This is a genomic window from Pseudobacter ginsenosidimutans (assembly GCF_007970185.1).
In the GTDB taxonomy this organism is placed as follows: Bacteria; Bacteroidota; Bacteroidia; order Chitinophagales; family Chitinophagaceae; genus Pseudobacter; species Pseudobacter ginsenosidimutans.
Window position 1 is genome coordinate 576,714 of the sequence record NZ_CP042431.1, and the last position, 57,671, is coordinate 634,384.

The following is a 57,671-nucleotide window of genomic DNA, read 5'->3' on the forward strand; positions in this document are numbered from 1 at the left end:
TCAGCAGGTCATATGCTCCTTTGAATACGATGGGTGTTGTTTTGATATCGATGCCCTGCGGCAACATTACGGCTACATAGCCCAGTTCGGCTACGCCGGTTTGGATCTCTACGGCTTTAAAATGCTGGTGGGGTGCGCCTCCTTCCTTATCTACATGCTCATCTTCTTCCTTAATAAAGATATAGTTCTTTCCTTCATAGTTCACAATGGCATTTTCGGGTAAGGATGGCTGAAGCTCATTTTTGGTCTCTACAAAAGCGGTGAGATACATACCCGGCAACAACTCGCGGTCCTCTTTGTCCAGGTGACAATGAATACGTACAGTACGGTCTGAGCTGATCTCGCGCCCGATCAGGTACACGGTGGCCATTCTTTCCTTCAGTTCATTGGCAAGAATGAAACGCACTTTCTGTCCGATCTTCAGTTTGGGAACATCTCTTTCAAACACGGTGAGCTCTGCATGGAGGTGTTCCGTATCAACGATCTCGAACATCACATCGGTGGGGTTCACGTATTTGCCGAGATTCACATTCACTTCGGTTACATAACCGGAGATGGGCGCATATACATTGATGGTAGGTTGTATCTGTCCTTTCTCCAATTTTGCGATATCAAGTTTAACAAGTTGCAGTTTGGCTTTGAGACCTGCCAGCCTGGCTTCGGTGCTGCGATAATTAGCCTTTGCCTGCTCAAATGTTTTCCTGGCGTTGATATTTTCTTTCATCAGTTCTTCCTGTCTTTCATACTCCACTTTCAGGAAATCCAGCTGGCTCACCGTTTCCAGGTAATCCTGCTGCAATTGCAGGTAGGCAGGATCTTCGAGGGTGGCTATGAGTTGTCCTTTGGTCACATGCTTGCCCTGCAACATGTCTGAAGAGCGAAGAAATCCACCCATGGGAGCCGATACGCTGAGCATTTGTTGCGGTGGTACGTCCAGTGTGCCATTCACTTTGATGGTGCCGCTTAACGTGCGCACACTTACAGTTCCTGTTTCGATACCAATGCCACGGGCCTGGTCTGGCGTGAGCTCGATCTCTCCGCCTTCCTCATGCCCGTGCTCATGCTCTTCCTTTGTGCTGTCGGATTTTTCAGCCGCTTCTTTGCCGGCGGTTTTCCCTTTACTATCTCCACAGGCTTCCATGGCCAGCAGCAGCGTAACAAATGACGCGGCTTTGAATAGGTTGATGATATTTTTATTGAAAGTCATTGTTCAAATTATTTAGTGGGTTGGAAGTATTCAAGTGTTACGATGGCAATATTGTAATCACGGAGCGCCTGGAGATAGTTCATGCGGATCTCGCTGGCGGTCTGCAATGCCTGGAGGTATTCCACATAACTGATCTCACCTGCCTGGAAAGCGCGTTGCGCCTGCGTGAGCATCAGCTCAACATTTGGCAGGGCGCTGCCTTCATAGTATTGCAGGTTATTCTTTTCCTTCTCATACTGCTGATGGGCTTCGCGAAATTGACCATTGAGATTATTGCGCGCCAGTTCCAGGTTGCTCTCGGCGATCTGCTGATCTACTTTTGCTGCGCGAACGCGGCTTGCATAAGGCTTGTTGAAGATCGGAAAGCTCACGGAAGCCTGTACGCCATGAAAGCGTTTGCCGAAATCGTAAAACTTCTCCGTGCCATCAGTATTCTGGAATCCGTAAATCGACTGGTTGAAATATCCCACAGAGAAATCCGGACCACCTTTCGCTTTTTCCACTTTTATCGTTTGTTCATTCACTTTGATCTCCTGCTGCAGGTAAGCTGTAAGCGGATGATCGTAGGACAGTGTAGCCGTTGGCGTTATACCAGAACCATCCAGCCTGATGATATTTTCCATTGCAATCCTGATCTCTTCCTTTGCATTGAGCAGCCTTTGCAGATTGGTTTGCGCTATCCGGATATCTGCTTCATTGCGCTGCACCTGGTTATTGTTCTCGTTCAGTCTGGTTTGCGCTGTACTTTGTTCCAGCATCCTCGTTTCGCCAGTCCTGTAGCGCACTTCAGCCGCTTTGAGAAAGTTCCGGTAAAGTGTATCCTGTCTTTGCAGCAGGTATTTCACTGATTGCAGCCAGGCAAGCTGGTACCAGGCAGATTTCACCTGCAACACCAGTTCCTGTTTGGTCACGGCCAGGTTGAGCTCACTGCTTTTGATGCGTGCATCGGCCAGCTGCTTCTGTTTTCCGAAGAGGCCGGGATTGGGAATATCCTGCGATAATGTAAAATGATTGTCCCATTTCACGGTGTTGGCCTGTCCGTATTGCGCACCCAGCGTGGTCTTCCCAAGTTCAGTACTGGTTCCTCTCAACATCTTTTCCTTATCGATCATCAGTTTGGAGGATTGCATGGAAGGGTGTTGTTTGATGGCAAGGTCCACTGCCTGTTGCAAAGTGAGTGAAGAAGGTTGTTGCGCCTTCGCATTCATCACCGGGCCAATGATCAGCAGGGCGATCACTGCCGTAACTGTTCCCATCTTTTTACCCGGGCCTCCCATTTTTTCAAAGAGGATATACAAACAGGGCAATACCAGCAATGTGAGCAGCGTAGCTGTTACCAGTCCACCGATCACCACGGTTGCCAACGGACGTTGCACTTCTGCACCGCTGCCTCCTGATAATGCCATCGGGATAAATCCCAGGCTGGCCACAAGGGCCGTCATGATCACCGGTCGCAATCGGGTGCGCGTTCCCGTGAGTACGATATCTGTAAGGTTTTCCATACCATCTTTTTTTAACCTGTTGAATTCAGCGATCAGCACAATGCCATTCAATACTGCTACACCAAAGAGCGCAATAAAGCCCACACCCGCCGAAATACTGAAAGGCATACCACGCATCCAGAGTGCGATGATGCCTCCGATAGCGGAGAGGGGAATAGCAGTGAAAATGAGCAATCCATATTTCAATGAACCGAAAGCGAAATAGAGCAATACCAATATCAGCAGCAATGCTACAGGCACTGCAATGGCCAGCCTGGCGCGGGCTTCCTGGAGATTTTCGAAAGTACCTCCATAGGCTGCATAATAGCCGGGTGAGAATTTGATCTCTTTTTCGATGCGTTGCTGAATATCTTTCACAACTGACGCCACGTCCTTTCCTCTCACGTTGAAACCAACCATTACACGACGGCGGGCATCTTCGCGCTGGATCTGGTTGGGACCTGTGCGGATCTCCACTTCAGCCAGCTGCTCCAGCGGCACCTGGTTACCATTGGGAGCCGTAACATAAAGCGTACGCAGGTCTTCCACTGTTTGACGATTGCTTTTTTCCATTCGCACTACGAGGTCAAAGCGACGTTCATTCTCGAAAACCTGTCCGGCTGCATCACCCGCAAAGCCTGCCCGGATCACCTGGTTCACAGTTTCAATGTCCAGCCCGAACTGCGCGATCTTATCCCGTTTGAATTTCACGATCACCTGCGGCAGGCCGGTAGCCTGCTCCACATACACATCCACAGCACCTTCGATGGTTCTGGCGATAGCGCCCACCCTGCCTGCATAATCGGCCAGCTGTGTAAGGTCTTCTCCGAAAATCTTCACCACCACGTCCTGGCGTGCGCCGGACATCAGCTCATTGAATCGCATCTGGATCGGTTGCTGGAAACCGTAAGTAACGCCGGGAATATGTTTTTCGAGTTCGGCCTGCATTTTTTCCGCCAGCTCCTCGCGGGAATCGGCAGAGGTCCATTCCTTTTTATCTTTCAATACGATGATCATATCGCAGAGCTCAACAGGCATGGGGTCTGTAGGGATCTCGCTGGATCCTATCTTTCCCACCACTTCTTTCACTTCAGGGAATTTTTTCATCAGCACTTCTGCCGACCTGTTGGTGGCTTCCACTGTTTTGCTGAGGCTGCTGCCGGTGAGCACACGGGTTTCAACGGCAAAGTCGCCCTCGCCTAATGTGGGGATGAATTCCGAACCCATGGTAGAGAAAATCCAGAGACTGCCGGCCAGCAGAACGATGGATGCGCCGATCACCAGGGCTCTCGCGCGGAGCGCAGTGCGTAAAACGGGTTCATATATACGCTGCAGCCCGCCAATGATGCGATCTGAAATGGTTCTTTTGTGAGATATCTTTTTGCTGAGGAAGAGCGAGCTCATCATCGGCACATAGGTGAGCGATAAGATCAGCGCTCCCACAATGGCGAAGCTCACGGTCTGCGCCATGGGGCGGAACATCTTGCCTTCGATACCTGTGAGCGATAAGATCGGCAAGTAAACGATAAGGATGATGATCTGTCCGAATGCAGCGGCGTTCATCATTTTTTTGGCGGCGCCCCCCACTTCGATATCCATCTCCTGCTGGTTCAGCTGCCTTCGGTTATTCAATCCCAACTGATGGATGGTGGCTTCCACGATGATCACTGCACCATCCACTATCAATCCGAAGTCAATGGCGCCAAGGCTCATCAGGTTGCCGCTCACACCAAAGAGGTTCATCATGGAAACGGCAAAGAGCATGGCCAGCGGGATCACAGAAGCTACGATCAACCCTCCCCGTAAGTTCCCGAGCAGGATCACCAATACAAAGATCACGATCAGCGCACCTTCGATCAGATTGGTGGAAACTGTTTTGATGGCGCTGTTCACGAGTTTGGTTCTGTCCAGGAATGGTTCAATCACCACGCCTTCCGGCAATGTTTTCCCGATCTGCGCCATTCTTTCTTTCACGCGCTTGATCACGGCGGAGGAGTTCTCACCTTTCAGCATCATCACTATGGCGCCGGTAACTTCTCCTTCATTGTTCCGCGTCATCGCACCATAACGGATAGCCGAACCTATCTGAACGGTCCCCACATTGCGGATGAGCACGGGCACATTGCCTGAAGTATTCTTCACAACAATATTTCCAATGTCTTCCATATTGCCGATCAGCCCGATACTGCGCACGAACCAGGCATTGGGGTTTTTATCGATGTATGCTCCTCCTGTATTCTGGTTGTTCTTTGCGAGCGCATCAAAAACTTCAGCGATGCTGATATTCATGCTGCGCAGTTTTTCCGGGTTGAGGGCTACTTCATATTGTTTGAGATAACCTCCGAAGCTGGCCACATCGGCCACACCTTCCACACCCAGCATTTGCCTGCGCACGATCCAGTCCTGGATGGTACGCAGGTCCATGGCGGAGTATTTGTCCCCGTATCCTTTTTTAGTGTGGATCACGTATTGAAAGATCTCACCGAGACCTGTAGTGAGGGGCGCCAGTTCCGGCATGCCCATGCCTGCGGGGATCTTATCGTTAACACTTGTTAGTCTTTCGTTCACCTGCTGGCGCGCCCAGTAAACGTCTATATCTTCTTTGAAAACGATGGTGACCACACTCAGTCCGAAGCGGGAGAAAGACCTGATCTCTTCGATGCCGGGAATGGTGGCCATGGTCTGTTCTACGGGAAAAGTAACGAAGCGCTCAATGTCTTCAGCTCCATTCGATGGCGATACGGTGATCACCTGTACCTGGTTGTTAGTAATGTCCGGTACAGCGTCTATCGGCAGTCTGGTAAAGGAAAATATCCCCCAGGCCACCAGCATCAATGTAAATAGGGCAACGATCAGCTTATTGCTGATAGAGAACTGTATAATGCGGTTTAGCATAATTTAATTGTCAGTGGATAGAAAGAAAATAAATAATCAGGCGTCCAACATGCCGTAACGATGCTGGCCACATGAAACAATAGCTTGAAAAGAAAACGGGATTATGCCAACTGGGGAGGCTGCCATACAGGTATGGAAACTTCCAGCACAGATGCCGTGTAGGGGCTGGCGTTAGGACGGCTGAAAGATTCTACAGCGAGACTGATCTCCTGTACCTGGTGTGGAATAGAGATGGTGGTACAGCAGGAACAATGACAGAACGGGGAGCAATACTCTCCGTGCTCATGTTCATCAGACTGCTCTACCGCACTTGCCTGGGCCGTGGCAGTATTGACGGTATCCGCGCAGGGAACAAATCCCAGCAGGACCACCAAAACAGCAACGATATATCCGATCAGGCGCATATGGCAAAAATAATTGGAACGGGTGGCATTATCATTACAGCCACTCTACTAAAATATACATGCTGTTGCAAATCCCGAAATTTCTTTGAACAAACGCCGGGTTTTCCCTGTTTAGCAGGTGATTCAGGTTCACGAACGGGTTAGGGAAGGATAAATTCGCATATGGGTTTACCGGTAATCCAGAAAAAATATGCAAGATGTTTTGACTTCAATACCTTTGCCGGTATATAACCCCTGATTGACCTGAAGCTACCTGCGAATAATCGCTTATCGGTCCTCCCCACCCGAAGTAGCGATACCCAATCTTTCATTGTTTACGTAATAGATAAATGCGCTTTATGAACAAGTTGAATGCCCTGGCTCAACACAAATGGAAAGTTATCATTCTGTCTTTTCTTGTCTTACCACAATGTCTGCAAGCCCAGGAGACCCTGGACGACAGTACCTTACTGGATGCTACAATCGAAAATGTAGTGCGTTATGCCATTAAGAATCAACCGGCCGTTCAGAAAGCGCTCATCAATGAGGCTGTAACTGAAACCACTATCAAGGGCAAACTGGCCGACTGGTATCCGCAACTCAATGCTGCCTATAACCTGCAACATAACTTCAAGGTGCAAACGGCGGTGATCGGCGGCAATCCGGTGAAACTGGGGGTAGACAATGTCTCCGCCATCCAGCTCACTGCTACTCAGAATATCTTCAACAGAGACGCGCTCCTGGCCAGCCAGACTGCCGGTGATGTGCGGAGATACGCAAGGCAGAACACAGGCGCCACCAGGATCGATGTAGCAGCCAATGTTTCCAAAGCTTTCTACGATGTACTCACTACCAAGCAACAGATCAAAACCACCAGTGAAGATATCAGCCGGCTTGAAAGAAGTCTCAGGGATGCTACCTATCAATATCAGGCAGGCATAACCGATAAAACGGATTATAAGCGCGCCACCATCGCCCTCAACAATGCGAAAGCCCTGCTCAAATCCAATGAGGAACTGCTCAAGGCAAAGATCGAATACCTCAAGGCGCTCATGGGCTATCCAGTGAATGCTCCCCTGGAGATCAAATATGATACCCTCCAGATGGAAAACCAGATTGTGCTGGACACATTGCAGGCTACCAATTATGCAAGCCGTATCGAGTATCAGTTACTGGAAACACAATACAAACTGCAGCAGGCCAATCTCAAATACAATAAATGGAGCTTCATTCCGAATGTATCCGCCAATGGCGCTTACAATTTCAACTACCAGAACGATCAGTTCAGTAAGCTCTACAATACCAACTATCCTCAGTCATTTGTGAACCTCAGCGTAACTGTGCCGCTCTTCCAGGGAGGAAAAAGGATACAGAATATCCGCAATGCGGAATTACAGCTTGACCTGCTGGAAGCTGATATGTCTGACCTGAGGAACAATATCAATGCAGAGTATTCACAGGCGCTCGCTTCCTATAAGGCCAACCTTGCGTCCTATCTCGCATTGAAAGAGAACCTGGACCTGGCGCAGGAAGTATATGATGTGATCAATCTTCAATACAGGAGCGGCGTAAAAACCTACCTGGAAGTGATCACTGCTGAAACCGATCTCAGAACAGCGCGTATCAACTATTACAATGCATTGTACCAGTTGCTGTCAGCCAAAATTGATGTACAGCGCGCATTGGGACAGATCAATTACTAAGACGATACAAACCATACAAACACAAACACACACTTTTCTATATGTTGATCCGACAAATTCAGCAATACACAGGAATCGGAGCGCTGGTAATTTTAGCCGCATGTGGCGGTAAGAACCAGCAACAACAGGGTGGCACGCCACAGGCACAGGCCGTACCTGTAACCACATTCCAGGTAGAAGCTTCCAATGCCAGCTATGCAGACCTTTACCCCGCAACGGTAACTGCACTGGAGCAATCAGAGATCCGTCCGCAGGTGAACGGCTACGTTACAGGCATCTTCTTCAAGGATGGCGCCCGTGTAAGCAAGGGACAGAAACTCTATACCATCGACCAGCAGGCTTATGAAGCAACTTACAACCAGGCACAGGCCAACCTCGCTGTGCAGGAAGCCAACCTGGTGAAAGCAGAGAAAGATGCAGCACGCTACCGCGAGCTCGACAAGCATGACGCCATCGCAAAGCAACAGGTAGACAATGCAGAAGCTGCGCTTGCTGCTGCACAGAAAACAGTGGAAGCAGCCCGCGCCAATGTGCGTGCGGTGCAAACCAATGTTAGGTATACCACGCTCACTGCACCCTTCAGCGGTACCATCGGTATCAGCCAGGTGAAAGTGGGAACACCGGTGTATGCTGGTCAAACCATCCTCAATACCATCTCTTCCAACGATCCCATTGCCGTTGACATTCCAGTTAACCAGCGTGAGATCTACCAGTTCACCAAAATGCAGCAGGCAGGCACCCCGGCAGGTGACTCCACTTTCAAGCTGCAGTTTGGAGAAGATATCTATCCATTCGCAGGAAAGATCAACCTGGTAGACCGCGCCGTGGATCCGCAAACAGGATCTATCAAGGTAAGGATCGTTTTCCCCAACGCAAAAGATATGCTGAAGCCCGGTATGAGCGGCACTTTGCGCGTACATCGCACCAGTGCTGAAGCTGTGGTGATCCCCAATAAGGCCATCACCGAGCAGCTCGGCGAATTCTTTGTATACGTAGTGAACGGAGACAAAGTGAGCCAGACCAAAGTACTCACGGGCCAGCCTATCGGACCCAACATCATTGTGAAAGAAGGCCTGAAACCAGGAGATGTGATCGTTGTTCAGGGCGTGCAGAACCTGCGCGAAGGCTCTCAGATCCAGGTTCAAAAAGATACCACAGCGCAGAAGAAACCATAAAGAATCGTCAATTGGAAACAAGGGCCATGAATGTGATCAACCTCTTTATGGTCCCGGAAAAATGAGAAAACAATGATAGCGGATACTTTTATAAAACGGCCAGTTACTGCCATCGTGATCTCGATCGTGATCGTGCTGGTGGGCCTTATCGCCCTCACCACCTTACCAGTGGCGCAGTACCCCGATATCACGCCCCCGGCCGTGAGCGTATCAGGAACCTTTACCGGGTCGGATGCTGAAACGGTGGAACAGACCACCACCACCGCCATTGAAACACAGATCAATGGTACACCCGGCATGAGCTATATTTCCAGTAACAGTACCAGCGCCGGACAGGCCAGTGTGAACGTTACTTTCGATATCGGAACCAATATCGATATCGCCGCCCTCGACGTGCAGAACCGCGTGAGCGTGGCCGAACCTACTCTTCCCGATGTGGTGAAAAGACTCGGTGTAACAGTAAGGAAGCGTAACCCCAGTATCATGATGGTGATGACCCTGTTCTCACCCAATGGCACACACGACGCTACCTTCCTCGGCAACTACGCCAACATTTACGTGAAAGACGCCCTCCTTCGCGTGAAAGGTGTGGGTGATATCACTTCAATTGGTGACGACTTTGCGATGCGGATCTGGCTCAACCCGGAGAAGCTCGCCAACCTCAAGATCACACCAACAGAAGTGATGGCAGCGCTTTCTGAACAGAATCTGCAGGTGGCCGGCGGTACCATCGGCGGTAACCCCCAGCCCAGTTCACAGACTTTCGAGTACAGCGTTCTGACCAATAGCCGTCTCAACCGTGTGCCCGACTTCGAGAACATCGTGGTGCGCAGCAATCCTGCACAGGGATCTATCGTATACCTGAAAGATCTTGCACGCGTGGAGCTGGCCAAATTCAACTACGGCTTCAACGCCTTCGTGAACGGAAAACGCGCCGCCTTCATGCTGATCTACCAGGCGCCCGGCGCCAATGCCCTCGATACCTATGAAGGCATCATGAAAGCCATGGGCGAATTGAAGAAATCATTCCCGAAGGATGTAGACTTCATCTCTCCATTCGAAACGGTTTCCGTAGTGAAAGTGAGTATCAATGAGGTGATCCACACACTGGTGGAAGCCTTGCTGCTGGTAACACTGGTAGTATTCATCTTCCTCCAGAGCTGGCGTGCAACCCTGATCCCGCTGTTAGCCATCCCCGTTAGTATCATCGGTACATTCATTTTCTTCATACCACTCGACTTCACCATCAATACACTGACCCTGTTCGGTTTCGTACTGGCCATCGGTATCGTGGTGGATGACGCCATCGTGGTAGTGGAAGCGGTACAGCATTATATCGATCACGAGAACCTGAGCCCGAAAGAAGCGACAATGCAGGCGATGAAAGATATCTCTGCGCCGGTAATCGCCATCGCGCTGATCCTTGCGGCCGTGTTCGTGCCGGTAGGATTTGTACCGGGTATCGTGGGACGATTGTATCAGCAGTTCGCGATCACGATTGCGGTCTCGGTGTTATTATCAGCCTTCGTGGCCCTCTCACTCACACCTGCCTTGTGTATCCTGCTCCTGAAGCCAAGTAAGAAAGAAGGTGAAAAGAAGAATATCCTTGAAAGGTTCTTCGCCGCTTTCAACAAATGGTTCGATCGCGTGAGCACCAAATACACCCGTGGCGTAGGCAAGTGGATCAAAGCCACTCCATATGTACTGGTGATGCTGGTGTGTTTGTTCGTTGGACTGTTCTTCCTCTTCAAAAGCAAGCCATCAGGCTTTATCCCAACGGAAGATGAAGGCCGTTTATTTGTTACCTACGAGATGCCCGAAGCAACCAGTACCACGCGCAGCATAGCGATGCTGGACACACTCATGGCGCGCCTGCTGAAAATGCCGCAGGTAAAAGCAGTGGGCGGTATCGCTGGTCTGAACGTGATCAGCTTCTCCAATAAATCAAACATGGGTACCATCTTTGTTAGCCTTAAAGACTGGGACCAGCGGAAGAATAAGCAAGACCATGTGCAGGGCGTGATCGGTCAGGTGATGGCCAGCACCCGCGACCTGAAAGAAGCGCGTATCCTCGCTATCGCACCGCCGGCTATCCCCGGTCTTGGTCAGACAGCAGGTTTCACTTTTGAATTGCAACAAACTACAAGTACAGATAATATCAAACAGTTTGAAGCCGTAGCCCAGAAATTCCTCGGAGCATTGTATCAACGCCCCGAGATCGGAATGGCCTACACATTCTTCAACACCAAAACGCCGAGCTACAAAGTGAATGTTGATCGTGAGAAAGCCAAGAAGCTGGGTGTTACAGTGTCTGATGTGTACAGCACCATGAGTACCCTGCTGGGTAGCTCCTATGTGAATGACTTCAACATTTACGGAAGGAACTTCCGCGTGATGGCGCAGGCAGACAGCAGTTTCCGCGCCACACTGCAAAACCTCAACAGTTACTATGTGCGCAATAGCCAGGGCAATATGGTGCCTCTCAGTTCACTGGTGACCACACAGGTGGTGGAAGCACCGGCCGTGATCTCGCACTACAATATCTACCGTAGTATCGAGATCAACGGTTCACCTAAGCCCGGTTACTCTTCCGGACAGGCTATCAATGCCCTGAGAGAAGTGGCTGCACAGGTACTGCCGGCTGGTTACGGATACGAGTTCTCCGGCCTCAGCCGTGAGGAGATCAAAGCGGGCGACAGCACCGTTACCATCTTCATGATCTCCATCGTGTTCGTGTTCCTCTTCCTGGCGGCATTGTATGAGAGCTGGAGTGTTCCGTTCTCCGTACTGTTTGCCGTTCCGATCGGTGCCTTCGGTTCGATCCTCACACTTACCTTCATGCCTAACCTTACCAATAACGTGTATGCGCAGATCGGTCTGATCACACTGATTGGTCTCTCAGCCAAGAACGCGATCCTGATCGTTGAGTTTGCGAAGGAAAGGGTTGACAGGGGAATGGATATCCTGCACGCAACACTGCAGGCAGTACAGCTTCGTCTCCGTCCGATCATCATGACCTCTCTCGCCTTCATCCTGGGTGTACTGCCACTGGCATTCTCCAGCGGCGCAGGTTCCGAGGCGCGCAAGACCATTGGCTGGACCGTATTCGGCGGTATGCTTGCCGCAACTACGCTCGCCATCTTCGTGGTGCCGGTACTGTTTGTACTGATCACGAAGTTATCTTTCGGTAAGAAGCTGAAGAAATTACAACAGGAAAGAGAAATGGAAGCGAAGGTTGACCGCGATATCCAACAAAGCTGATAACTGATCCATCAACTATACTCAGAGCGCATCGGAAACGGTGCGCTCTTTTTTGTGGCCTCAACAAAAAAAGAATGCCCGCAGTGGAAACTGCAGGCATATACCCATAACAACAATTGCTGGCCAGCAGCAATATCTTTCAATATGTTGACGCATTACAGCGCTTGAATAATAGTCTACTAATTTGGTAGACTAAATGTATAGGTTTTTATCCGACCAAAGAAATAAAACTGAAAAAATATTTAGTGTATTAGAAAAAGAACGGAGTGTGCGCAATCGCTCGCCTCCCGGCGAGCGACTGGCCACAACCAAAGTAATAAGTAAAAACCCTTACCGTTATAAATTGATTAATCCCCTACCATTTCAAATAATTTGATTACATTTATTAACAGGTATATCAACCGGTTATATCCGGTACGCAACGCTCCTGCTACTTTCGCGAAATACTTCATTTAGCTTTTTGTAGTCCACCTCTCCCAACCGTATAACTGATTTGGAGCATCCCATCCATTGTATTCATCCATTCAATTATATTCTCATGAGCAAAATGAGTAAAAATTTCAGGAAGGAACATGACTTCCTCGGAGAAAAAGAAGTGCCAAACAGCGCTTATTACGGCGTTCAAACCTTAAGGGCAAAAGAAAATTTCGACATTACCGGTATCCCCCTCAGCAAAGAACCACTCTTCATCAAAGCCTTCGGCTATGTGAAGAAAGCAGCAGCCCTTGCCAATAAAGACTGTGGCGTGCTGGACAAAAAGATTACCGAAGCCATCGTCTTTGCCTGTGATGAACTGATCGCCGGCAAGTATACAGACCAGTTCATCAGCGATCTCATCCAGGGTGGCGCCGGTACTTCCACCAATATGAACGCGAATGAAGTGATCGCCAATATCGGCCTGGAATATATGGGCTATGCCAAAGGCGATTATGAGCACCTGCATCCCAACAACCATGTGAACTGCTCGCAATCTACCAATGATGCTTATCCCACAGCTTTCCGGCTGGCGCTGTATTTCATCATCGATGATTTTGTAACCTCGCTCGAAAAGCTCCAGGCATCATTTTATAAAAAAGGTAAATCATTCAAAGACGTGTTGAAGATGGGCCGTACTCAATTACAGGACGCTGTTCCCATGACGTTAGGACAGGAGTTCAATGCCTTTGCCACTACCATCGGCGAGGATGTGCAACGCCTCAAAGAAGTACAAAAACTGATCACTGAAGTGAATATGGGCGCCACTGCCATCGGTACCGGCGTGAATGCACCCAAGGGCTATGCTGAAAAATGTGTGAAGCATCTCGCTAAATTCAGCAAGGTTCCTGTGACGCTGGCCGCCGATCTCATCGAAGCTACCTACGATGCAGGCGCCTACGTGCAACTCAGCGGCACCATGAAACGCTGCGCCGTTAAGCTCAGCAAGATCTGTAACGATCTGCGCCTGCTCAGCAGCGGCCCCCGCTGCGGCTTCCAGGAGATCAACCTTCCGCCCATGCAGCCAGGTTCCAGCATCATGCCCGGTAAAGTGAATCCCGTGATCCCCGAAGCCGTGAACCAGACCTGCTTCTACGTGATCGGCGCCGATCTCACTGTTACTATGGCTGCTGAAGCCGGACAATTACAATTGAATGTGATGGAGCCTGTGCTTGCTTTTGCACTCTTCACCTCTTTCGAATACATGACCAAGGCCTGTGACATGCTGCGCGAAAAATGTATCGATGGCATCACAGCCAACAAAGAACGCACAAAGGATATGGTGATGAACAGTATCGGCATCGTTACACAGCTCAATCCCATCCTGGGTTACGAGCAATCCGCCGATATCGCCAGGGAAGCGCTCAAAACCGGAAAATCCATTCACGATATCGTAGTGAAAGAGAGAAAGCTTATCACACAAAAGAAATGGGATGAGATCTACTCCATCGAAAACCTCATCAATCCAAAGTTCATCAACCAGTAATCCTTTATCTGATTGCCTATGATCTGGGTACAATTTGCAATTCTGCTGGCAGCCATCCTGATTGGCTCGCGCATGAAGGGGATTGGATTGGGTGTGATGGGCATGGTGGGTATGCTGATCTTCATTCTCGTTTTCCATATGCAACCAGGTGAACCACCACTGGAAGTGATGCTCATCATCCTTTCAGTAGTGTCGGCCGCAGCCACATTGCAGGCAGCGGGCGGTATGGATTATCTTGTCAGGCTGGCTGAGACCATCCTCCGCAAGAATCCATCCAAGATCGTTTTCCTGGGGCCGTTAGTAACCTGGGTATTCACACTCTTTGCAGGTACTGCACATATCAATTATTCCATCCTTCCCATCATTGCTGAAGTCAGCACCAAGAAAAGGATCAGGCCCGAAAGGGCATTGAGCATTTCCGTAGTGGCATCACACCTGGCTATCATGGCCAGTCCGGTTTCAGCTGCCACTGCTACCATGCTCGGCATTGTGCGGGACTCGGGATTTCAACTGGTAGACATTCTCAAAGTAAGTATTCCTGCTACGCTCATCGGCGTAATAGTTGGCACACTCTCCGTATTGAGAATGGGCAAGGACCTCGACAAGGATCCGGAGTTCCAGGCCAAACTGAAAGACCCGGAATTCGTAAAAAAACTGGATGCAAGCTCAGGCAACGCCGGGCCATTGAAGCCTGGCGCCAAACTTTCAGTACTACTGTTTGCACTCGGCGTTCTGCTGATCATCGTGTTTGGATCCTTTCCTCAGACCCTGCCCAATTTTGCAGATGTGGAAGGATTCAAACCCAATTTTGCTGTAGGCGCTGATGGCTCCATCCGCATGGCAGCCATGATCGAGATCGTGATGCTGACCGTGTCGGCAGCCATCATCATCTTCTGCAAAACCAGCACAGGCGAAGTAGTGAAGGCAAGTCTGTTCAGTTCCGCAGCACAGGCAACGCTGAGTGTATTCGGAGTGGTATGGATGAGCGCTACCTTCATGGACCATAATGTGGCGGCGATAGAACAGACACTGGGATCGATGGTGAGAAGCGCGCCCTGGACATTCTCTTTCGCGCTCTTTATCTTCTCGATGCTGAGCTTCAGTCAGGCCGCTACCACAAGAGCCCTGATGCCATTGGGGCTGAGCCTGGGTATTGCGCCTCAACACCTGATAGCGATGTTCCCCGCAGGCAATGGTGATTTCTTCCTTCCCGGTTACCCCACCCTGTTAGCAGCTATCCAGTTCGATAACACAGGCTCCACTCATATCGGCAAATACCTGTTGAATCATAGTTTCATGCGCCCCGGACTGGTGGCCGTATCCGTCTCCGTGGCGGCCGGTTTCCTGCTCTCCGGCATTTTACTATAGCCATGAAATACATCGTAGTTTTTCTTTGCAGTCTGATTACCGGCTTTGCGATTGGACAATCACCCAGGAAACAGGTGAACGACCAATCGCAGAGCTGGTTTTCTCTCAACTCCACTTTCCGGCTGAACAGCAAATGGGGACTTGTGGGCGATATACATGTGCGCCGCACTAATTTCATGTCTGATCCCAATTTCTATTTTGTACGTGCAGGCGGCGGTTACTGGTTCAGCAACCAGTTGAACTTTGTAGCCGGCTATGGACATATGTGGCTCGCCGCTACCAAAAAAGGAGAAAGGATTTATCTGGATGAGAACCGGCTGTATGGACAACTCGCGTACAGCAGCCGACTCGGCAAACTCAGTCTGCTTCATCGTTTCCGCAATGAACATCGATGGAGGGAATCTGTAGTGGCCGACTCTTTGCCCAATACCACCAGTTTCTCTACGCGACTACGCTATTTGATCAGTCTCACCTATCCAGTATTCAAAAATCCCTCGCTGCCCCAGGCATGCTTCGCCAATGAACTGCTGGTGCAATTCGGGAAACCCATCCTGAATAATACATTCGATCAATTGAGATTATTTGCCGGCATCCGGCAAACACTCGGCAAAGGATGGAGCTATGATTTTGGATATATGATGCTCTACCAGCAACGCGCCAGCGGTTACCAGTATGATCGCAACCATACGCTGCGTTTATTTTTCTATTACACGATGAACAGGAAAACACCGGCAGCTCCTGCGCCGGAGTATGAAGATGAGTAAACGATCCGATTACCTGATCTGTCCGTTACCGCGGACCAACCACTTTTCCGTTACTAATTTCTCCAAAGCAAAAGGCCCGCGCGCATGCAGTTTCTGCGTGGAGATACCGATCTCTGCTCCCAATCCAAATTCCTCACCATCGGTGAATCTTGTACTCGCATTGGTGTACACCGCTGCCGCATCCACTTCTCTCAGGAATCGCTCACAATTCTTTTTATTTTCAGAAACGATGGCTTCCGAGTGCCGGGTGCTATGCTCACGGATATGCACAAGCGCTTCATTGATATCCTTCACCACTTTAACGGCGCATTTCAGGCTGAGGAACTCCTTTCCGAAATCTGCCTCCGTGGCGGCTTGCAGATAAGGATAGCCTTTTAGTAGTTTATACGCCTTAGGCTCAGCAAATATCTCAACGCCATGCTCGGCGAGACGGGGATGTAATTTCTTCAGGAACTCAGGCGCAACTGCTGCATCCACCAGGATGGTATCAGCAGCATTACAAACTGACGGGCGGCTCACTTTCGCATTCACCACAATGTCCAGGGCTTTCTTCATCCCTGCATCTTTCTCCACGTAAACATGACAAACACCGGCACCTGTTTCGATCACCGGCACCTGACTGTTCTTGCGCACGAACTGGATCAGGGAGTCCGATCCGCGGGGGATCAATACATCCACATATTTCGTGGCTGTGAAAAGTTCCTGCACCACTTGCCTTTCGGATGGCAGGAGGGTTACGCAATCGGGATCGATGCCATTTTCCTTCAAAACCTTTTTGATCAGCGCAATGGCTGATTTATTGGTATTGTCTGCTTCGCTGCTGCCTTTGAGCACACAACCATTGCGGCTCCTGATACAAAGCGCAGCAATATCGAATGTAACATTGGGACGTGATTCATAAATAGCGCCCACTACACCGAGCGGCACAGTTACTTTTTCCAGTAGCAAACCGTTCTTCAGTTTGCGGCTTTCCAGCAGCTTTCCGGATGGGTCCGGCAATTTGCCGATAGTGCGGATACTGGCCGCAATATTTTTGATGCGCTGCTCATTGAGCAGCAACCTGTCGTTACGCGGATTATCGGGAGATTGTTTGGCAAGATCTTTTTTATTGGCTCGGATCAGCGCAGCGCTGCCGGCTTCCAGCTCTCTGGCCAATGCATTCAACGCAGCCTTCAGTTGTTTCTCGCTCACGTTCTTCAGACTCACAGCAGCGATGCTGGTCTTTATTATCAATGGTGTAATCGACTTCATTTTTTGGGGTTCTTTCGCAACACTAAAATACTACAATATCGTCTGCATGGGCAGCCACCACATTCTTTGCTTTCAGGCTTTCTTTGATGGCAGCAGCGCCCAGCTTCACTTTGGCAACGCCCAGGATCACACCCTCGTCGTCCATCAACTGCACCACTTCACCCTGCACAAATTTCCCCTGCACCTGCGCAATACCCACAGTAAGCAGGCTGCGTCGCTGTTGCAGGGCTTTGGCCGCTCCCTTGTCTACAAGGATACTGCCAATAGTAATCGACCCGCTGGCCAGCCATTTCTGCCTGGCTTTGAGATTGCTTTCCTGAGGAAGGAAAGTAGTTCCCTGCTCACCTGCAAGCGCAGCCGAAAAAGGCGAACTGCCTTTGAGACCAGTGATGATCACTTTGATGCCAAGTGAATTCGCAAGACGGGTGAAAGTAAGCTTGGAAGTCATGCCCCCCAATCCAAGACTGCTCTTGTCTGTGGTAACATAACCGAGGATATTCCTGTCTACATTCCCTACCAGTGGAATGATCTCTTTCTTATCGTTCATGAAACCACCTACAGAAGTACATATGATAAGGGCTGCCGCATCGAATCCGATAGCCATGAGCGTAGCCAGTTCATCATTGTCAGAGAACTTCAGCTCCACATTACTGATCAGATCGTTTTCATTCACGATCGGAATGATATTGTTCTCCCAGAATGCATCGAAGGTTTCCTTCAGTTGGAGGAATTGTGCGCGGCGACTGAAATGAACGCGTTCGCACAATGCCTGTGCAACGGGAATATCGTAGGCGGAAAAATGTTTCTGATAAAGTCTGATAAGGATGGGATTGCCGATGGCTGCTGCAGCCTTGCGTTCCGTGAGTGTTCCCTTGTATTGTTTGATAAAGGATTTACCGCTGCCTACTGCGCCGCTGCTCACCAGCACGATGCGGAAACGTTTCGAAAGTAAGGCAATCTCTGCAGCCACTTTCCTGATGATGGCCTGACTGATCACTCCTTTATTGTCTGTGATCACTGCTGTCCCCAGCTTGATCACTAATACCGGTCTTTGCATGTTAGTTAGAATAAAAAAAGGGTCCGGATAGAAATCCAACCCTCTTTTATAATCCAATATCCTATGAAAAACCATAGTAAAAACGGTAAGAGGGTTGGGATTATTGTATCTATTTCAAAATCCCTGAATCAACAACTCTTCTTAAGTATTTTTTATCCTGGATGATCCAGGTTACTTCATAGCTTCCAATCGATTCCCTGTTAAGCATATAGATGTAGATGGTGCGTTTGTCGCCACCCAGGTATACGCCATTGTAAGTACGCACTGCGCCTTTATCATCGTTGTAAGTGAATACAGGACTGTAAAGGTCCGCATAGGCTTCTGCGGGGATCTGCACCGTGTCTTTACCGATAGTCATGGTTACGGATGCAATTGTATAAGTAGGAAGGCTTCCATAATTACCATAGTAGGGTTTGCCGTCGATACGCACCACGTGTTTCTTTTCTCCATAGGTACCGATCTTATGTTTGGAAGCATCGAAGGTTCCTGCCTTGATGGTTACCGTTATATCATTGCCTTCGAAGGTGATGAAGTTGGCGCCATAGTCAACCGGCGGGATAGCAGGCAGCGGGGATTTATTGAGCCTGTCTTCCAGTGCAGCCAGTGCAAAGGAAGCTACTTCGCCTTTCAGATCCTTTTCCGCCATCCGGGCATAGCCTTCAGTTTTCTTACGGTAGTCCGGATAGGTATTGTCTTCATCCTGTGCCATGATCGACAAACTGGAACACATGAGCAGTAAACACCATACAAACTTCATAGTAATAATTTGCTGCTAAGTTAAGACATCTTTCAATGCGCGCTGAGCGGCATGGAAACCACACATGCCGTGCACGCCTCCTCCGGGAGGAGTGGAAGAAGAACAGATATAGATGCCTTTGGCAGAAGTTCTGTAGGGGCTGGCGCGTAAGGCAGGCCGGGTAAAGAGTTGACCTATATCAAGGATTCCTCCGCTGATATCGCCGCCCACATAATTGGGATTGTAGCGCTCCATGTCTTCACTGTTCATCACATGCCGGGCAAGAATGCGATCACGGAAACCAGGCGCAAATCTTTCCACCTGTTGCTCGATTATTTCGGTTAGGTCTTTCCGTGAGCCATTTGGTACATGGCAATAGGCCCAGGCCGTTTGTTTGCCCCCGGGTGCGCGTGAATGATCGAAGAGGCTTTGCTGTGCCAGCAATACATAAGGCTTTTCCGGATGAAAGCCGTCCATCACCTGCCTTTCGGACAGGGCGATCTCTTCGAGTGTATTGCCGATATGCACCGTGCCTGCTTCGCGGCAGGCTGTTGCTTTGAAAGGGATGGGGCCGTCCAGTGCCCAGTCTATTTTGAAAACACCCATGCCATAACGGTATCGGCTGAGCTGCCATTTGTAAATAGATGAGAAACGATAACCTGCTATCTGCATCAACTGCCGGGGTGTAACATCCAGTAAGAGGGCTTTCCAGGAAGGCAGCTGGTCAAGCGACCAAACAGGCCTGTTGGTTTCGATGATCCCGCCGAGCGACTGAAAATATGCTCCGAGCGCATTCGCGATGGATTGAGAGCCGCCTTTGGCGAGAGGCCATCCCTTGTAATGCCCTGCCGCCATAAGCACCAGTGCAGCAGCGGCAGTGGTGGCATTGGTCAGCGGCATCATGGAGTGAGCAGCCATGCCAGCCCAGAGGCCGCGCGCAGCGCGTGTTTGAAATCGTTTGGCCACCGTAACGGCAGGCGCCAGCGCCTTCATGCCGAAGGCAACCAGCTTCAATGGATGGCGCGGTATCCCGAAAGGCCCCAGTATATCGTTGATAAGATCAGGCCAGTTGTTCACCAAAGGTCGAAGGAGATTCATATAGGCCTGCTCATCTTTTCCCAGCGCAGCAGCAGTCTGCTCCAGCGAAGGGCTGAGAATGGCTGCAGTGCCGTCATCGAAGGGATGTGCAGCAGCGATAGAAGGATAGATGAATTCAATTCCGAACTGTTCCAATGGCAACCTGGAGAAGAAAGGTGAACTCACGGCAAGCGGATGGATTGCAGAGCAGATATCGTGATGGAATCCCGGCAGGGTCAGTTCTGCTGTTCGCAAACCACCGCCAATAGTGGATTTCCCTTCGAGCAGCAGCACTCTTTGTCCCGCCTGTTGAAGGGAGATGGCAGCAGCCAGGCCATTGGGGCCCGCGCCTACCACTACCGCATCGAAGTCTGTTCTGTTCACTGAACGAATTTAAGCCCTAACGCTGAGGAAGGAGTCGAAAAATTCCGGATCGCAGTATTCATACTCCGGACAGCCTTGTTAAGAAGAGGAGTATACTCAACTTTACTATTATTTCTCGTTAAAACGATCCAGAACGCATCTGCAACCACAGTTGCCACAAACATTCCCAGAGTTGCAAGTATTGAAAAGAGAGCATAAAATTTTCAATGTCCCATACTTACAACTAATCTAAAAAAAGAAAGCCGGCTCTGCAACGAGCCGGCTTTCTTTCTATTCATTGTAATAACCTTATTTCAGGTTCGTTTTCAGCAGTTCGATTGCTTCTGTAGCGTCTTTCTCTTCTGTAAGATCGAACACGGAAATGGTCTTGCCATTTACAGTGATGTTCTCATTGTTAACGATCTTATCAATCTGTTCAGGTGTGAAGTTGGCGGCCAGGGCTTTGCCGAAGCTGAAATCGCCGAATGCTTTGATCTTGCTGTTGTCAGCGAAATCAGAGTTGTAACGGCGCAGCTCAACCAGCGCTTCCACAGGACCTGCAGAAAGGTGAACACCATTCACTCCCTGAGAAACCTCAGCCAGTCCGAGTCTTGCCTGATTGTTCAGGAACTCGCGACGCAGACTTCCTTCGTTCGCAGTATTGGGATTGGTGGTTCCGATGAAGTTGTTGCGGGCATCGCTCCAGTTCAGGTCGCCGCTCAGTGTCATTACCACGATGCTTCTTCCTTTCTCAGTGAAATGTTTCAGCTGACGCGGGTGGAAGCCGTTGATCACGTAAACCACTTCGCTGTCGATCTTGATGTCTTCGGCATAAGTACCACCGGCCAGTTTCTTGTTCTCTTTGTTCATCCAGAGATAATCGAGAGAATAAGCGTTGAAAGCGGGGTATTGCTCCAGGAACTCAACACCGCCCAGGAGTTTCACTTCACTGGCGGATTTGCCATAGATAGTGCTGAATTTTTCCAGGGCAGCTTCAGAGAGGCTGTTCTTTGCGTCAGAAGCAATCTTATTGATCACGCCATAGTGTTGCGCGATGATATTGTATTGCTCCAGGTATTTTGCAGAAAGTACTTTTACATTATGGATGGTCAAACCGAAATGGTTGATCCTTTCACGCACCAGTTCCAGAACTGCTTCAATGTTAATGGTATCAGAAGCCAGGGTGATCTCAGGCTTGATGAAAAATAAGAACTCGTTCTTTCCAACAGGGGCAGTAGGATTTGAATAGATCTCTTCAAAGAAAAGCTTTTCTTCCTGTGCTTTTTTAATACTGCCGATGATGCTGGCGGAGAGTTGATCGGCTGTAACCGTTGTATTGCTCATTGTTTTTTAAAAATTTCGGCAAAGATATCCGGTTTTTTCCGGTTTTTTCTGCCATTTTTTTTCGTTGGAGATCATACTGATTTCCGGCCAGAATCCTTGCCAGACAAGCACTTCCATTTTCCGGGTAGCGGTTTACCATCCTGAAATAGCCCTTTTTTTGGTTTGCAGGCCCTCAAATGCCGATGTATGTTTGCATTATCGAAATACGCACCGGCCCAACGGTGAAGCCAAACAAAGCAGTACTGCACTGCCACATGAATTGATCGCTTGCCTTCCGCGATTGCCTCCGATGATGACCAGATAATGAGTATTAAGCGATCATTAACTTTTAAAATATACAATTATGAATAACGCTGTCAAAACCTTCCTGTCTTTTGTAACCGTTCTGGTACTTTCTACTGTAGCATACGCTAACGGAGAAAAAGCTCCTAAAAACAATACAAACAGCATCGAAGTAAAACATATCGGAAACTACGAGAATCAGCCAATCTTCCAACTGAGCCTTACCGCCGCAGAAGCTGACGAGTTCATCATCACACTCCGCGACAGTGATGGAAACGTTCTCTACTCCGACAAAGAAAAAGGAACAAGCATCACAAGAAAATTCCTCCTTACCACACAAGAGATCGGAGACAACATTGTTACTATCGAAGTGAAGTCTAAGAAAAGTCCTAAAGCTGAAGTGTACACGATCAACAGGAAACAGAACCTCATCGAAGAAATGTTCGTAACCAAGATCAAGTAACAATCGATTAAGTTGTAGTTAGAAATAAGTGTTTGAAGAAACGGCTGCCCGTCCCGGCAGCCGTTTTTATTTGCCCCGCATCCGGTGGGCGGCGTATTATGCATTCGGGCGGCAAAAAAATGCCATTCGTCCCCTTTGACCTTACCCGGATCAGCCCCAACCCTATCTTTGACCGGGCGTAATTTTCATGGCACACCCACACATGAAACCCCTCCGGTCTATGGCAACATTGCAGCAAAAAGTGTTCAGAAATGTCACCAGCGGCGAGCTGGTGAGTTGGCTCTTGTATGTACTATTCTGGGGCGCTTTCTTTTATTTCGTACTCGTCATCTCCTATAAACCGACAGACAAATTCCGGTACATCTATATCAACCTCATAGATGCAGGTATCAAGATCTTCCTGACCCTGCCGCTCTGGTGGTTATTCATTGTTATTCTCGCCAAAGCATCCCTCCGCAAAAAACTCTTGCTGCACCTGGTGACGTTGCCTGTATTCTGCATTGCCTGGGTGAATATATACGGACCTTTGGTAAACGCAACACATCTCAGTGTTTTCGATACCAGCACCAGCATGTGGGATATTTACATCACAGCCCTTTTCTATTGCAGTGAATTTGCCATCTTCCACGGATACAGTTACTGGCAGCAATCCAAACGCCAGCATGTACGCGAACAGGAACTGATGGAGCTCAATTACCAGAGTGAGATCAAGGCGCTCAAAGCGCAGATAGAACCGCATTTTCTCTTCAATACACTCAACAGTATCAGCGCCTCCGTGCCCCCTTCGCTGGAAGAAACGCGTGTGCTGATCGCCCAGCTGGCAGACACTTTCCGCTATGCCCTCAAAGTGAGCGAAAGGCCGGTAGTGGCACTGGAAGAAGAGATGGAATTCGTGCGCACCTGGCTCACGCTGGAAAAACAAAGGTTCGGAAAAAGACTGGCCATTATTTACGATATAGATAAGGAAACACTTGGAACACCTGTTCCACCGATGATCCTGCAGCCATTGCTGGAAAATGCATTGAACCACGGTATCAGTCCACTCGTGAACGGAGGCACCGTAACCATCAGTTGCAAACAGGAAGCCAGTCATGTGCGCATAAGCGTAGCCGATACCGGCGCCGGTTTCGACGGACCACTGGAATCCATTTTCAATCGTGGACTGGGATTGCAGAATGCTTCGAAGCGATTGGAAAAATTATTCGGAGAACCACTCACTATCTGCCGGAACCCGGATGGAATGAGCTTTTCATTCCGTATTCCGCATTCGCGCCAGGTAATTGATGAGCTCAATTACCCCCTTTGGATCCGGGAAAGATCATCAGGAGAACTCATCTGATCAGGAGTATACATAATTATGAACTTTGTTGATGGCTTGTACTTTATTGTCGACATCCAGTTTAATATACAGATTGGCGCAATGCTTCCTGACCGTTTCAACACTGATCTTCAATACCCAGGCAATCTGCTTGTAAGAAAGCCCGTCTGCCAGATAAGAAACAATTTCAGCTTCCCTCACTGTGAGTCCAAAATGAAGACGAAAGTCTTTTTTCCTTTGAGCCCCGGTTGCCTCGTATAGCAGTGTAGCCGAAACACTGCAAAGGCCGGACTGCCCCGCCATTACCTGACGGATACAATCCACCAGCTCTTTTTCTTCACCAGCCCGGTAAATAAAGCCGTGAACGCCTTTATTTATCACACTCACAATCACTTTTTCGTCACATTCTGCGGACCTGAATATGATCTTCACTTTTGGCAACAATAGCTTGATCCTGTTCATCAGTTCGAAATCTTCCATACCAGGACTATACACATCTATTACCACTACATCAGGAGCAGCGCCCTTCAATTTCTCCAGCGCATCCTCACCCGAGGAATAGGTACCGCAGTTCACTATATCGGGAACTACATCAAAAAAGTAGTACCATAAATAGTAAAGGTCAGTCTGTACCAGTGGTATTAGTGCTATTCGTGTTGTCATAACCCGCAAACTTATGCATTTGCGGAAGGCAATTTCTACCACTTTGGTGTAATAAGCCTGTAGAATTTTATGTATGATCAGGCAAAGACTTTCTGTCCTTTGAAGAAGGGCGATTGCCGTCCTCCTCTCAACTCCTGTACATTAATACGCGCTGATTTGCCAAATCGCCACAGGTAACCACCCGCACTGATCGCATTACCACGGGCCACCTGCAGAATGTTGGAAGCATTGCCATCTGTAGACCTGGCAGCTTCACGCGCACTCGGATAACTCTGGATCTTTTTTCCCCTGAAATTATATTGGGATACCGGACGCATCCGTTTTTCGCGGGCACGCTGCAAACGATCCAGGATCTGCCTGCGGCTGAGCTTGTGCAAAGGCGATGGAGAACGCCCCAGCTCCTTGATCCTTTTCTGCTTTTCGCTGAGCGTTGCGATACGAAGGTTTTGAGGACTGAGGTTGAAGGAATCATTGTCCTTATAAAAGATCACGATACCCTTGTCTTCAAGATCCATCTCTTTTACAAAACAATTGAACACGAGGCGGGCAACCGTATAACGGTAACGGGTACCCTCAACTGTCAAAGTAATGCTGAGATAGGTTTTGAAATCGCCCTTGTATTCATTCCTGTGCTTGTGCACATAAGGCTTCATGATCATCGGACGTTCATGATAGATGATTCCATTGGAGTAAACGGCTTCGTAAGCCATACGTTTAACGCGCCCCTTGTTGGAAATTTTGAAGTATCCCTCTAAACCGGGAATGTCTTTCCAGCGCTCTCCTTCAATGTTACTCAAACTGAGATTTAGGTAAGGTTTGTTTTCTCGTCTCATTGGCAAGGTTAATGGAGGATATAACGGAATGCAATATCCGGGAATAAAAATACTATTTCTATTCACTACAAAATTTACCAGCAACGGAAAAAATTATGAAATAGGTTATTTCACCTATTTATTTGACATATTCATTGCTCCAACATCCATCTATAAACGCCAAGTTCCAATCCTCTCAACTCTGCCAAACCTTTCAATCTGCCAATAGCCGAGTAGCCGGGATATGTTTTCTTATCGAGATCATCGAGCATCTGATGACCGTGGTCAGGCCGCATTGGGAGCCGCTTTCCACGTTTCTTTTGTATCTGCAGGATTTCTTTTACCACCAGGAACATATCTGTATCACCACCTAAATGAGTGGCTTCATAGAAATTCCCGTAAGCATCCTTTGCGGTATTCCGCAAGTGAAGGAAGTGAATATGCTCACTGAATCTCCGCAGGATGGAGAGCAGGTTGTTATCAGGTCTTACACCCAATGAACCTGTACAATAACATAAACCATTATTGGCAGCAGGCGCTGCAGCAATGATCGCAGCAATATCCTCTTCCGTGCTCACGATGCGTGGAAGCCCCAGTACGGGATAGGGAGGATCGTCAGGATGGATGGCCATTTGAATGTCCAGTTCCTGCGCAACAGGGATCACCTGTTGAAGAAAGAAGAAAAGATGCTGACGCAAACGGTCAGCATCGATATGTTTATAAGTTTGCAATGCTTTCAATACCTGTTGAGGAGTAAAAGCTTCGTCGCTGCCTGGCAGTCCCAGCAAGGCATTGGCGAAAAGCGTCTGCTTCTCCGTTTCTCTCATTTGTTCAAAGCGTTCTTTCGCCTGACGGACCTCTTCCCTGGTATAATCTTTCTCTGCTCCCGGTCTTTGCAGGAGGAAAAGATCAAAAGCGATGAAGGCCAGCTTTTCAAAATATAATGCACGTGCGCCATCCGGCAGTTTCCAGCTCACATCAGTTCTTATCCAGTCCAGCACCGGCATGAAATTGTACGTGACCACTTTGATGCCGCAGGCCGCCAGGTTACGAAGGCTCTGACAATAGTTCTGTATATGCCACTGGTAGTCGCCGGTCTGTGTTTTGATGGCTTCGCTCACAGGAAGGCTTTCCACCACCGTCCAGCTCATGCCCTCCGATTCGATGATAAATTTGCGGATATTGATCTCCGTTACAGACCAGACATGGCCAGGCGGGATATGGTGCAGGGCAGTTACCACACCATCACAACCCGCCTGACGGATATCAGACAGTTTAACAGGGTCATTCGGCCCAAACCATCGCATTGTCTGGTGCATCAACATAATCTCTCTTCTTTATTTTGCTATACCTAACGGTGAGAAGTAAACGAATATTCCAACAATGATCACCACTACTATCAGACTCAGTATCACATCCCATTTGTTCCAGCTGGCGCGGCTGGCAGCTTTGTCTTCCGCCACGGTAGTGGCAAAAGTAAGTCCGCGGATATGCGCTTCATCGGGTTTGGGTGTGAGCAGGCTCACCACTACCATCACCGCAATGCTGAACAGGAAAAGATAGATACAGAAATAAAGGAAATTGATAGTGGCGAAGCTATGCAGCAAACCTCCGGGAGTGAGCTCTGTCTGGAACATCTGCAGCGTGAGCTTGGCAAGACCAATTATGAAACCTACCACCATGGCGGTATATGCGCCTTTTGCATTTAAGCGTTTGAAGAACACGCCCAGCAGAAATACTGCTGCAATTGGCGGAGCCAGGTAAGATTGAACACTTTGCAGGTAATCATACAAGCCGCTGGAGATCCTGCCCATCAGCGGGATCCAGAGCATACCCAGGATCACTACTACACCTGTAGCAATGCGGCCCACTTTCACCAGTTGCTTCTCGGAAGCTTCGGGGTGCTGCTTCTGATAAATATCCATGGTGTACAAGGTGGAACAGGCATTGTAAACAGATGCAAGCGAGCTCATCAGCGCCGCCAGCAGACCACCGGCCAGCAATCCTCTCAATCCAACCGGCATGATATGTTTCACCATTGCGGGAAAGGCGGCATTGGTATCATCCAGTTGCAGCTTGCCCTGCGAATGCAATACATAAGCGATCAGGCCGGGAATGAGGAAGATGAAGAAAGGCATCAGCTTCAGATAAGCCGCAAAGATGGTACCCCTTCTCGCCTGCTGTTCATTGCGCGCAGCAAGGCATCGTTGTACGATATGCTGATCTGTACACCAATACCAGAGGCCTACTATGGGCGAGGCTATCAAGATACCCAGCCAGGGATATTCAGGATCATTCATTGGCGGGAACATATTCAGTTTCTCTTTCGGTAACGCAGCTATCATGGCATCCCATCCTCCCACTTCTCTCAATCCAAAGATCATGAGCACCAGTGAACCGATGAGCAACACGATGGCCTGAATGGCTTCTGTATACATCACTGCATGCAAGCCACCGAAGATGGTATACACACCGGTTACCACTACAAGGATGATGGCGCCTGTCCAGAAATCCACGCCCAGGAACTGGTTGAACACCAGCGCACCGGCAAAGATGGTCACAGAGGCTTTGGTGATAACATAGCTGAGCAGTTGAATGATACTGAGCAATCGTCTGGATTGTGGGTTGAACCTTCGTTCCAGGAACTCGGGCATAGTGTATACCATGCTGCGCATGTAAAAAGGAACGAATACCCAGCCGAGGATGAGCACGATATAACTGTGCAATTCATAGTGCCCCAGCACTGTTCCGGATTTGGCAGCGGAACCGGCAAGGCCTACAATATGCTCGGAGCCTACGTTTGAAGCCAGGATACTGGCGCCGATCACGAACCAGCCGAGATTACGGTTGGCGAGAAAATAATCGGAAGCAGACTCCTTGCTCTTACGGATACTCCAGATAGAAATACCCGCAATCACCAGCAGGTAGATGATCACAAAGATCCAATCGACGAATCCTAAAAATTCCATATAGCAGTGTTTTGTGGAAAGGGTTTATGTTGATTGTTACTGTCAGATGAATCTGTTGATCAGGTTTTCGAGGTACTCCTGCTTTCCGCTTGTTACGGCAGGCTCACCGTTTGCTGCAGCAAAATTGCGCAGGTCTTCCAGTGTAAGCTTTCCCTCTTCAAATGCTTTACCCTTTCCGGCATCGAAAGATGCATAACGGCTGGCACGGATCTTTTTGTAATCTGATTTTGTGAGTACCGCTTCGGCAATCAGCAATGCGCGCGCGAATGTGTCCATTCCACCGATATGTGCATGGAACAGGTCCTCCGGATCTGTGCTGTTACGACGGATCTTCGCATCGAAATTGATACCTCCTCCGCCAAATCCGTTGGCCTCCACAATCACCAGCATGGATTCCGCCAGCTCATTGAGGTTATTGGGGAACTGGTCTGTATCCCATCCGTTCTGATAATCACCGCGGTTGGCATCGATGGATCCCAGCAAGCCCGCGTCCGCAGCCACTTGCAGCTCATGCTGGAAAGTATGTCCGGCGAGAGTGGCGTGGTTCACCTCGATATTCAATTTGAAATCGTTCATGAGATCGTACTGACGGAGAAAACCGATCACAGTTTCACTGTCATAATCGTACTGATGTTTGCTCGGCTCACATGGTTTGGGCTCGATGAAGAAAGTTCCTTTGAAACCATTCTTTCTCGCATAGTCTTTGGCGGTATGCAGGAACCTGGCCAGGTGCTCCTTCTCACGTTTCATATCGGTATTGAGGAGGCTCATATATCCTTCCCTACCGCCCCAGAAAACATAGTTTTGACCACCCAGTTCGATGGTGGCATCCAGCGCAGCTTTCACTTGTGCGCCACCGTGAGCCAGCACATGAAAATCCGGATTGGTAGCTGCACCGTTCATATATCTTCTGTTGGAAAAAAGATTGGCTGTACCCCAGAGCAATTGAATGCCGCTGGCTGCCTGCTTTTCTTTCAGGCAGGCTGTGAGTTTTTGTAATCTTTTTTCATTATCGGCCACATCATTGGTGTAGTCCACTACATCCACATCATGAAAGCAATAGAAAGGAAGGCCGAGTTTGGTCATGAACTCAAAGGCAGCGTCTGCCTTTTCTTTTGCTTTGGCGATGGGATCAGGGTTGCTGTCCCACGGAAAGATATGCGTAGGTTCACCAAAGGGGTCGGCGCCGCTGCCGCAGAAGCTGTGCCAGTAGGCGCAGGCAAAGCGCAGCCATTCTTTCATTTTTTTTCCGGCAACCGTTTTGTTTTCATCATACCACCGGAATGCCAGTGGGTTATCGGTTTCTGCACCTTCATAACGGATGGTTCCTATTCCGCTGAAATATTCTTTCTTTCCTTTCACAATATCCATAGTAATTGATGTTTTAGAATCTGTATATTTTTATTGATCGAGTTTTTCCTGTAGTGCTGCTTTCCATCGCTGGTACAATGGTTCGTAGTGGCTAAGGCCTGATGGACTTGTAATGCTGATGGGCCGGCGTTTTCCGGAAGCGCTTGCGAGATCAGGATAGATACCTGCGCCAATGCCTGCACCAATGGCTGCTCCGAAGCTGCCATCGCCTTCATAGAATTCCATTTCAACCTGGTTGGTTTCAACAAATGCATCGGTGAACACTTCACTTAAGAAGAGATTGCTTTTTCCTGCACGCACCACCGTGGGATGGATGCCATTCTCGCGCATGATGTCCAAACCGTAACGGAAAGCGAATGCGATCCCTTCCTGCACAGCGCGGATCGTATGCGCGGCTGTATGTTGATTGAAATCGAGATTGAGCAGATGACCGCCGATAGTGCGGTTGTTGAGCATTCGTTCGGCTCCATTACCGAATGGCAATGCGATCAATCCTTCTGCTCCTTCGGGAACGCCTGCCGCTGCATCGTTGAGGGCTGCATAGCTGAGATTGCTACCTGCAATATTCCTGATCCATTTGTTGAAGATGCCAACGCCGTTGATGCAAAGAAGGATGCCCGTGCGATTGGTATGCACTCCTTCACCGCCCATCTGCTCAGGCAGGTGATGGTTCACATGCGCGAAAGTGTTGATGCGGCTGGCTTTATCATACGCAAGCTGATCACTCACGCCATAGATCACACCGGAAGTACCTGCAGTAGCAGCCACTTCACCGGGATGCAGCACATTCAGCGATAAAGCATTGTTGGGTTGATCGCCGGATTTGTAAGCAACGGGAATGCCTGACCGAAGTCCAAGCCTGTCCGCCACTGCAGCCTTCAGATAGCCATGCGGTGCAAATACGGGATGGATCTCCGGGAAAAGACTTTTATCGAAACCAAAATAATTCAGTACTTCTTCAGATAAGGAGTTGGTCTTGAAATCCCAGAAGATGCCTTCCGAAAGCGCTTCAACTGTAGTATTGATCTCTCCTGTGAGCTTCATGCTCACAAAATCTCCGGGCAGCATCACGTAACGGATCCTGCTGTAAAGTTCCGGCTCGTGTTGCTTTACCCAGGCGAGTTTGGCGGCAGTGAAATTGCCGGGCGAATTGAGCAGATGTGATAAACAATGTTCTTCTCCGATGGCCTGGAAAGCGGCTTCACCAGTTTCGACAGCGCGACTATCGCACCAGATGATGGCATTGCGCAGCACATGCTGATTGGCGTCTACCAGCACCAGTCCATGCATTTGGTAAGCGATGCCGATGGCGGCAATATCTTTCGGTTCATAGAGACCGGTAGCATGGCATTTCAGGATGGCCTGTTTGATATTTTCCCACCATTGGTCTGGGCTTTGTTCGGCCCAGCCGGGTTGAAGGGAGATGATATCCGCTTCCGTTTCGGGATACTGGGCGGTGGCCAGCAGCCTTTGAGTTACAGCATCCACTACAGAAACTTTGATGGAGGAGGTACCGGTATCTATTCCAAGGAGGAGCATGTTCTTATTGAGTGATTTTAATGGTTCGTAACAGCAAGAGAGCGGATAAGCGCGAATGAGGGATGGAACAGATGAAAGGAAGAGCCTGGAACCGGATCCATTCAGCAACAGGTAATATAAAGGAGTTGATCTTCTTCATATAGCAGCTGGTAGCAAAAGCAGGTTTCCTGGTTTATCTGCAATCGTTCATTTTATGCACCGGAAACGAATATACTATCCTTTTTGATATCGTGCAACCGATTGCAATTTTTTTTACAAAAAAACCTTCATTTCTTTGTAAACAGAAAGTCAATTCATGCCGGATCAGAAAGAGGTTACCATATACGACATTGCCAGATACCTGAATTTGTCAGCCACCACGGTCAGCAGAGGACTTAAAGATCATCCCACCATCAATAAGCAAACCCGCAAAAAGATCGCAGAAGCTGCGCAGCTATTGGGTTATAGGTCAAACACCTTTGCCAGCAGCCTTCGCAGCAAACGCAGCAATACCATCGGCGTGATTGTACCCAGGCTGAATTCCCAGTTCATGAGCGGTGTATTGGCTGCCATGGAAGACACGGCCAGCAGGGAGGGCTACAACCTCCTGATCACCCAGAGCCTTGAAAAAGAGGATAAAGAGAAAATGAATGCCAATACCATGTTCAACAAGCGCGTGGACGGGCTCCTGATCTCACTGGCCTACGACACCAAAAGCATCGGTCACCTGCAACCCTTTCTCGACAAGAAGATCCCCGTGGTTTTCTTCGATCGTACCTGGGACCAGTCTCAATGCACCAGTGTGATGATCGACAATTACAAGGCCGCCTACGAAGCCACCAAACACTTGCTGGATCAGGGTCGCAGGCGGATCCTGCACCTGGGTGGCAGCAAAGAGCGGAACGTATATGCCGATCGTCTCCGTGGTTACAGGCACGCTCTGAGGGACTCAGGAATAGCGTACGACGAAAAGCTGGTACGCATCAGTCAGCTCCTGGAAAGTTCCGGTACCGAGGCCGCGGCCTGGATCCTGAAACAGAAACCCGCACAGCGCCCCGATGCCGTTTTCGGCGCCAGTGATACCGTGGCGGCCCATTGCATGCTGGCTTTGCTGGAAGCAGGAATCCGCATTCCGGACGATATCGCCATTGCAGGATTCAACAATGATCCCATCAGCCGCATCGTTTCCCCTGCCCTCACAACGGTGGACTATCCCGGCTATCACCTCGGAGATACAGCCATGAAGAGCCTTCTGGAACAACTGAACGGCCTTCCGGGCGCAGGCAATACCAATTCCATTATTCTGAAATCTGAACTCATCATTCGCGCTTCTTCACAAAAAAAGACATCTTTGTAACCTGTATTTTTTTGATTCAATTGAATGCAACCGATTGCAATATGAAAGAGAAAAAGGACGTCACAATCTATGATATAGCCCAGAAACTGGACCTTTCATCCGCCACTGTCAGCCGCGCGCTGAAGGACCATCCCGCTATCAACAAGAATACCCGGAAGAAGATCCAGCAGACAGCCCGTGAAATGGGTTATCGCGCCAATACTTTCGCCAGCAACCTGCGTAAGCAAAAGACCAACACCATCGGCGTAATGGTGCATGAGCTTAATTCAAACTTCATCACTTCCGTACTCGCAGGCATCGAACAGGTGACCACAGAAGCCGGATACGATCTGCTCATTGCCCACTCATCCGAAAGCTTCGCCAAAGAAGCAGCCAACGCCATGAACTTCTTCCACAAACGCGTGGACGGACTTATCGCTTCACTTTCCTTCGACACCGAAGGATTGGACCACTTCAAACCTTTTGAAGAAAAGAATATTCCGGTCGTCTTTTTCGACCGCGTGGAAGAGAACAGTGAAAGCACAAAAGTGATCATCGACAATTACAAATGCGGATACCAGGCCACTGAGCACCTTATCTCACAGGGTTGTAAAAATATCGTGATGGTAACCGCTAATCTCAAAAGGAACGTGTATGCACAGCGGCATAAAGGATATGCAGATGCCCTTAAGGATAATGGCATCACTTATAAAAAAGAACATGTGCTGATCAAGGACCTCAGTGAACAGTGTGGTGTGGAAGCAGCTTTACAGATACTCAAGATGAAACCCAGGCCGGACGGAGTTTTCATCACCAATGATTTTTCCGCCGCCGTCTGCATGCAAACGCTGAAAGAAAATGGCGTACGCATCCCGCAGGACATTGCCATCGTAGGATTCAACAATGACGCAATCAGCAAGATCGTTGAGCCCAGGCTCACCACCATCCATTATCCCGGCATCGATATGGGAGAGATCGCTGCACGCAATCTCATCAATCACCTGGAAGGATTATCGGATATCAGGCATACACAAACGATTGTGGTGAGATCGGAACTGATCATACGCCAATCATCCCTGCGGAAATCATGATGCGAAACGGCGCCCATTCCAACGCAGCTCATTCCTGATTCTCTAACAGCATTATCTATCCGAAAAACGCACAAACACAGCAGTATTTATTCAACAGGAGAAAAATTATCTTAACAGGTCCCTCGATGGCATCAGGCTGATAAATGCTTTTACATTGGCCCTGTACTTGCGTTTATTCAATTTGTAATAGAACGATCCTTTTTTGGATGTTCCCGTTTCTTTTTCTTTTTGTCTGATCAGCAGTCCAGTATCATTCAGCTTCCTTACAAAATTCCTTTTGTCCAGCTCCTTGCCATATACCCCCTGGTATAAATTGAACAACTCCCGGATGGTAAACTTTTCGCGCAGCAGTTCAAAAAGGATGGGGTGCAAGGCCGCTTTGTACCGCAAACGCTCGAGAGCCGTCTGTATCATTTTTCCATGATCGAAGATCAGCCCGGGCAGCTGGTCGAGCGAAAACCATTCCGGCCGGTAATCCTCACTCAATTGCTTTTTATATTTTTCGATATCGATCAAAGAGAAGTAGACAACGGAAATGGTTCTTTCCAGCGGATCACGATCAGGCTCACCGAACACCTGCACCTGTTCCATGTATACGCCTTCGAGGCCGGTGAGCTGTTTCAGTATCCTGGTGGCGGCATCATCAAGGCTTTCCTTTTCCTGTACAAAACCACCCATCAGGCTCCATTTATTTTTCTCTGGTTTGAAGCCGCGATGAATGAGCAACAGACGGATCTCTTCTCCGTCAAAACCAAAAACGACAGAATCAATGGCAACTGCCATGCGTTGTGCAGATGAATATCCGGAGGGCATATACAAATATAAGTCATCAGGGATATTGTAATCATTGCTCAACGATTATTCGGATTGTATCACCAGATTTGCCGGCTTTAATTCCGGCGAAGCAGCTTTGAGGACCAGCGTACCGGTTTTTCCTGTTTTCGCTTTAACGATCACCAATAGCAGGCCGGCATACAGTTTTTTGGGGCTGGAAATGAAAGGACTAAGATCGGCGGGATCACCATTATCCATGGCAATGATCTCTCCGGGACCTTCGATCTCCAGGTTGATTTCGTTCAATGCATCCGGAACGGCAAGTCCATTTTCATCATTGACAGAAACTGTAATAAAAGAAAGATCATTTCCATCGGCTGCTATTTTGCTTCTGTCGGCTTTCAATTGCAGCGCCACCGGTTTGCCGGTAGTGCGGATCGTTTCTTCCGCCCATTTCGCTCCGTTTTTATAGGCAATCACTTTCAGCTCGCCGGGCTGGTATACGATATCATCCCAACGCAGCCTGTATTCGTATTTTCCTTTTTTCTTTTTTCCCAATGATCGTCCATTCAGGAATAGTTCCGCTTCATCACCGGAAGTAAATACATGTACGGGGGTGATCTGTCCCCTACGTTCCGGCCAGTTCCAATGCGGGAGGATATGCACCATCGGGTGTTCAGGTTTCCATCTCGACTGGTACAGGTAATATCTGTCTTTCGGAAATCCCGCCAGATCGATGATCCCTGAATAAGAACTGCGTGCAGAATAATAGGGAGTGGGCTCTCCCAGGTAATCCCACCCTGACCATACGAATTCACCGGCTACATAAGGATGCTGGTCCTGTGAGGCAAACACCTTATCCGGTGAGGCGCCAAACGCAGCGGTGTACAATTCATAGGCGCTTACCTGTTGCAGTTTTCCATTACCTCCCACTCCTTCGCTCACGGGTGCGCTGTTACCTTCCACTACCGGGAACAGGTAAGTGCCGCGCGAACTGAGCGCTGAAGCAGTTTCACTGCTCAGTATCAATTTACCAGGGAATTTCTCATGGAAAGCAGGATACAGCGGAGATGTTTTGATCCCTTTCAGGTGTGCATAAGCGGGAGCATCCCTGATTCCTTCGCCCTGGTAATTGAGACTGATGATGTCCATATTCCCAGAGAAAGGCATGTCTGGTTTTGCAAAATTCATGGAAGCCGTGGTGGGTCGTGCAGGGTCTTCTTCTTTTACGATGTCCTGCAATTTTTTAGCCCAGGCCGCACCTGCCTGGTCTGTATATTGCTCACCCACTTCATTGCCGAAGCTCCAGGAAATAATTGAAGGATGATTTCTGTCTCTCCGCACAAATGAACGTGTATCTGCTTCATACCAGTCCGGGAAGATCAGGTGAAAGTCGAGTGGCGTTTTTCCTTTTTCCCAGCAATCGTGTACTTCATCGATCACGAGAAAACCCATTCTGTCTGTCAGGTCAAGCAGTTCGGGTGCTGGTGGATTATGCGCGAGGCGGATGGCATTGCAACCCAGCTCCTGAAGTATCCCGAGTTGTCTTTCTGCCGCACGCAGATTGAATGCAGCACCCAGTGCGCCGAGATCATGGTGCTGGTTCACACCCTGAATGCGCATAGGCATGCCATTTACTATTACTCCTTTTTCCGGATCGAATTGCACATCACGGATCCCAAAAGGAGTTTCATACCGGTCTATCAGTTTTCCATTTTTGTAGAGACTGGTAACGGCCAGGTAAAGGTTGGGTTTTTGAGCGGGCGGAGGCCCCCACAGTTTTGGATCCTTCACAGTAAGGCTGGCCTCCGCTTTGCTCTTTGTATTCGCGTTTATTGTCAGGACTGAAATTCCGGTTGATGCGATCTTTTTCCCATTTTTTACCGATGAGAATATATCTGTATTGACTTCGATCTTCTCATGTGCGCCTGTTCTGTTTTCTATTTGTACAGCAATATCAATTGTGGCAGCAGCGCTGCTGATCTGCTTCGTTGCAATAAAGGTTCCCCATTGTGCAACATGCACCGGATTCGTTTTTACCAGCCAGACATTCCTGTACAATCCTGCACCGGGATACCAGCGTGCAGAATTTGTGGGATTGTCTATTCTTATGGCCAGTTGGTTGGCTGCTCCATATTTGATATAGGGAGTAAGATCGAGGCGAAACGAATTGTATCCGTAGGGCCAGCCACCAACAAGATTACCATTCAACCAGACCATTGCATAAGACATGGCGCCGTCTATATCCAGGAAGATCCTTCTTCCTTTATCGGAAGAAGGTATACTGATCTTTTTCCTGTACCATGCTACTCCCTGAACAGGCAATCTTCCCATACCACCACCGACGATCGCATTTTCTTCTGAATAAAAAGGGCCTGCAATGGCCCAGTCGTGCGGCAGGTTTATCTTTTTCCATTTTGCATCATCAAAACCCGCTTGTACAAAGGGGAAATTGCTTCCCGGATTTCCGGGTGGCCGCTGGTGGTGCCTGGAAGGGTCGCTGATAAAATCATTGGCTGAAGGCAGTATCCATTTTTTCAATGCCCTGCCGGATGAGGTCACAGTTCTCTCTTCTGTTGCTCTGGTATCGGCTACCTTGTTATCGTTACGATCAAATATTTGAGGCCTTTCATCATAGATCAATGAATCGGCTTCGCCTTCATAACGCATGAACTGCCAGCCTTCATTGATATTGATCCTTTCGCGGTTCTTCTGCTGTGCCTTTAATCCCTCTAACAGGAAAAAACACGAAAGAATCAATACCATCCGGGAATAATTCAACCTGAGCACAGATAATTTCATCATGGTCCTTTTACAAGCTTCTCTATAACTAACTATTGCGGGTAACCGGGATTCTGGTTCAGCTTATTCATATTATTCCTTTCGATCTCTCCTGCCGGAATAGGCCACAGGTTGTAATGGTCCTGCACCTGTGCAGCATAGAATGGATTGCATTTACGCATCCTGTCGGCCCATTTTCCCAAACGCATCAGGGTGAGCATTCGTTTTTCTTCCACACCTAGTTCTCGCAGTCTTTCATCGAGGATGTAATCGATATTCACATCTGCCGCATCAACAGAGCCGGCATTGGACCTGGACCTCACCACATTGATATCGTTAGCGGCAAGATCAGGCCGGTTCAATCCTAATTGTGCTTCGGCTCTCAGCAGGTAAGTTTCTGCCAAACGGAACATGTATTGGTCCAGGTAAGTTCCACCAGCACCTCCCTTGAGCACTAATTTGCCAACAACGTCAGAGCTGGCCGGGTTATTCAGCAAACTCGCAGGGTGCGCAAATGGTGTGGTAGCTTTTGACTGGTAAGGATACAATGCTCTTTCGGCTACTCCTGGCTTCAGTACAGCATTATTGAAGCCGGTGGCCCCGGGAGGCAGATTCTTTGTAGAGAAGACCTGTCCATATAAAGGACTTGCGGGGTTTGTACCGATAAATTCTCTTACAAAATTGTGGTTGGCATTTCTCATATCTGCTCCTGAATTTTTCCAAACTGTATCGGCAAACCATGGATCCGGTGCCATGAATCCAACACCACGGCCTCCGGTAAAATCACTGACTGGCCACTGGAATACAGAAACGCCATTTACTTTAATATCTCTCATCAAAGGAGTGTGAACGCGTTCGAGTGCATAGAAAGCCTCGCCTTCAAAAATGCTTTTGGTAGTGCTATTGCCACCACCCGGAATATCTGTTTCGAATTGGATCACCCATAATGCCTCCTTGTTACCACCTGTCTTCCTGTTTTGATTGCGTGGCTGGAAAAGATCCCAGTATACATCACCTGCAATAGCCGGATAGATCCCGTTAGCGGGTATACCATCTTTCCTGGATCCGAACCTTGCTGTCATCAATGCCATATTCGGATCAGAGATAACAGCGGTTGCTGCATTTTTTGCTTTCTCATACTGTTTGGCCGAGTTGCAGACTTCCGCCAGTAAATGATAAGCTACCAGGTTTGAAATTTCACCATCGTTCACTTTATCGATTGTGGGCAGGTTGGCAGCAGCAAATTCGAGATCAAGAATGATCTGTTCATACACCTGCTCCCTGGTTGACTGAGTGAAATCAGTTTTGGGGCTTTGGATCTCTTCCAACACCAGCGGAACATTTGCATAGAGATAAGCCAGGGCCCGGTACCCGAAAGCCCTGAAGAACCTGGCCCTTGCTTCAAACAATAGTTTCTGCTCATCAGTAAGAGTAGATGCCGGCAATCGACCAATAATGGTGTTTGCTTCTGAGATGAACTTATAATGCGCTCCCCAGGCAAAAGTAACTTCACCCGCTGTAGGAGCGATCTGACCTGGCAGATTAGGTGCACTGGATTGAACATCCAGGTATGCATCCGTACGATACATGTACCAGAAAGGCATGTAGTCGTTCACTGTATAATAATGCGCCCTTATTCTTCCATACATGTTCGATATGGATGCCTTGAAATCGGCTTCCGTTTTGAATGCATTGGAAGTGCTCAGAAAGTCTACTGCCGTTTCGTCCAGGAATGTTTTTTTACAAGACACTGTACTGGTGGCCAATAAGCCGAGCAACAGTAATATTTTGATCGTTTTCATGAAAACAGTATAAATCGTTAGCAATTGTTTCGTACTCAGAAAGCAACATTTAATAAGTGATGTTCACGCCGATGGTGAAAGCCCTCATTACAGGCCTGCCATCCACTGTCAATCCCTGCACCACTGTGCGCGTGACATTATTATTGTCGGTCACTGCCAATTCGGTTTCCGGGTCCCAGCCATTCCAGTCTGTCCAGGTGATCAGGTTTTTGCCACTTACATATACATTGAGCGCCTGGAAGGGGATCTTTTTGATCAGTCTGCCCAGATTGTACGACAATGAAATATCCTGCAGCCTGATAAAACTTCTGTTTTCCCACATTCCATATTGATTGGTGGCAGGATTATTTACGTTTACCCCTGCCGTTATTTTAGGTTGAGTTCCTGAAATGATGCGGGGATATTTTCCACCCGGATTTGCAGGTGACCAATAACTGACCTGCACCAGATCGTTATTGCGGATGGCATTGTCGTCACGGAAGTAGCTGCGATTATTATTACCGAGATAGCCGTCCTTACCCCCCTGGATAGCGTTGATGAACACCATCAGTGAGAATCCTTTGTAGCTAACTGTATTCATCCAGCTGAAACGGTAACGGGGGTTTCTGTCGCCCTGGAACATACGATCATTTTCAGGAGTGATCTGGTTGTCTCCATCACGGTCAAGCAGACTCATGGATCCAACAAAGAAACCGGGAAGCGGTGTGGACCCAATTTGATAGATGCCGGTCGTTTTATAATCGTACACTGTATTCAATGGTCTGCCGATATAAAGGTTACTGGAGATGAGATCGTCTTCCACTCCATCCTTGTTGGCATCAATACCAGTGAGTGAAACGATCTTATTGGTATTCTTCCAGAAATTGAAGGAGGTGGTCCAGTTGAAATCACGCTGATCGATCACACGATAGGAAACAGACGCCTCAAATCCCTTGTTGCGCAGCTGTCCGAGATTGGTAAGAATGCTGGGGAATCCTGTAATTTCGGGTAGCGCTACCGGATAGAGAAGGTCATGTGTATTATTGATATAATACTCCAGGTTACCAGACAACCTGTTGTTGAATAAACTGAAGTCCATTCCAAGGTTCACTCCCTTTGTTCTCTCCCATTTCAGATTTGGGTTGCCCAAAGCCGTCACTTGTTGTCCGAATGCTGTTGTGCCGCCATCGCCATATACATATGCGGCTCCGGTGATCACTTTCGCTATTGAACTGTACCTGGAGGTCATGTTGCCGCTTTCACCATAACCAGCACGCAGTTTTAGTGTGTTCAGGAACGTTAGATTCTTCATGAACGATTCACTGGAAATCACCCAGCCCAATGCCAATGTGGGGAACAATGCATACTTATGATTGGCAGCGAAGCCGGAATAACCGTCCCTGCGAACAGTAGCTGTGAGCAGATATTTATTATCGAAACTGTAATTGATCCTGCCCATTTGATAATTCAATGCTTCTTTCCATCCACTGGAACCGGCAAACTGAATGGCGCCAAGCGTCAGGTTGTTATAGCTCAGGTTCAGGCGATCGAACCCTGTGGCCCTTGCCCCGGTGGAATCATACCTCCGCTCGATAGCACCATACACCGCTGTTGCAGTGATGCTGTGATCGCCGAAACTCTTTGTGTAAGTAAGGATATTATCCAGTGTATAGTCGTAGTAATGGGTGTTGCGCTTATATGCTTCACCTGTGCGGTTGGCGCCATAAATGCTGGAGCCATACTGACGAAGTCCTGTATAATTGTTGCCAAAGTTCAAACGATAGGTCAATCCTTTCAGGAAAGGGAAGTTCATTTCAGTATATACATTGGCGAACAGATAAGTGCTTCTGTCGAAATTATCTACATAGAAAGTATTGAATGGATTGGGCATTACCGTATTGGTGGGAAAAGGAATGAGCTCCCCTTTGTCATCGAAAGGCTTTTGGAGCGGCGACATGAAGATAAGGCCACTAATGCCGGGCTCCGCCCCATCCTGGTTGACGAAGGAACCATTCGATACCAGTCCTATCTTCCACCAGTCCAGCGCCTTTATTTCCAGGTTGGCCCTTACAGATCTTCTTTTGAAGATATCGTTCATGATAAAACCTTTCTGATCAACATAGCCTCCGGAAAGCAGATAGTTGAACTTATCTGTCCCCCCCGAAATGCTGAGATTGCCTTCATAGATAAGGCCTGTTTTTGTGCCTTCATCCCACCAGTTGAAATTATTGGGCAGGAGTCCTTCACTGTTGCGCATAGTGGCATCCACGAAATTGGTTACATCAAAGCTTTCATTAGGTTTCGTGTATTCGGGGCCGGTATATGACTGGTTATAGTAAGCTTCCCTGATATCATTCAGGTATTCATCCCGGGTTCTCGGCCTCAGATCAACATTAGGTTTCTGTGAAGTGTAAGCGCTGGAGAAAGCTACACGTGGCCGCTGGTTGTTGCGGCCTCTGCGGGAAGTGATGAGGATAACCCCGTTGGCTGCCTGCGCTCCGTAGACTGCCGTGGAGCTGGCGTCCTTCAATACGTCGATGCTGGCAATATCATCGGGATTGATGGAAGACAATGATCCCGTGAACTGGATTCCATCCAGGATGATCAGTACACTCGTGTTACCACCGATGGTGTTGATACCACGGATGGAGATGGGAGGCGTTCCACCGGCATAGGTGGAAAGCCCTACATTCAAACCGGGAACGGTACCCTGCAGCATTTGACCGATATTGGTGTTGGGCGCTTCTTTCAGCGCTTCCAGGTTTACACTGGCAACAGCGCCGGTTACATCTTTCTTCCTTTGGGTACCATAACCTACAACCACAACCTCACTCATATCCTGCGCCACTGTGAGCAATTCCACTTTTATAGTATTTTCATTCCCGACAATGATCTCATTATTGACATATCCCACATTTGAAATAACTAGCACGGCTCCCCGGGATGCAGTAATGGTGAAGTCACCGTTGTCATTGGTGGAGGTTCCTGTATTGGTGCCTTTTACCTGTACCGATGCTCCTGATACAGGCGCACCCGTTTTGGTAGTAACCCGGCCTTGAATCTTTTTGTCCTGGGCAGACGCGGGCAATACCCAGAGCAGGCAAACAGTCAGCAGAGATACGAACAGTAACCTGCCCGGGGATAAGCAGGTTGGATTGGTCGCATTTCCTCGTTTCGCAGTTGTTTCGTTACGCATTTTTTTGGCAGTTTAAGCAATGTAGAAATATAGTGATAGGGAGTGAGCTGCCGGGTATGACACCTGGAACAGCGAATAAAATTTGTAAGGGAGTATATGAGACAGCGAAGAGAGATCCGGAACATTACACATTCCCCTCTCCATGTAAGCATACGCAAAGGAGAAGGAAAACAAAGCAGCAGGGGAAAAGACGGCATGAGCTGTTTCATATAGCAGTTGGCTTGACCGTTTCAATCGTTATAACAAGCATTTCTCAACACTTGCTATAACGAATATAGTGAAATTTCCCAAAATTACAACCGATTGCAATTTTTTTGATAAAAAAGCATTCTTGACAGGCTCAGACAGAATTGACTGATGTACAGCAGGTTCTATTACATCAGTTGATCGCTGCCCTGATACAGGTCTGATTTATTCTTTATACTAACAAGCAAGTCAGCTCTGCACCCCGGCTCATACATATATATAATACGTATCAAGAACAGCTAAGAATAGCTTCCATCCTGCCTTCCATGCAAACTCAAATAAAATGCGGCAGAGAAATGTATCTAAAACACAGGTTGTTTAGAAAGAAGAACAGCGGCGACAACGGAGACCTGCAATTCCATGCTCATTAAATTGATCAATTGCCGAAAAAAGCATTCTCTATTCTAATTTTTTCCCGATATTTAAGCAACCGATTGCAAAAGAAAAATGATTATTACTGGTTTAAGGCCCGAAAAATGAAGACTATACGGATCTTTCCAGCCAGGCGAAGCGGAGAAGCCGCCCAACCAAAATAATAATAAAAGGCCGGCCTCCTTTTTGTCTTCGGCATAGCAACCAGCCGCCAACTAACGAATGCGAAACTTTATTGAGAAATGAGAACCTTAACGATTGCCTTCACCCTGCTCCTCTTCCAATTCCCCTGCATTGCACAGGTAAAACTGCCTTCCCTCATCAGGGACAGCATGATCCTGCAAAGGAACAGCCAGGTTCCGGTCTGGGGATGGTCATCACCAAAAGAGAATATAACGGTGAGGCTTAGAGGAAAAACTTATCGCACCACAGCAGATACAAAAGGCAACTGGAAAGTAATTCTCCCACCTGCAGAAGCCGGAGGTCCATACATCATAGAGATCAGCGGCAAGAATAAAATTGTACTGAAAGATGTTCTTTTCGGTGATGTTTGGTTCTGCTCCGGCCAGTCGAACATGGTGCACCAGATGAATATTCATGATATCAGCTACGCAGCAGATATTGCAAATGCCAACTACCCGAAAATCAGGCAATGCTGGATACCAACACTCACCAGCCTGCAGGGCCCCAAAGAAGATCTGCCTCCAGTTCATTGGAGACCTGCCTTAGGCGATGAGGTCAGGCCCTTTTCGGCAGTAGCTTATTTTTTTGCAAGAAAAATCCATGAACATTACAAGATCCCTATCGGCATCATCAATGCAAGTGTGGGAGGAACGCCCATCGAAGCATGGATAAGCGAAGAAGGACTGAAAGACCTTACTACGCTTTACAATACCATTCAAAAGAACAAAGACACTGCCTGGATCAACAGCCTCAACCGAAAAACACCATTATCTTCCAACCCGCCACAAGAGCCGGCAGACCGAGGTTTGGCCGGTCCGCTAAAATGGTTCGAGCCGGCTTTTACTCCCAAAGGATGGCGCACGATCAATATTCCGGGATATTGGGAAGACCAGGGCGTGAAAGACCTGAACGGAATCGTCTGGTATCGTCGTGAGATGGAAATTCCTGCCAGCATGATCGCTCAGCCTGCCAAAGTTTTTCTCGGAAGGATCGTAGATGCAGATGAGCTCTACATCAACGGTCAAAAAATTGGCAATACCACTTACATGTATCCGCAAAGAAGATACTCTGTCAAACCTGGCATCCTGAAAGAAGGCAAAAATGTTTTTGTTGTGCGCGTTACCAATAATTCCGGGAAAGGCGGATTTGTTCCGGATAAACCTTATTGCATTTTTTCAGGTAAGGACACAATTGATCTCAAAGGGACCTGGCTCTATAAACCAGGATTGGTGAACAGTCCATTCAGCAGTGGACCTTCCGGAGGCATCTCACCGCAAAGCCAGCCAGGCGCCCTTTTTAATGCAATGGTAGCCCCGGTTATCAATTACGCAATCAAAGGATTTTGCTGGTACCAGGGCGAAGCCAATGCCGGACAGCCACAAAACTACCTCTCATTGATGCAGGCGCTGATCCGCAACTGGCGGGCATTATGGAAGCAGGAAGATCTTCCGTTCCTGTATGTGCAACTGCCCGGATTCATGGATTATAATTACCTGCCGTCCGAAAGCAACTGGGCACTGATCAGGGAAGCGCAGTTGAAAACATTGTCAGTTCCCCGTACAGGCATGGCCGTTGCCATCGATCTGGGAGAATGGAATGATATTCATCCCGACAATAAAAAAGATGTGGGCGAAAGACTTGCCCTTCAAGCCCTCCATCTCGCCTATGGCGAAAACATCACCTGCTCCGGCCCGGTCCTTCAATCCTGCAGAACAGAAGGCAACAAGATCACTATCCGTTTCAGCCAGGAATTGTCCACCACCGATGGTGAGCCTCCCGCTGAATTCGCCATTGCCGGCGCTGATAAAAAATTCCTTTGGGCAAAAACAAAAATAGAAGGCAATAACCTCATCGTATGGAGTGATGAAATTAACCAAGCCAGATTCGTTCGCTACGCCTGGTCCGACAATCCGGTCAATCCCAACCTGATCAATAAAGAGGGATTACCTGCATCACCATTCAGAACCGATAATTGAAAAAAGAAAAATATGAAAAAGATACTCGCCATTGCAACTGCCACAACGATGTTTGCCGGTGTTTCCTTTTCGCAAAACAGGATCACACTCGATATTGCGAAAGCCAGGGACACGATCAACAAGAATATCTACGGTCATTTTGCGGAGCACCTCGGACATTGTATTTATGATGGCATCTATGTGGGAGCAGACAATCAGAAGATCCCCAACAGGAACGGGATCAGGCTCGACATTGTGGAAGCACTGAAAAAACTCAAAACGCCTGTCCTGCGCTGGCCCGGCGGCTGCTTTGCCGACACTTATCACTGGAAAGATGCGATCGGTCCCCGGGAAAAAAGAAAAGCCATCGAGAACTTCACCTGGGGCGGAGTGCGGGAAGACAATAGTTTTGGCACTCATGAATTCCTCGAGCTCTGCGAGATGATAAATGCAGAACCCTATCTCGCTATCAACATGGGCAGCGGAACTGTACAGGAAGCTATGGAATGGGTACAATACGTGAACCATCCCAACGGTACCAGTCACCTTACAGACCTGCGGCAACAAAACGGAAGATCAAAACCCTGGAATGTAAAATACTGGGGAATAGGAAATGAATCATGGGACTGCGGCGGAAACATGACTGCAGCTTATTACGTGAATGAATACAAAAAATACGCAACTCTCGCTACCAGCTACAACAATAGTGAAGGATTGTACAGGATCGCTGTGGGACCAGGTACTGAAGACTACAGCTGGACAGAGACCGTAATGCGCGAAGTACCTTTGAAAAGACTGGAAGGCCTGTCCATCCACCACTATTCCGTGATCAACTGGTCAGCGAAAGGTTCTGCCACCGGTTTTTCAGAAGATGAATATTTCAGCACAATGGAACAGGCATGGAGAATGGAGCGCATGGTAAAAAAGAATAGTGAAGTAATGGACAAATACGACCCCTCCAAAAAAGTTGGACTGGTAGTGGATGAATGGGGCGGCTGGTACGAAGTGGAAAAAGGCACCAACCCCGCATTCCTTTATCAGCAGAACTCGATGCGGGACGCAATGATCGCAGGCCTCACGCTCAACATATTCAATAATCATTGCGACCGCGTACGCATGGCCAACCTGGCGCAGACCGTGAATGTGCTTCAATCCGTTGTACTGACGAAAGAAGAAAAACTGGTGCTCACCCCTACCTACCACGTCATGGAAATGTACAATGTTCACCAGGATGCTCTCTTATTACCACTTACCATCAGCAGCAGTAATTATGAACTGAATGGAAAAAAGATACAGGCCGTTTCTGCATCAGCATCGAAAGACAGGAATGGCGCGATCCATATTTCACTGGTGAACATGGACGCCGGGAAAGCGCAGGAGATCAGTATCGATCTTGGCTCAGCTGCGGTGAAAACTGTATCCGGCCGCATCCTTCAGTCCGCACAGTTACAAGACCATAACAGTTTCGAAAATCCTGAAAAAGTAAAACCGGCTGAGTTCAGGAAAGCTGCGTTGAAAGGCAAGGAACTGAGCGTAAATCTCCCGGCATTCTCAGTTGTAGTGCTTGAATTGAAATAATTACTGTAATGACACGCTATTTAAACCGATTGCATTTTTAAAGCCAATCACATAACTTACTTATGAATCGGCACGACCAGATAGCAGACAGGAATTTAATCGTAGTTCGGTACAGATCATTGTACAAAAAGAAATCTTTGTAATTCGGCTTATTTTCTTGAATTTTATGCAACCGATTGCAACATGAAAGTCAAAAAAGACGTAACGATATACGATATCGCACAGAAACTGGCCCTTTCATCGGCCACTGTCAGTCGCGCGCTGAAGGACCATCCCGCTATCAACAAGAACACCCGGAAGAAGATCCAGCAGACAGCCCGCGAAATGGGTTATCGCGCCAATACCTTTGCCAGTAACCTGCGCAAACAAAAGACCAATACCATTGGTGTGATGGTGCATGAGCTCAATTCAAACTTCATCACTTCCGTACTCGCTGGCATCGAACAGGTGACCACTGAAGCCGGATACGACCTGCTCATTGCCCACTCTTCAGAAAGTTACGCCAAAGAAGCAGCCAATGCCATGAACTTCTTCCACAAACGCGTGGACGGACTCATCGCCTCTCTTTCCTTTGACACCGAAAACCTGGATCATTTCAAACTCTTTGAAGAAAAGAATATTCCCATTATCTTTTTCGACCGCGTGGAAGAGAACAGTGAGAGCACAAAGGTGATCATCGACAATTACAAATGCGGCTACCAGGCCACTGAACATTTGATCTCGCAGGGATGCAGGAACATTGTGCTGGTAACTGCCAATCTCAAAAGGAACGTATACGCACAGCGGCATAAAGGATACACAGATGCGCTCTTTGATCATGGCATCCCTTACAAAAAAGAACATGTGCTGATCAAGGACCTCAGTGAACAGTGCGGTGTGGAAGCCGCGATGCAGATACTCAAAATGAATCCCAGGCCGGACGGAGTTTTCATCACCAATGATTTTTCCGCCGCCGTCTGCATGCAAACGCTGAAAGAAAATGGCATGCAGGTACCGAAAGATATCGCCGTGGTTGGATTCAATAACGATGCCATCGGAAAGATCGTTGAGCCCAGGCTCACCACCATCCATTATCCCGGCATCGATATGGGAGAGATCGCTGCGCGCAATCTCATCAATCACCTGGAAGGATTATCGGATATCAGGCATACACAAACGATTGTGGTGAGATCGGAACTGATCATCCGCCAGTCATCCGTCAGACAACCCTGATTGCCGTCAACAAACGACTGCTGCTTTATGAAACGAATTGCTTTTATCCTTGCCATCTTCATCACAGGCTTTTGTAAGGCTGAAACCGGCTATGAGCTTTGGCTACGCTACCAGCCCATAGCTAACGCCCAATACGTCAATGCCTGTAAACAACTCATACGTTCACTTGAAATAAAAGGAACATCGCCTACACTTCGTGCAGCCCGCTCAGAGCTGGAACGAGGATTGAATGGCATGCTGCGTATCAACCTTCCACTAAGCCACAGCGGAAGCATCTTACTCGGCAAACCTGAAAACATTCCGGCTATCACTCCCGCCATCAAAGAACAATTATCGAAAGCAGGCACCGAGGGCTTCCTGATCAAAACCATTACCATCGGCGGAAAGAACCGGATACTCATTGCGGGGAATACAGACCAGGCCCTCCTCTACGGGGTATTCCATTTTTTGCGACTGATACAAACTGAACAACCGGTCCGGCAACTCGATATACTCTCTGTTCCACGCAGCCCCCTGCGCCTGCTCAATCACTGGGACAATCCAGATCGCACTATCGAAAGAGGATATGCCGGTTTCTCGCTCTGGCAATGGAATAATCTTCCTGCCTATATAGACCAGCGCGTAATCGACTATGCGCGCGCCAATGCCAGTATCGGCATCAATGGTACCGTACTCACTAACGTGAACGCAAATGCGCTTATCCTTACCCCGGAATTCCTGCAAAAAGTGAAAGCCCTGGCAGATGTATTCCGCGTATATGGCATCAAAACTTTCCTTACAGCACGTTTCAGCGCACCGATAGAGATCGGAGGACTCAAAACAGCGGACCCGCTCGATCCGGCGGTCCGTGAATGGTGGAAAAAGAAAGCGGATTCCATTTACCAGCTGATCCCAGACTTTGGCGGTTTCCTCGTAAAGGCCAACAGTGAAGGACAGCCCGGCCCGCAGGATTATGAACGCACCCATGCCGATGGCGCCAATATGCTGGCCGAAGCGCTCGCGCCGCACAAAGGTATCGTGATGTGGCGGGCATTCGTGTACAGCCACACTTCAGACGACCGCTTCAAACAGGCTTACGAAGAATTCAAACCACTCGATGGAAAATTCAGCTCTAACGTACTGGTACAAGTGAAGAATGGACCGATCGATTTTCAGCCAAGAGAACCCTTCTCTCCCCTTTTCGGCGCTATGCCGGCCACACCACTGATGATGGAATTCCAGCTCACGCAGGAATACCTTGGGCAAAGCACACATCTCGTTTACCAGGCAACACTGTATAAAGAAACCCTGGATGCAGATACTTACACAAATGGAAAGGGATCCCCTGTAAGCAGTACCCTGAGCGGATTTGCAGGCGTGGCCAATATCGGCAACGACCTGAACTGGTGCGGGCATCCCTTTGCGCAAAGCAACTGGTATGCCCTGGGAAGGCTGAGCTGGGACTATACACTAAGCAGCGAAACGATCGCTACCGAATGGATCAAACAAACTTTCACCCCCCAGCCTGCCTTTGTTCAGCCCGTTTTGAAAATGATGATGCGCTCGCGGGAACTGCTGGTGAATTACATGACCCCACTGGGCCTCACGCATATGATGTACAATGATCACCATTATGGCCCAATGCCCTGGGGTAATACGCTGAACCGTCCCGACTGGAACCCGGTATATTACCACAAAGCAGATAAGGCAGGTATTGGATTTAACCGGACAGGCAGCGGCAGCAATGCGCTCAGACAATATGCAGCGCCTGTGCAGCAACAGTTCGAAAACATAGATAATTGCCCGGATGATTACCTGCTTTGGTTCCATCATGCTTCATGGGATCACAAAATGCAATCAGGCCGCACCCTTTGGGATGAACTATGCTACAGGTATCATACCGCAACGGATTCCGTCCGGGCCATGCAGCAGCAATGGAAAAGCCTGCAGCGCTTTGTAGATGCAGAACGGTTCAGCCATGTACAGCAAATGCTGGCTATACAAGCCTCTGAAGCGGCCTGGTGGCGCGATGCATGCCTACTGTATTTCCAAACCTTCTCCGGTAAGCCTTTCCCTGCCGGATATGAACAACCGAAACATGATCTGGAATACTATAAGGATCTCCGCATTCATTTAACTTATTGAAATCATGGAAAACAATAAAAGGAAAATAGCCATTGTTACAGGAGGAGGATCAGGCCTCGGACTGGCTATTGCTACGGCTTTCACGAAGCATGGCATCGAGACGGTGATCGTAGGGAGGGACGAACATAAACTGGAACTGGCGCAACAGCAGCTTGGCGTGCTTTGTCACCCGAAAGTTCAGGACCTGACCGTCCTGAAAGCATTACCCAACTTTGTGCAATCCATCACAGAAGAATTTGGATCGATAGATATTCTTGTGAACAATGCAGGCATCAACCAGAAAAAAGAATTTACCGATGTAACCGACGAGGATTTCATCAATATCATCAATACCAACCTGGTTTCGGTTTTCTCTTTAAGCCGGGAAGTGGTGAAACAGATGCTGGTACAGGGTTCCGGCAGCATCGTGAATATCAGTTCCATGGCTGCCCAGTACGGCATTCCGAAAGTGATCAGCTATTCCGCCAGCAAAACCGCCATCGAGGGCATCACCCGCGCCATGGCAGTAGAACTATCGCCCATGGGTATACGCGTAAATGCGATCGCTCCGGGATTCATCTATTCAGACATGACAGACAAAGCCCTGAACAGCGATCCCGAAAGAAAAACAAAAGTATTCAGCCGTACTCCAATGGGAAAAATGGGACAGCCCGCCGATATCGGCGAAGCCGCCCTGTTTCTTGCCGGCGATTCGGCTCAATACATTACCGGTGTGGTACTGCCGGTGGACGGAGGCAACTCCATCGGATTCTGATCTGACAAATTAACCAATTGATTGTTTTGAAAGCTCCTTTGCTCCATATGATCCTGGGTACCGTAATGGTACTGCTGATGCGCAACTCAGAAGCGCAACTGGTAGCCGCCCGTGCTGATGCATCCACCTACAGTTTGAACAAGGTTAAGATCCTGGTGGCCCCCAATGATCATGAAGTAGTAAGAAAAGCTGCTGCGCTATTGCAGCAGGACATTTTCCTGATCACAGGGGAAAGACCAGCCATCATAGAAAAGCCGCAACCCGGGAAATTGATCATCATCGGTAGTTCGGATCGATCGGGCATTATCCGGCAACTCCACGGAAAGAAAAAGCTGAACCTAACTGAAATCAGTAACCGCTGGGAAGCATTTCATATTTCGTCCATAAAAAATCCTCTTCCCAATATTCCGGAAGCCCTGGTGATCACCGGCAGTGACGCCCGTGGCACGGCTTTCGGAGTACTGGAGCTTTCGAAGCAGGCCGGCGTTTCGCCCTGGTACTGGTGGGCCGATGTGCCTGTACAGAAAAAGCAATCGATCCATATCAAAAGATCCGCCAGCATCACAGATAGTCCGCTGGTGAAATACCGCGGTATCTTTTTGAACGATGAGGCTCCCGCTCTCAGCAACTGGAGCCGGCAGCATTTTGGAGGCTTTCGCGCCGGGTTCTATGAGAAAGTATTTGAACTGATGCTGCGTCTCAAATCCAATTATATCTGGCCTGCCATGTGGGGCAATGCATTTTATGACGATGATAGTCTGAACATCAAAATGGCTGAGCAATATGCCATCGTGATCGGCACCAGTCACCATGAACCATTGATGCGTGCACACGATGAATGGCGGCGCTACGGCAACAAACAATTATGGAACTACGACAGCAGCACGATGGCGCTCCGGGATTTCTGGCGCAAAGGGCTGCAGCGCGCCACCAATGAAAAGATCGTGACTGTTGGCATGCGTGGGGACGGCGATGAGCCCATGAGCCGGGAAACCGCCACCAGCCTGCTGGAACGCATTGTGGCCGATCAGCGGAAAATCATCAGTGAAGTCAGCGGCAAACCCGCTAATCAAACACCACAGCTCTGGGCCCTCTACAAGGAAGTGCAGGACTATTACGACAAAGGAATGCGCGTACCCGACGACGTTACCTTACTGCTCTGCGACGATAACTGGGGTAATATCCGCAGGCTGCCTGCGCCCGATGCCAATAAACGCAAAGGCGGGTACGGAATCTATTATCATTTCGATTATGTCGGCGGCCCCCGCAATTATAAATGGATCAACACCAACCCGCTTCCCCGCGTGTGGGAACAGATGCACCTGGCATGGGAATATGATGTAAAACAGATCTGGATCGTGAATGTGGGAGACCTCAAACCCATGGAGCTTCCCATCTCCTTCTTCCTGGACTATGCCTGGAACCCAACCAGGATCGGACCTGCAGACATCCGTGCATACACTGAACGATGGGCAGCGCAACAATTCGGAGACCAGCACCAAAAGAAGATCGCAGAGCTCCTCGCCGCTTACACAAAGATCACCGGGAGAAAAAAACCTGAGCTATTGAATGAGAACAGCTACAACCTTGCCGGAGGAAACGCTTTCAGTTCCGTGATCGAAGAAACCGGAAAACTGGAAAAAGAAACAAAAGCAATCGCCGCTCAACTTCCGGCCACTTACCGGGACGCCTTTTTCCAACTCGTATTACATCCCATTTCGGCTGTGAACAATCTCTATCAACTCTATTATTACACTGCCCTGAACCAGCACCATGCGAAATACAATCTCGCCATCGCCAACAGGTACGCTGATACTGCAAAACAACATTTCGAAAACGATTCTCTGATCTCATTGCAATACCACCGCATCAATAACGGGAAATGGAACCATATGATGAGCCAGACCCATATCGGTTACACCTACTGGCAACAACCGCCTTTCAATAAAATACCCGCGCTGAAATACCTTGAAGCTCCTGAAGAAGAAAAACTCATCAGCATCGATACTTTCGCTAAAACATCGAAAGAGCTTATTCCGGCAGGCTTTTCCGGCAATCAGTTCTACCAATATTCCGGCTATGTATCGATGGATGCCGCACATTATTCAAATGCAGTCAACAGCAATGGTATTACCTGGACGGTGCTTCCGGACCATGGCCGTACCGGAGACGCCATCACGCCATTCCCGGTTATAGCTCCCCGTCAGCAGCCCGGCGGGAACGCTCCAAAACTGAGCTATGATTTTTATGTACGCGATGCATCTGCGTTTGAGCTCTCTGTGTATTGCTCTCCTACCCTCAACCTGCAGCATACGCCGGAAGGCATGCAGTTTGCCGTGAGTATCGATGAACAGGAACCACAGATCATGGAACTCAATAAAGACGATGGAAATACAAGAATCTGGGAAACATGGGTAGCCAACAATATCATCATAAAAAAAACAAATTTGTATATCAGTAAACCCGGAAAACACACCCTTCATTTCTGGATGGTGGACCCCGGTGTGGTTTTGCAGAAACTGGAGCTCAATGCCGGCAAAGCAAAACCAGGCCATCTGGGATTTCCTGAAACACTACATCGATAAAACAGTACGATCATGCCAATGAAATTTCTCCAGCCAGTTCTTGCAACAGCAGTAGCCATGAGCCTTCTGTTGCCGGCAGCTTTTGCACAGAAAGGAACTTTGAAGCGCGAACCTGTATCGCAACCACTGATCAAAAAACAGTTCACCGCCGATCCGTCCGCACATGTATTCAAGGGAAGGATCTTTCTCTATCCATCACATGATATCGAATCCGGCGTTGCTGAAAACGACAATGGCGATCACTTCAACATGAAGGATTACCATGTCTATTCCATGACCGATGTGGAAGGGAAAGTGAAGAACCATGGCGTTGCCCTCTCCCTCGACGATATTCCCTGGGCAGGCCGCCAGCTCTGGGCGCCTGATGCTGCCTACAAAAACGGGACCTACTATCTTTATTTTCCGGCTAAAGACAAACAGGATATTTTCCGCATCGGCGTTGCCACCAGCAAAAAACCACAGGGGCCCTTCAAAGCGGAGGCTGAGCCCATCCCGGGCAGCTACAGCATCGATCCCTGCGTATTCCGCGATGCTAACGGTGATTACTACATGTATTTCGGCGGCATCTGGGGAGGCCAGTTACAACGCTGGAAGAACAATCAATACAACAGCACGGCCCCCATCCCCCAACCCGGTGATACAGCCGTTCTTCCACGTGTAGCCAAACTTTCAGCCGATATGAAATCCTTTGCTGAGCCCGTTCGTGAAGTTCAGCTCCTGGATGAAAATGGAAAACCGTTCATGGAAAACGATAAAGAAAAACGCTTCTTCGAAGCTGCCTGGGTGCATTATTACAACGGCAAATACTATTTCTCCTACAGCACCGGGGACTCTCACAATATCTGTTATGCCATCGGCGATAATCCATACGGTCCCTTCACCTATAAGGGCGTATTGCTGGAACCCGTGGAAGGCTGGACCAACCATCATTCTATCGTTTTCTACGATGGACATTGGTATCTCTTCTATCATGATGTGCAGATCTCCGGCAAAACATTCCTGCGCAATGTAAAAGTGACTGAACTCTTTTACAACGAAGACGGAACTATCAGAAAACAAAACGCATATAAAAACTGATTGCATGAAAAAACTGGCCGCCATATTCCTGCTGCTCAGTGCAAGTCAAATACAGGCACAGGAATATAAAACCTATCCGATGTGGGACCATAAGCTTCCCACCACCACCCGCGTGCGCGATCTCATCAGCAGGCTCACCCTGGAAGAAAAAGTTGCGCAGATGCTCAATGCTGCACCAGCCGTGGAAAAGCTCGGTATCCCCGCATACGACTGGTGGAACGAAGTTTTGCACGGCGTGGCAAGAACACCTTTCAAAGTGACTGTATTCCCACAGGCCATTGGTATGGCCGCCACCTGGGACACCAGCTCGCTTTTCACGATGGCCAAATACGCTGCAACGGAAGGACGCGCCATCAATAATATCGCCATCAAAAAGAACAGAACGCGTGAGCGCTATCTCGGACTCACCTACTGGACGCCCAATATCAACATCTTCCGCGACCCACGCTGGGGCCGGGGACAGGAGACCTATGGCGAAGATCCATTCCTCACTGCCATGCTCGGCAGCGCCTTCGTTCATGGATTACAGGGAGATGATCCAAGGTACCTGCAGGCAGCTGCCTGCGCCAAGCACTACGCAGTGCATAGCGGACCGGAACCTTCCCGCCACTCCTTCAATGCCAACGTGAGCGCCTATGATCTCTGGGACACTTACCTGCCCGCATTCAAAGAACTGATCACAAATGCCAAAGTAGCCGGCGTGATGTGCGCATACAATGCTTTCCGCGACCAGCCCTGCTGCGCCAGCGATCTGCTCATGAACGATATCCTCCGCAATCAATGGCAATTCAATGGTTATGTGACCAGCGACTGCTGGGCCATCGACGATTTTTTCAAATACCACAAAACACATAAGGACGCCACCGTATCAGCCGCAGACGCCGTACTGCATGGCACCGATGTGGAATGCGGCGTTTCAGTATACAAAACACTGGTGGATGCCGTGAAGCAAAACATCATCACAGAAAAACAACTCGATGTTTCACTGGAAAGATTGTTCACTATCCGTTACCGGCTCGGCCAGTTCGACCCTCCTTCGATGGTGCCCTACACACAAATAGATGAATCCGTTCTCGAAAGCGAAACCCATAAAGCACATTCTTTGAAAATGGCACAGCAATCGATTGTACTGCTGAAAAACCAGAACAATACGCTCCCATTGAAAAGATCAATCAAAAAGATTGCGCTCATCGGCCCCAATGCAGACAATCCCATTGCTGTGCTCGGCAACTACAATGGTATGCCTTCCGAGATCATTACAGTACTCAAAGGACTGCAACGCAAGCTGGGCAACGATGTAGAGATCATCTACGAAAAAGCCGTGAACTTCACTGACGATTCATTGCTCATATTTGAAGACCTCTCTTCCTTTTATAGTACCGATGGCAAGCCCGGTGTAAAAGCAGAATACTGGAATAATGAAAAAATGGAAGGCAGTCCGGATATGACCATCACCGAAAAAGATATCCACCATTACTGGCCTGAAGGGCAAAGTCCCGCCACTGGCATCAATACCATCCACTTCTCTGCCCGCTACACCACTGTTTATACTGCCCGCGAAACAGAAGCATTGCAGTTCGAGGCCAGCGGTGACGATGGTTATCGCATATTCATCAATGATGAATTAAAGCTCGATGCCTGGGAACGCAACCGCTGGGGTGCAAGGAAATTATCACTGGAAACCGAAAAAGGAAAGCAGTACCGCATCCGTGTTGAAATGTATCAGGGCGAAGGCAATGCAGCCATTCAGTTCAAAGCAGGTAAAACAGGAAGAACGAATATTGCAGCCCTCAAAGAAAGGATCAAAGATGCCGATGTGATCCTCTTCGCAGGTGGTATCTCTCCACAACTCGAAGGCGAAGAAATGAAAGTGGATTATCCTGGATTCAATGGCGGCGACCGCACCTCCATAATGCTCCCTGCCATTCAAACGAAATATTTGCAGGAACTGAAATCTACCGGCAAGCCGGTTGTTTTCATCATGATGACCGGCAGTGCAATTGCCATTCCCTGGGAAGATCAAAATATCCCGGGTATCATCAATGCCTGGTATGGCGGTCAGCATGCAGGCACAGCCATTGCCGATGTATTGTTCGGAGATTATAATCCCGCCGGCAGACTGCCAGTCACATTTTATGCAAGCGATAAAGACCTTCCTGATTTCAACAGCTATGAAATGAAAGGCAGGACCTACCGCTACTTCAACGGCAAACCGCTTTATCCTTTCGGCTATGGTCTCAGTTATTCCAATTTCACTTATGATGGATTCGCATTGCCCGCTACCCATGGCAAAGGCAAGGCCCTCACTGTAAAAGTGCGCGTGTCGAATATTGGAAAAATGGACGGCGAAGAAGTGGTGCAGCTCTATGTATCTCATACCGGCAAAACAGAAACTGCGCCATTACGCGCCCTCAAAGGATTCCAGCGAATCGCGCTGAAAGCAGGCGAAAGCCGGATGGTGGAATTCACACTCAGCCCGGATATGCTTTCTGTTGTGAGCAAAGATGGCAAACTGGTACAGCCAGCCGAAAAGATATGGGTCAGCATTGGAGGTGGACAGCCAGCCGTAAAGAACAAGACAACCAGTCTGGTACTCAGCAAATCACTTTCCATTCAATGATTATGAAACTCAATTTCAAAAATATCATCCGGGGTGTTGCTGCTACAGCACTGATCAGTTCGATGCTGCAATGCAGCAGCAACCGGGTCTCTTCTCCATCTTCCGTCAAAGGCCTCAAAGATTATTATCGTGATTACTTCCCCATCGGTGTTGCCGTTTCACCCGTCGCTCTGAAAACAGATGAAGGCCAGCTGGTACTGCGTGAATTCAACAGCCTCACCGCAGAGAATGCCATGAAGATGGGGCCAATCCATCCACGCAAGGACCAGTATTTCTGGGCGCATGCAGACAGTATCGCAGCATTTGCGCGTCAGCACAAACTCAAACTGAGGGGGCATACACTTTGCTGGCATAACCAAACACCGGGCTGGCTGTTCACTGACGCAAACGGACAACCCGTATCCAAAGAAGAATTGCTGCAACGATTGAAAGACCATATTACAACTGTGGTTAATCGTTATAAAGACGTTATCTATGCATGGGATGTAGTGAACGAAGTGATCAGCGACAAAAAGAATGAATATCTCCGGGATTCCCGCTGGTTGCAGATTTGCGGCGAGGATTTTATCGAAGCCGCTTTCCGGT

General features: G+C 48.7%; 37 protein-coding genes (2 of these 37 cut by a window edge). 19 read left to right on the forward strand and 18 right to left on the reverse strand.

Annotated features, from left to right (window positions below):
- The 3 genes from FSB84_RS02280 to FSB84_RS02290 all read right to left on the reverse strand — a co-directional run.
- On the reverse strand, positions 1-1,207 hold the 5' portion of the coding sequence (locus tag FSB84_RS02280; protein WP_130543095.1) for an efflux RND transporter periplasmic adaptor subunit. It extends 41 nt beyond the left edge of the window; 1,207 of the gene's 1,248 nt are visible here — the first part of the coding sequence; its start codon is at positions 1,205-1,207; its stop codon lies off the left edge, out of view.
- A gap of 8 nt (positions 1,208-1,215) precedes the next feature.
- Positions 1,216-5,583, reverse strand: a complete 4,368-nt coding sequence (locus FSB84_RS02285; RefSeq protein WP_130543094.1) for a CusA/CzcA family heavy metal efflux RND transporter — start codon at positions 5,581-5,583, stop codon at positions 1,216-1,218.
- Between the two features lie 101 nt (positions 5,584-5,684).
- Positions 5,685-5,987 (reverse strand): DUF6660 family protein, encoded by a 303-nt coding sequence (locus tag FSB84_RS02290; RefSeq protein ID WP_130543093.1) that lies wholly within the window; start codon positions 5,985-5,987, stop codon positions 5,685-5,687.
- A 338-nt stretch (positions 5,988-6,325) separates the two neighbouring features.
- Between FSB84_RS02290 and FSB84_RS02295 the strand changes: the two genes are divergently transcribed.
- From FSB84_RS02295 to FSB84_RS02320, 6 genes are all read left to right on the forward strand, one after another.
- Positions 6,326-7,669, forward strand: coding sequence for a TolC family protein (locus tag FSB84_RS02295; RefSeq protein ID WP_130543092.1), 1,344 nt, complete (start codon positions 6,326-6,328; stop codon positions 7,667-7,669).
- Positions 7,670-7,710: 41 nt separating this feature from the next.
- Positions 7,711-8,844 (forward strand): efflux RND transporter periplasmic adaptor subunit, encoded by a 1,134-nt coding sequence (locus tag FSB84_RS02300; protein ID WP_130543091.1) that lies wholly within the window; start codon positions 7,711-7,713, stop codon positions 8,842-8,844.
- A gap of 72 nt (positions 8,845-8,916) precedes the next feature.
- Positions 8,917-12,105, forward strand: coding sequence for an efflux RND transporter permease subunit (locus tag FSB84_RS02305; protein ID WP_130543090.1), 3,189 nt, complete (start codon positions 8,917-8,919; stop codon positions 12,103-12,105).
- 538 nt (positions 12,106-12,643) lie between these two features.
- Positions 12,644-14,065, forward strand: coding sequence for an aspartate ammonia-lyase (gene aspA, locus FSB84_RS02310; RefSeq protein WP_207234305.1), 1,422 nt, complete (start codon positions 12,644-12,646; stop codon positions 14,063-14,065).
- Positions 14,066-14,083: 18 nt separating this feature from the next.
- Positions 14,084-15,433, forward strand: a complete 1,350-nt coding sequence (locus FSB84_RS02315; RefSeq protein WP_130543089.1) for an anaerobic C4-dicarboxylate transporter family protein — start codon at positions 14,084-14,086, stop codon at positions 15,431-15,433.
- A gap of 2 nt (positions 15,434-15,435) precedes the next feature.
- Positions 15,436-16,197, forward strand: a complete 762-nt coding sequence (locus FSB84_RS02320; protein ID WP_130543088.1) for a DUF2490 domain-containing protein — start codon at positions 15,436-15,438, stop codon at positions 16,195-16,197.
- Between the two features lie 9 nt (positions 16,198-16,206).
- Here FSB84_RS02320 and FSB84_RS02325 read toward each other — a convergent pair whose 3' ends face one another.
- The 5 genes from FSB84_RS02325 to FSB84_RS02345 all read right to left on the reverse strand — a co-directional run bounded on the left by FSB84_RS02325 (position 16,207) and on the right by FSB84_RS02345 (position 22,025).
- Positions 16,207-17,448 (reverse strand): glutamate-5-semialdehyde dehydrogenase, encoded by a 1,242-nt coding sequence (locus FSB84_RS02325; protein ID WP_130543087.1) that lies wholly within the window; start codon positions 17,446-17,448, stop codon positions 16,207-16,209.
- Between the two features lie 22 nt (positions 17,449-17,470).
- Positions 17,471-18,505: a glutamate 5-kinase gene (proB, locus tag FSB84_RS02330; RefSeq protein ID WP_130543086.1), complete on the reverse strand. Its 1,035-nt coding sequence runs from the start codon at positions 18,503-18,505 to the stop codon at positions 17,471-17,473.
- Positions 18,506-18,614: 109 nt separating this feature from the next.
- Positions 18,615-19,262 carry a hypothetical protein gene (locus FSB84_RS02335; RefSeq protein WP_130543085.1) on the reverse strand — a complete coding sequence of 216 codons (648 nt, stop codon included), beginning with the start codon at positions 19,260-19,262 and terminating at the stop codon, positions 18,615-18,617.
- A 15-nt stretch (positions 19,263-19,277) separates the two neighbouring features.
- The gene (locus FSB84_RS02340) at positions 19,278-20,702 is read right to left on the reverse strand and encodes a phytoene desaturase family protein (RefSeq protein WP_130543084.1); all 1,425 of its coding nucleotides are present in this window, start codon (positions 20,700-20,702) and stop codon (positions 19,278-19,280) included.
- Between the two features lie 288 nt (positions 20,703-20,990).
- Positions 20,991-22,025 carry a nucleoside-diphosphate kinase gene (locus tag FSB84_RS02345; protein ID WP_130543083.1) on the reverse strand — a complete coding sequence of 345 codons (1,035 nt, stop codon included), beginning with the start codon at positions 22,023-22,025 and terminating at the stop codon, positions 20,991-20,993.
- Between the two features lie 343 nt (positions 22,026-22,368).
- Here FSB84_RS02345 and FSB84_RS02350 point away from each other — a divergent pair, with 343 nt between their 5' ends.
- Entirely contained in the window at positions 22,369-22,770 is a 402-nt protein-coding gene (locus FSB84_RS02350; RefSeq protein WP_130543082.1) for a hypothetical protein, read from the forward strand.
- 220 nt (positions 22,771-22,990) lie between these two features.
- The gene (locus FSB84_RS02355; protein ID WP_158643752.1) at positions 22,991-24,109 is read left to right on the forward strand and encodes a sensor histidine kinase; all 1,119 of its coding nucleotides are present in this window, start codon (positions 22,991-22,993) and stop codon (positions 24,107-24,109) included.
- On the opposite strand, the gene FSB84_RS02360 is transcribed toward FSB84_RS02355, so the two are convergent.
- The 6 genes from FSB84_RS02360 to FSB84_RS02385 form a co-directional block, all read right to left on the reverse strand.
- Entirely contained in the window at positions 24,110-24,751 is a 642-nt protein-coding gene (locus FSB84_RS02360; RefSeq protein ID WP_130543080.1) for a LuxR C-terminal-related transcriptional regulator, read from the reverse strand. It abuts the gene before it with no gap.
- Positions 24,752-24,828: 77 nt separating this feature from the next.
- Positions 24,829-25,584, reverse strand: a complete 756-nt coding sequence (locus tag FSB84_RS02365; protein WP_130543079.1) for an NUMOD4 domain-containing protein — start codon at positions 25,582-25,584, stop codon at positions 24,829-24,831.
- A 131-nt stretch (positions 25,585-25,715) separates the two neighbouring features.
- Positions 25,716-26,882, reverse strand: a complete 1,167-nt coding sequence (uxuA, locus tag FSB84_RS02370; RefSeq protein WP_130543078.1) for a mannonate dehydratase — start codon at positions 26,880-26,882, stop codon at positions 25,716-25,718.
- 18 nt (positions 26,883-26,900) lie between these two features.
- The gene (locus FSB84_RS02375; RefSeq protein WP_130543077.1) at positions 26,901-28,532 is read right to left on the reverse strand and encodes a sodium:solute symporter; all 1,632 of its coding nucleotides are present in this window, start codon (positions 28,530-28,532) and stop codon (positions 26,901-26,903) included.
- 42 nt (positions 28,533-28,574) lie between these two features.
- A complete protein-coding gene (xylA, locus tag FSB84_RS02380) occupies positions 28,575-29,903 on the reverse strand; it encodes a xylose isomerase (RefSeq protein WP_130543076.1) in 1,329 nt (442 codons plus the stop codon).
- A gap of 30 nt (positions 29,904-29,933) precedes the next feature.
- Entirely contained in the window at positions 29,934-31,550 is a 1,617-nt protein-coding gene (locus tag FSB84_RS02385) for a xylulokinase (protein ID WP_225979961.1), read from the reverse strand.
- Between the two features lie 187 nt (positions 31,551-31,737).
- Here FSB84_RS02385 and FSB84_RS02390 point away from each other — a divergent pair, with 187 nt between their 5' ends.
- Together FSB84_RS02390 and FSB84_RS02395 are read left to right on the forward strand one after the other, a co-directional pair.
- Complete coding sequence (locus FSB84_RS02390; protein WP_130543074.1) at positions 31,738-32,778, forward strand: LacI family DNA-binding transcriptional regulator; 1,041 nt, start codon at positions 31,738-31,740, stop codon at positions 32,776-32,778.
- A 41-nt stretch (positions 32,779-32,819) separates the two neighbouring features.
- Positions 32,820-33,848 (forward strand): LacI family DNA-binding transcriptional regulator, encoded by a 1,029-nt coding sequence (locus FSB84_RS02395; RefSeq protein ID WP_130543073.1) that lies wholly within the window; start codon positions 32,820-32,822, stop codon positions 33,846-33,848.
- Between the two features lie 105 nt (positions 33,849-33,953).
- Here the strand turns inward: FSB84_RS02395 and FSB84_RS02400 are convergent, their stop codons facing one another.
- The 4 genes from FSB84_RS02400 to FSB84_RS02415 all read right to left on the reverse strand — a co-directional run bounded on the left by FSB84_RS02400 (position 33,954) and on the right by FSB84_RS02415 (position 42,380).
- A complete protein-coding gene (locus FSB84_RS02400; protein ID WP_225979962.1) occupies positions 33,954-34,631 on the reverse strand; it encodes an NUDIX hydrolase in 678 nt (225 codons plus the stop codon).
- Between the two features lie 75 nt (positions 34,632-34,706).
- Positions 34,707-37,427 carry a beta-galactosidase GalB gene (galB, locus tag FSB84_RS02405; RefSeq protein ID WP_130543071.1) on the reverse strand — a complete coding sequence of 907 codons (2,721 nt, stop codon included), beginning with the start codon at positions 37,425-37,427 and terminating at the stop codon, positions 34,707-34,709.
- 29 nt (positions 37,428-37,456) lie between these two features.
- The gene (locus FSB84_RS02410) at positions 37,457-39,205 is read right to left on the reverse strand and encodes a RagB/SusD family nutrient uptake outer membrane protein (RefSeq protein WP_130543070.1); all 1,749 of its coding nucleotides are present in this window, start codon (positions 39,203-39,205) and stop codon (positions 37,457-37,459) included.
- Between the two features lie 49 nt (positions 39,206-39,254).
- A complete protein-coding gene (locus tag FSB84_RS02415) occupies positions 39,255-42,380 on the reverse strand; it encodes a SusC/RagA family TonB-linked outer membrane protein (RefSeq protein WP_130543069.1) in 3,126 nt (1,041 codons plus the stop codon).
- Between the two features lie 860 nt (positions 42,381-43,240).
- Here FSB84_RS02415 and FSB84_RS02420 point away from each other — a divergent pair.
- From FSB84_RS02420 to FSB84_RS02460, 9 genes are all read left to right on the forward strand, one after another.
- Positions 43,241-45,157 carry a sialate O-acetylesterase gene (locus tag FSB84_RS02420; protein WP_130543068.1) on the forward strand — a complete coding sequence of 639 codons (1,917 nt, stop codon included), beginning with the start codon at positions 43,241-43,243 and terminating at the stop codon, positions 45,155-45,157.
- A 12-nt stretch (positions 45,158-45,169) separates the two neighbouring features.
- The gene (locus FSB84_RS02425; protein ID WP_130543067.1) at positions 45,170-46,714 is read left to right on the forward strand and encodes an alpha-N-arabinofuranosidase; all 1,545 of its coding nucleotides are present in this window, start codon (positions 45,170-45,172) and stop codon (positions 46,712-46,714) included.
- A gap of 183 nt (positions 46,715-46,897) precedes the next feature.
- Positions 46,898-47,926: a LacI family DNA-binding transcriptional regulator gene (locus FSB84_RS02430; protein ID WP_130543066.1), complete on the forward strand. Its 1,029-nt coding sequence runs from the start codon at positions 46,898-46,900 to the stop codon at positions 47,924-47,926.
- A gap of 27 nt (positions 47,927-47,953) precedes the next feature.
- Positions 47,954-50,050 (forward strand): alpha-glucuronidase family glycosyl hydrolase, encoded by a 2,097-nt coding sequence (locus tag FSB84_RS02435; protein WP_130543065.1) that lies wholly within the window; start codon positions 47,954-47,956, stop codon positions 50,048-50,050.
- Between the two features lie 4 nt (positions 50,051-50,054).
- Positions 50,055-50,804, forward strand: coding sequence for an SDR family NAD(P)-dependent oxidoreductase (locus FSB84_RS02440; protein ID WP_130543064.1), 750 nt, complete (start codon positions 50,055-50,057; stop codon positions 50,802-50,804).
- A gap of 26 nt (positions 50,805-50,830) precedes the next feature.
- Entirely contained in the window at positions 50,831-53,389 is a 2,559-nt protein-coding gene (locus FSB84_RS02445) for a glycosyl hydrolase 115 family protein (protein WP_207234304.1), read from the forward strand.
- 12 nt (positions 53,390-53,401) lie between these two features.
- The gene (locus FSB84_RS02450; RefSeq protein ID WP_225979963.1) at positions 53,402-54,466 is read left to right on the forward strand and encodes a glycoside hydrolase family 43 protein; all 1,065 of its coding nucleotides are present in this window, start codon (positions 53,402-53,404) and stop codon (positions 54,464-54,466) included.
- Between the two features lie 4 nt (positions 54,467-54,470).
- Entirely contained in the window at positions 54,471-57,086 is a 2,616-nt protein-coding gene (locus FSB84_RS02455; RefSeq protein ID WP_130543063.1) for a glycoside hydrolase family 3 C-terminal domain-containing protein, read from the forward strand.
- Between the two features lie 2 nt (positions 57,087-57,088).
- Positions 57,089-57,671, forward strand: partial view of an endo-1,4-beta-xylanase gene (locus FSB84_RS02460; RefSeq protein WP_225979964.1) — the 5' portion only. The gene runs 524 nt beyond the window's last position; 583 of the gene's 1,107 nt are visible here — the first part of the coding sequence; the start codon lies at positions 57,089-57,091; the stop codon falls past the right edge of the window.

Coding starts and splice junctions, on each gene's coding strand:
- FSB84_RS02375 (WP_130543077.1), bottom strand. CDS start 28,532: ATGGAATTTTTAGGATTCGTCGATTGGATCTTTGTGATCATCTACCTG.
- FSB84_RS02300 (WP_130543091.1), top strand. CDS start 7,711: ATGTTGATCCGACAAATTCAGCAATACACAGGAATCGGAGCGCTGGTA.
- FSB84_RS02455 (WP_130543063.1), top strand. CDS start 54,471: ATGAAAAAACTGGCCGCCATATTCCTGCTGCTCAGTGCAAGTCAAATA.
- FSB84_RS02315 (WP_130543089.1), top strand. CDS start 14,084: ATGATCTGGGTACAATTTGCAATTCTGCTGGCAGCCATCCTGATTGGC.
- FSB84_RS02290 (WP_130543093.1), bottom strand. CDS start 5,987: ATGCGCCTGATCGGATATATCGTTGCTGTTTTGGTGGTCCTGCTGGGA.
- FSB84_RS02400 (WP_225979962.1), bottom strand. CDS start 34,631: ATGGCAGTTGCCATTGATTCTGTCGTTTTTGGTTTTGACGGAGAAGAG.
- aspA (WP_207234305.1), top strand. CDS start 12,644: ATGAGCAAAATGAGTAAAAATTTCAGGAAGGAACATGACTTCCTCGGA.
- xylA (WP_130543076.1), bottom strand. CDS start 29,903: ATGGATATTGTGAAAGGAAAGAAAGAATATTTCAGCGGAATAGGAACC.
- FSB84_RS02450 (WP_225979963.1), top strand. CDS start 53,402: ATGCCAATGAAATTTCTCCAGCCAGTTCTTGCAACAGCAGTAGCCATG.
- FSB84_RS02435 (WP_130543065.1), top strand. CDS start 47,954: ATGAAACGAATTGCTTTTATCCTTGCCATCTTCATCACAGGCTTTTGT.
- FSB84_RS02360 (WP_130543080.1), bottom strand. CDS start 24,751: ATGACAACACGAATAGCACTAATACCACTGGTACAGACTGACCTTTAC.
- FSB84_RS02420 (WP_130543068.1), top strand. CDS start 43,241: ATGAGAACCTTAACGATTGCCTTCACCCTGCTCCTCTTCCAATTCCCC.
- FSB84_RS02365 (WP_130543079.1), bottom strand. CDS start 25,584: ATGAGACGAGAAAACAAACCTTACCTAAATCTCAGTTTGAGTAACATT.
- FSB84_RS02410 (WP_130543070.1), bottom strand. CDS start 39,205: ATGAAAACGATCAAAATATTACTGTTGCTCGGCTTATTGGCCACCAGT.
- galB (WP_130543071.1), bottom strand. CDS start 37,427: ATGATGAAATTATCTGTGCTCAGGTTGAATTATTCCCGGATGGTATTG.
- FSB84_RS02320 (WP_130543088.1), top strand. CDS start 15,436: ATGAAATACATCGTAGTTTTTCTTTGCAGTCTGATTACCGGCTTTGCG.
- FSB84_RS02395 (WP_130543073.1), top strand. CDS start 32,820: ATGAAAGAGAAAAAGGACGTCACAATCTATGATATAGCCCAGAAACTG.
- FSB84_RS02335 (WP_130543085.1), bottom strand. CDS start 19,262: ATGAAGTTTGTATGGTGTTTACTGCTCATGTGTTCCAGTTTGTCGATC.
- FSB84_RS02440 (WP_130543064.1), top strand. CDS start 50,055: ATGGAAAACAATAAAAGGAAAATAGCCATTGTTACAGGAGGAGGATCA.
- proB (WP_130543086.1), bottom strand. CDS start 18,505: ATGCAAAGACCGGTATTAGTGATCAAGCTGGGGACAGCAGTGATCACA.
- FSB84_RS02350 (WP_130543082.1), top strand. CDS start 22,369: ATGAATAACGCTGTCAAAACCTTCCTGTCTTTTGTAACCGTTCTGGTA.
- uxuA (WP_130543078.1), bottom strand. CDS start 26,882: ATGCACCAGACAATGCGATGGTTTGGGCCGAATGACCCTGTTAAACTG.
- FSB84_RS02305 (WP_130543090.1), top strand. CDS start 8,917: ATGATAGCGGATACTTTTATAAAACGGCCAGTTACTGCCATCGTGATC.
- FSB84_RS02430 (WP_130543066.1), top strand. CDS start 46,898: ATGAAAGTCAAAAAAGACGTAACGATATACGATATCGCACAGAAACTG.
- FSB84_RS02325 (WP_130543087.1), bottom strand. CDS start 17,448: ATGAAGTCGATTACACCATTGATAATAAAGACCAGCATCGCTGCTGTG.
- FSB84_RS02355 (WP_158643752.1), top strand. CDS start 22,991: ATGGCAACATTGCAGCAAAAAGTGTTCAGAAATGTCACCAGCGGCGAG.
- FSB84_RS02295 (WP_130543092.1), top strand. CDS start 6,326: ATGAACAAGTTGAATGCCCTGGCTCAACACAAATGGAAAGTTATCATT.
- FSB84_RS02415 (WP_130543069.1), bottom strand. CDS start 42,380: ATGCGTAACGAAACAACTGCGAAACGAGGAAATGCGACCAATCCAACC.
- FSB84_RS02390 (WP_130543074.1), top strand. CDS start 31,738: ATGCCGGATCAGAAAGAGGTTACCATATACGACATTGCCAGATACCTG.
- FSB84_RS02425 (WP_130543067.1), top strand. CDS start 45,170: ATGAAAAAGATACTCGCCATTGCAACTGCCACAACGATGTTTGCCGGT.
- FSB84_RS02345 (WP_130543083.1), bottom strand. CDS start 22,025: ATGAGCAATACAACGGTTACAGCCGATCAACTCTCCGCCAGCATCATC.
- FSB84_RS02285 (WP_130543094.1), bottom strand. CDS start 5,583: ATGCTAAACCGCATTATACAGTTCTCTATCAGCAATAAGCTGATCGTT.